Origin of the sequence: Kitasatospora sp. NPDC017646 (assembly GCF_044329365.1) — a bacterium.
GTDB lineage: Bacteria > Actinomycetota > Actinomycetes > Streptomycetales > Streptomycetaceae > Kitasatospora.
The window spans coordinates 247,179-302,410 of record NZ_JBIRJC010000002.1; the positions used below are offsets into that span (position 1 = coordinate 247,179).

General features: G+C 73.2%; 54 protein-coding genes, 1 tRNA gene and 1 pseudogene (1 of these 56 only partly in view). 34 read left to right on the plus strand and 22 right to left on the minus strand.

Annotated elements, in window-relative coordinates; translation table 11 throughout:
- The first annotated feature begins 205 nt into the window (after positions 1-205).
- Complete coding sequence (locus ACH4J0_RS04175) at positions 206-961, plus strand: Tellurium resistance (protein ID WP_396236132.1); 756 nt, start codon at positions 206-208, stop codon at positions 959-961.
- 94 nt (positions 962-1,055) lie between these two features.
- On the opposite strand, the gene ACH4J0_RS04180 is transcribed toward ACH4J0_RS04175, so the two are convergent.
- On the minus strand, positions 1,056-2,294 hold the full coding sequence (locus ACH4J0_RS04180) for a TerD family protein (RefSeq protein WP_396236133.1): 1,239 nt from the start codon (positions 2,292-2,294) through the stop codon (positions 1,056-1,058).
- 318 nt (positions 2,295-2,612) lie between these two features.
- Between ACH4J0_RS04180 and ACH4J0_RS04185 the strand changes: the two genes are divergently transcribed.
- The 3 genes from ACH4J0_RS04185 (at position 2,613) to ACH4J0_RS04195 (ending at position 7,289) form a co-directional block, all read left to right on the plus strand.
- Positions 2,613-3,806 (plus strand): HpcH/HpaI aldolase/citrate lyase family protein, encoded by a 1,194-nt coding sequence (locus ACH4J0_RS04185; protein ID WP_396236134.1) that lies wholly within the window; start codon positions 2,613-2,615, stop codon positions 3,804-3,806.
- 235 nt (positions 3,807-4,041) lie between these two features.
- Positions 4,042-6,432: a phosphoribosyltransferase gene (locus ACH4J0_RS04190; protein WP_396236518.1), complete on the plus strand. Its 2,391-nt coding sequence runs from the start codon at positions 4,042-4,044 to the stop codon at positions 6,430-6,432.
- Positions 6,432-7,289 carry an HAD family hydrolase gene (locus tag ACH4J0_RS04195; RefSeq protein WP_396236135.1) on the plus strand — a complete coding sequence of 286 codons (858 nt, stop codon included), beginning with the start codon at positions 6,432-6,434 and terminating at the stop codon, positions 7,287-7,289. Before ACH4J0_RS04190 ends, ACH4J0_RS04195 begins: the two co-directional genes overlap by 1 nt.
- Here ACH4J0_RS04195 and ACH4J0_RS04200 read toward each other — a convergent pair.
- Positions 7,286-7,507, minus strand: a complete 222-nt coding sequence (locus ACH4J0_RS04200) for a zinc ribbon domain-containing protein (protein ID WP_396236136.1) — start codon at positions 7,505-7,507, stop codon at positions 7,286-7,288. The two genes, ACH4J0_RS04195 and ACH4J0_RS04200, sit on opposite strands and share 4 nt — an antisense overlap.
- 22 nt (positions 7,508-7,529) lie before the next feature.
- Positions 7,530-8,903, minus strand: coding sequence for a hypothetical protein (locus tag ACH4J0_RS04205; protein WP_396236137.1), 1,374 nt, complete (start codon positions 8,901-8,903; stop codon positions 7,530-7,532).
- A 139-nt stretch (positions 8,904-9,042) separates the two neighbouring features.
- Between ACH4J0_RS04205 and ACH4J0_RS04210 the strand changes: the two genes are divergently transcribed.
- Positions 9,043-9,114, plus strand: a tRNA-Val gene (locus tag ACH4J0_RS04210).
- 500 nt (positions 9,115-9,614) lie between these two features.
- On the plus strand, positions 9,615-10,235 hold the full coding sequence (locus ACH4J0_RS04215; protein ID WP_396236138.1) for a GntR family transcriptional regulator: 621 nt from the start codon (positions 9,615-9,617) through the stop codon (positions 10,233-10,235).
- 380 nt (positions 10,236-10,615) lie between these two features.
- Here the strand turns inward: ACH4J0_RS04215 and ACH4J0_RS04220 are convergent, their stop codons facing one another.
- The 3 genes from ACH4J0_RS04220 to ACH4J0_RS04230 are packed head-to-tail and all read right to left on the minus strand — an operon-like array spanning position 10,616 to position 11,487.
- Positions 10,616-10,780, minus strand: a complete 165-nt coding sequence (locus ACH4J0_RS04220; protein ID WP_396236139.1) for a hypothetical protein — start codon at positions 10,778-10,780, stop codon at positions 10,616-10,618.
- A gap of 27 nt (positions 10,781-10,807) precedes the next feature.
- Positions 10,808-10,993: a hypothetical protein gene (locus tag ACH4J0_RS04225; protein WP_396236140.1), complete on the minus strand. Its 186-nt coding sequence runs from the start codon at positions 10,991-10,993 to the stop codon at positions 10,808-10,810.
- The gene (locus ACH4J0_RS04230; RefSeq protein ID WP_396236141.1) at positions 10,990-11,487 is read right to left on the minus strand and encodes a hypothetical protein; all 498 of its coding nucleotides are present in this window, start codon (positions 11,485-11,487) and stop codon (positions 10,990-10,992) included. Before ACH4J0_RS04230 ends, ACH4J0_RS04225 begins: the two co-directional genes overlap by 4 nt.
- 296 nt (positions 11,488-11,783) lie before the next feature.
- On the opposite strand from ACH4J0_RS04230, the gene ACH4J0_RS04235 reads away from it, so the two are divergent.
- The 3 genes from ACH4J0_RS04235 to ACH4J0_RS04245 all read left to right on the plus strand — a co-directional run bounded on the left by ACH4J0_RS04235 (position 11,784) and on the right by ACH4J0_RS04245 (position 14,526).
- Positions 11,784-13,043 carry a helix-turn-helix domain-containing protein gene (locus ACH4J0_RS04235; RefSeq protein WP_396236142.1) on the plus strand — a complete coding sequence of 420 codons (1,260 nt, stop codon included), beginning with the start codon at positions 11,784-11,786 and terminating at the stop codon, positions 13,041-13,043.
- A gap of 14 nt (positions 13,044-13,057) precedes the next feature.
- Positions 13,058-13,603 carry an NUDIX hydrolase gene (locus ACH4J0_RS04240; RefSeq protein ID WP_396236143.1) on the plus strand — a complete coding sequence of 182 codons (546 nt, stop codon included), beginning with the start codon at positions 13,058-13,060 and terminating at the stop codon, positions 13,601-13,603.
- Between the two features lie 392 nt (positions 13,604-13,995).
- A complete protein-coding gene (locus tag ACH4J0_RS04245; protein WP_396236144.1) occupies positions 13,996-14,526 on the plus strand; it encodes a hypothetical protein in 531 nt (176 codons plus the stop codon).
- Positions 14,527-14,772: 246 nt separating this feature from the next.
- Here the strand turns inward: ACH4J0_RS04245 and ACH4J0_RS04250 are convergent, their stop codons facing one another.
- The gene (locus ACH4J0_RS04250) at positions 14,773-15,888 is read right to left on the minus strand and encodes an ABC transporter ATP-binding protein (protein ID WP_396236145.1); all 1,116 of its coding nucleotides are present in this window, start codon (positions 15,886-15,888) and stop codon (positions 14,773-14,775) included.
- 27 nt (positions 15,889-15,915) lie between these two features.
- On the opposite strand from ACH4J0_RS04250, the pseudogene ACH4J0_RS04255 reads away from it, so the two are divergent.
- The 7 genes and pseudogenes from ACH4J0_RS04255 to ACH4J0_RS04285 form a co-directional block, all read left to right on the plus strand.
- A pseudogene (locus tag ACH4J0_RS04255) lies at positions 15,916-16,230 on the plus strand (VIT1/CCC1 transporter family protein); the annotation flags it as partial.
- Positions 16,231-16,430: 200 nt separating this feature from the next.
- Positions 16,431-18,968 carry an ATP-dependent Clp protease ATP-binding subunit gene (locus ACH4J0_RS04260; RefSeq protein ID WP_396236520.1) on the plus strand — a complete coding sequence of 846 codons (2,538 nt, stop codon included), beginning with the start codon at positions 16,431-16,433 and terminating at the stop codon, positions 18,966-18,968.
- 295 nt (positions 18,969-19,263) lie between these two features.
- Positions 19,264-20,418 carry a sensor histidine kinase gene (locus ACH4J0_RS04265; RefSeq protein WP_396236146.1) on the plus strand — a complete coding sequence of 385 codons (1,155 nt, stop codon included), beginning with the start codon at positions 19,264-19,266 and terminating at the stop codon, positions 20,416-20,418.
- Positions 20,415-21,092: a response regulator gene (locus ACH4J0_RS04270; RefSeq protein WP_396236147.1), complete on the plus strand. Its 678-nt coding sequence runs from the start codon at positions 20,415-20,417 to the stop codon at positions 21,090-21,092. Before ACH4J0_RS04265 ends, ACH4J0_RS04270 begins: the two co-directional genes overlap by 4 nt.
- Positions 21,093-21,319: 227 nt before the next feature.
- Complete coding sequence (locus ACH4J0_RS04275) at positions 21,320-21,622, plus strand: SHOCT domain-containing protein (RefSeq protein WP_396236148.1); 303 nt, start codon at positions 21,320-21,322, stop codon at positions 21,620-21,622.
- Positions 21,619-22,374, plus strand: coding sequence for an ABC transporter ATP-binding protein (locus ACH4J0_RS04280; protein WP_396236149.1), 756 nt, complete (start codon positions 21,619-21,621; stop codon positions 22,372-22,374). Before ACH4J0_RS04275 ends, ACH4J0_RS04280 begins: the two co-directional genes overlap by 4 nt.
- On the plus strand, positions 22,371-24,944 hold the full coding sequence (locus ACH4J0_RS04285; protein ID WP_396236150.1) for an ABC transporter permease: 2,574 nt from the start codon (positions 22,371-22,373) through the stop codon (positions 24,942-24,944). The genes ACH4J0_RS04280 and ACH4J0_RS04285 overlap by 4 nt, the downstream gene beginning before the upstream one ends.
- 160 nt (positions 24,945-25,104) lie before the next feature.
- Here the strand turns inward: ACH4J0_RS04285 and ACH4J0_RS04290 are convergent, their stop codons facing one another.
- The 3 genes from ACH4J0_RS04290 to ACH4J0_RS04300 form a co-directional block, all read right to left on the minus strand.
- The gene (locus ACH4J0_RS04290; protein ID WP_396236151.1) at positions 25,105-25,995 is read right to left on the minus strand and encodes a metallophosphoesterase family protein; all 891 of its coding nucleotides are present in this window, start codon (positions 25,993-25,995) and stop codon (positions 25,105-25,107) included.
- 115 nt (positions 25,996-26,110) lie between these two features.
- Entirely contained in the window at positions 26,111-26,419 is a 309-nt protein-coding gene (locus ACH4J0_RS04295) for a DUF4190 domain-containing protein (RefSeq protein WP_396236152.1), read from the minus strand.
- Positions 26,420-26,468: 49 nt separating this feature from the next.
- A complete protein-coding gene (locus tag ACH4J0_RS04300; RefSeq protein ID WP_270151505.1) occupies positions 26,469-26,624 on the minus strand; it encodes a hypothetical protein in 156 nt (51 codons plus the stop codon).
- Between the two features lie 121 nt (positions 26,625-26,745).
- On the opposite strand from ACH4J0_RS04300, the gene ACH4J0_RS04305 reads away from it, so the two are divergent.
- The 6 genes from ACH4J0_RS04305 (at position 26,746) to ACH4J0_RS04330 (ending at position 33,578) form a co-directional block, all read left to right on the plus strand.
- A complete protein-coding gene (locus ACH4J0_RS04305) occupies positions 26,746-27,375 on the plus strand; it encodes a TetR family transcriptional regulator (RefSeq protein WP_396236153.1) in 630 nt (209 codons plus the stop codon).
- 152 nt (positions 27,376-27,527) lie between these two features.
- Complete coding sequence (locus ACH4J0_RS04310; RefSeq protein ID WP_396236154.1) at positions 27,528-28,379, plus strand: serine protease; 852 nt, start codon at positions 27,528-27,530, stop codon at positions 28,377-28,379.
- A gap of 329 nt (positions 28,380-28,708) precedes the next feature.
- Positions 28,709-30,202, plus strand: coding sequence for a S28 family serine protease (locus tag ACH4J0_RS04315; RefSeq protein ID WP_396236155.1), 1,494 nt, complete (start codon positions 28,709-28,711; stop codon positions 30,200-30,202).
- 194 nt (positions 30,203-30,396) lie between these two features.
- Complete coding sequence (locus ACH4J0_RS04320; protein WP_396236156.1) at positions 30,397-31,023, plus strand: TetR/AcrR family transcriptional regulator; 627 nt, start codon at positions 30,397-30,399, stop codon at positions 31,021-31,023.
- On the plus strand, positions 31,007-32,641 hold the full coding sequence (locus ACH4J0_RS04325; RefSeq protein ID WP_396236157.1) for an acyl-CoA dehydrogenase family protein: 1,635 nt from the start codon (positions 31,007-31,009) through the stop codon (positions 32,639-32,641). Before ACH4J0_RS04320 ends, ACH4J0_RS04325 begins: the two co-directional genes overlap by 17 nt.
- 55 nt (positions 32,642-32,696) lie before the next feature.
- A complete protein-coding gene (locus ACH4J0_RS04330; protein ID WP_396236158.1) occupies positions 32,697-33,578 on the plus strand; it encodes an amidohydrolase family protein in 882 nt (293 codons plus the stop codon).
- Between the two features lie 88 nt (positions 33,579-33,666).
- Here the strand turns inward: ACH4J0_RS04330 and ACH4J0_RS04335 are convergent, their stop codons facing one another.
- Positions 33,667-34,485 (minus strand): inositol monophosphatase family protein, encoded by an 819-nt coding sequence (locus ACH4J0_RS04335; RefSeq protein WP_396236159.1) that lies wholly within the window; start codon positions 34,483-34,485, stop codon positions 33,667-33,669.
- 124 nt (positions 34,486-34,609) lie between these two features.
- Between ACH4J0_RS04335 and ACH4J0_RS04340 the strand changes: the two genes are divergently transcribed.
- A complete protein-coding gene (locus ACH4J0_RS04340) occupies positions 34,610-35,599 on the plus strand; it encodes an Lrp/AsnC family transcriptional regulator (protein WP_396236160.1) in 990 nt (329 codons plus the stop codon).
- A gap of 34 nt (positions 35,600-35,633) precedes the next feature.
- On the opposite strand, the gene ACH4J0_RS04345 is transcribed toward ACH4J0_RS04340, so the two are convergent.
- From ACH4J0_RS04345 to ACH4J0_RS04360, 4 genes are all read right to left on the minus strand, one after another.
- The gene (locus tag ACH4J0_RS04345) at positions 35,634-36,485 is read right to left on the minus strand and encodes a helix-turn-helix domain-containing protein (RefSeq protein ID WP_396236161.1); all 852 of its coding nucleotides are present in this window, start codon (positions 36,483-36,485) and stop codon (positions 35,634-35,636) included.
- A 73-nt stretch (positions 36,486-36,558) separates the two neighbouring features.
- A complete protein-coding gene (locus tag ACH4J0_RS04350) occupies positions 36,559-37,041 on the minus strand; it encodes a DUF2269 family protein (RefSeq protein ID WP_396236162.1) in 483 nt (160 codons plus the stop codon).
- A gap of 173 nt (positions 37,042-37,214) precedes the next feature.
- Positions 37,215-37,922, minus strand: coding sequence for a 4'-phosphopantetheinyl transferase family protein (locus ACH4J0_RS04355; protein ID WP_396236163.1), 708 nt, complete (start codon positions 37,920-37,922; stop codon positions 37,215-37,217).
- Between the two features lie 154 nt (positions 37,923-38,076).
- Complete coding sequence (locus tag ACH4J0_RS04360) at positions 38,077-38,706, minus strand: TetR/AcrR family transcriptional regulator (RefSeq protein ID WP_396236164.1); 630 nt, start codon at positions 38,704-38,706, stop codon at positions 38,077-38,079.
- Between the two features lie 76 nt (positions 38,707-38,782).
- On the opposite strand from ACH4J0_RS04360, the gene ACH4J0_RS04365 reads away from it, so the two are divergent.
- The gene (locus ACH4J0_RS04365; protein ID WP_396236165.1) at positions 38,783-39,733 is read left to right on the plus strand and encodes a hypothetical protein; all 951 of its coding nucleotides are present in this window, start codon (positions 38,783-38,785) and stop codon (positions 39,731-39,733) included.
- Here ACH4J0_RS04365 and ACH4J0_RS04370 read toward each other — a convergent pair.
- The 3 genes from ACH4J0_RS04370 to ACH4J0_RS04380 form a co-directional block, all read right to left on the minus strand.
- Positions 39,730-40,233, minus strand: a complete 504-nt coding sequence (locus tag ACH4J0_RS04370; RefSeq protein WP_396236166.1) for a hypothetical protein — start codon at positions 40,231-40,233, stop codon at positions 39,730-39,732. The two genes, ACH4J0_RS04365 and ACH4J0_RS04370, sit on opposite strands and share 4 nt — an antisense overlap.
- Positions 40,234-40,321: 88 nt before the next feature.
- Complete coding sequence (gene kynU, locus ACH4J0_RS04375) at positions 40,322-41,548, minus strand: kynureninase (protein ID WP_396236167.1); 1,227 nt, start codon at positions 41,546-41,548, stop codon at positions 40,322-40,324.
- 62 nt (positions 41,549-41,610) lie between these two features.
- Positions 41,611-42,441: a tryptophan 2,3-dioxygenase gene (locus tag ACH4J0_RS04380; protein WP_396236168.1), complete on the minus strand. Its 831-nt coding sequence runs from the start codon at positions 42,439-42,441 to the stop codon at positions 41,611-41,613.
- Positions 42,442-42,671: 230 nt separating this feature from the next.
- Between ACH4J0_RS04380 and ACH4J0_RS04385 the strand changes: the two genes are divergently transcribed.
- On the plus strand, positions 42,672-43,106 hold the full coding sequence (locus ACH4J0_RS04385; RefSeq protein ID WP_033348146.1) for an Lrp/AsnC family transcriptional regulator: 435 nt from the start codon (positions 42,672-42,674) through the stop codon (positions 43,104-43,106).
- A 65-nt stretch (positions 43,107-43,171) separates the two neighbouring features.
- On the plus strand, positions 43,172-43,711 hold the full coding sequence (locus ACH4J0_RS04390) for an NADPH-dependent FMN reductase (RefSeq protein ID WP_396236169.1): 540 nt from the start codon (positions 43,172-43,174) through the stop codon (positions 43,709-43,711).
- An 11-nt stretch (positions 43,712-43,722) separates the two neighbouring features.
- On the opposite strand, the gene ACH4J0_RS04395 is transcribed toward ACH4J0_RS04390, so the two are convergent.
- Entirely contained in the window at positions 43,723-44,355 is a 633-nt protein-coding gene (locus ACH4J0_RS04395) for a MarC family protein (protein ID WP_396236170.1), read from the minus strand.
- Positions 44,356-44,574: 219 nt separating this feature from the next.
- Between ACH4J0_RS04395 and ACH4J0_RS04400 the strand changes: the two genes are divergently transcribed.
- Positions 44,575-45,135: a DoxX family protein gene (locus ACH4J0_RS04400; protein WP_396236171.1), complete on the plus strand. Its 561-nt coding sequence runs from the start codon at positions 44,575-44,577 to the stop codon at positions 45,133-45,135.
- Between the two features lie 210 nt (positions 45,136-45,345).
- On the opposite strand, the gene ACH4J0_RS04405 is transcribed toward ACH4J0_RS04400, so the two are convergent.
- Positions 45,346-45,636, minus strand: coding sequence for a hypothetical protein (locus tag ACH4J0_RS04405; RefSeq protein ID WP_396236172.1), 291 nt, complete (start codon positions 45,634-45,636; stop codon positions 45,346-45,348).
- Between ACH4J0_RS04405 and ACH4J0_RS04410 the strand changes: the two genes are divergently transcribed.
- Positions 45,620-45,916 carry a hypothetical protein gene (locus ACH4J0_RS04410; RefSeq protein WP_396236173.1) on the plus strand — a complete coding sequence of 99 codons (297 nt, stop codon included), beginning with the start codon at positions 45,620-45,622 and terminating at the stop codon, positions 45,914-45,916. The two genes, ACH4J0_RS04405 and ACH4J0_RS04410, sit on opposite strands and share 17 nt — an antisense overlap.
- A 324-nt stretch (positions 45,917-46,240) precedes the next feature.
- Positions 46,241-48,046 carry a glycosyl hydrolase family 18 protein gene (locus tag ACH4J0_RS04415; RefSeq protein ID WP_396236174.1) on the plus strand — a complete coding sequence of 602 codons (1,806 nt, stop codon included), beginning with the start codon at positions 46,241-46,243 and terminating at the stop codon, positions 48,044-48,046.
- Positions 48,047-48,197: 151 nt separating this feature from the next.
- Here the strand turns inward: ACH4J0_RS04415 and ACH4J0_RS04420 are convergent, their stop codons facing one another.
- Positions 48,198-48,782: a MarR family winged helix-turn-helix transcriptional regulator gene (locus tag ACH4J0_RS04420; RefSeq protein ID WP_396236175.1), complete on the minus strand. Its 585-nt coding sequence runs from the start codon at positions 48,780-48,782 to the stop codon at positions 48,198-48,200.
- A 143-nt stretch (positions 48,783-48,925) separates the two neighbouring features.
- Between ACH4J0_RS04420 and ACH4J0_RS04425 the strand changes: the two genes are divergently transcribed.
- The 4 genes from ACH4J0_RS04425 (at position 48,926) to ACH4J0_RS04440 (ending at position 53,621) form a co-directional block, all read left to right on the plus strand.
- Positions 48,926-50,233 (plus strand): MFS transporter, encoded by a 1,308-nt coding sequence (locus tag ACH4J0_RS04425; RefSeq protein WP_396236176.1) that lies wholly within the window; start codon positions 48,926-48,928, stop codon positions 50,231-50,233.
- 186 nt (positions 50,234-50,419) lie between these two features.
- The gene (locus ACH4J0_RS04430) at positions 50,420-52,048 is read left to right on the plus strand and encodes a dolichyl-phosphate-mannose--protein mannosyltransferase (RefSeq protein WP_396236177.1); all 1,629 of its coding nucleotides are present in this window, start codon (positions 50,420-50,422) and stop codon (positions 52,046-52,048) included.
- The gene (locus ACH4J0_RS04435; protein ID WP_396236178.1) at positions 52,027-52,830 is read left to right on the plus strand and encodes an ABC transporter permease; all 804 of its coding nucleotides are present in this window, start codon (positions 52,027-52,029) and stop codon (positions 52,828-52,830) included. Before ACH4J0_RS04430 ends, ACH4J0_RS04435 begins: the two co-directional genes overlap by 22 nt.
- Positions 52,831-53,036: 206 nt before the next feature.
- Entirely contained in the window at positions 53,037-53,621 is a 585-nt protein-coding gene (locus ACH4J0_RS04440) for a TMEM165/GDT1 family protein (protein WP_396236179.1), read from the plus strand.
- A gap of 28 nt (positions 53,622-53,649) precedes the next feature.
- On the opposite strand, the gene ACH4J0_RS04445 is transcribed toward ACH4J0_RS04440, so the two are convergent.
- Positions 53,650-54,774, minus strand: a complete 1,125-nt coding sequence (locus ACH4J0_RS04445) for a peptidoglycan-binding protein (protein ID WP_396236180.1) — start codon at positions 54,772-54,774, stop codon at positions 53,650-53,652.
- Between the two features lie 309 nt (positions 54,775-55,083).
- Between ACH4J0_RS04445 and ACH4J0_RS04450 the strand changes: the two genes are divergently transcribed.
- Positions 55,084-55,232, plus strand: partial view of a DHA2 family efflux MFS transporter permease subunit gene (locus tag ACH4J0_RS04450; protein ID WP_396236181.1) — the beginning only. It continues 1,954 nt past the right edge of the window; the window shows 149 of its 2,103 coding nt (coding positions 1-149); it begins with the start codon at positions 55,084-55,086; its stop codon lies off the right edge, out of view.

Consider the following 55,232-nt stretch of genomic DNA (forward strand, 5'->3'; position numbering starts at 1 on the left):
TCGTCCGGGCCGATGCCCGATCATGGACCGGCGGATCGCTGAGCGGTGGACGTCGGGCGGCGGAGTGTCGGGCGGTGGATCGCCGGTTGCACTGGGCGGTGGGCCGCCGGGAGCGTCGGGCGGTGGGCCACCGGGCAGCGGATTGTCGGAACGTCGGAACGTCGGAACGTCAGATCGTCTGGCGGCGGCAGGGGGAGAGGACTGGATGGTCTCGATCTGGGAGTACCTGCGCGGGGACAGGAGCTACACCTTCGACAATCCGGGTGCCCAGCACAAGGTCACGCTCACCAAGTCGGCGCCGCAGCACGCGCTCACCGGCTCGGCCGCCACCACCGGGTACCTCTACGTCAACCTGCACTGGACCATGCGCTCGGGCGCGACCCGGCCGAGCGCCCGGGACACCGTCAAGCGCTTCTTCAGCCCACGGATCCTGAGCCCGCTGGAGCCGGATTCCCCGGGCGGCAACGAGCAGGTGAACGTCGACCTCGACCTGGCCTGCATGTACGAACTCTCCGACGGCACCCGGGGCGTGGTGCAGCCGCTCGGCGAACTCTTCGGCGACCTGCGCGAACCGCCGTACATCAAGCTCAGCGGCGACGACCAGTACGGGGCGCCCTCCGGCGAGACGATGTACGTCAACCTGGAGAAGAAGGACAAGTTCAAGCGGTTGCTGATCTTCGTCTACATCTACGACGGCACCCCGGCCTTCGAGCAGACCCACGCGGTGATAACGATCGTCCCGCAGAGCGGGCCGCGGATCGAGATCAAGCTGGACGAGCGGGCACGGGCGGCGCGTTCCTGCGCGGTGGTGCTGATCGAGAACGCCGGGGACAACCAGCTGATGGTGCGCCGTGAGGTGCGGTACGTCAACGGGTTCCAGGCGGACATCGACCGGCTGTACGGCTTCGGGATGCAGTGGCAGCGCGGGTACAAGGGGCAGCAGCCGGGGCGCGAGGACTGAGCTCCGGCGGGGCCGTGGTGATTCTCCGGCGGCCCCGCCGGGACTTGACCGGGCGGGTGCGGACCGGATCGGTGCGGCCCGGGTCGGTGCGGGCTCAGTGGGGCTGGAACTGCGGGCCCTGCGGGGGCAGTGCGAACTCCTCGCCGGTCGGTGCCGGGGCCGGCGCCGGGGGCTGCGGCGGGATGGGCGGCTGCTGGCCGGTGCCGGGCTGCTGCTGGTGCGGGTAGCCGTAGCTGCCGGGGTGCTGCTGCGAGGGGATGGCCGGGTTCGGCTGGGGGTAGCCGTAGCCGGTGCCCGGCTGGGGCTGGGGCTGCGGCGGGTACGGCTGGGCGGGCTGGGGGTAGCCGTAACCGGTCGCGGGCTGCTGCTGCGGGTAGCCGTACCCCGTGCCGGGCTGTTGCTGGGGATAGCCGTAGCCGCCCGGGTGGTGGGTCGGCGGCGCGGGCGGGGCCGGCGGGACGTTCGGGGGCATGGTGGGCGGGGCCGCCGGCGGGGGCGTCATGCCCGGCGGGGCCGTGGGCGGGGGCGGGGTCGGCGGTGCGGCGGGCGGCGGGGTCGCCGGGCCGTTCGCGATGGCCCCGGCCGGGGCCGGGGCGGGCGTGGTCGTGGGCTGCGCCGGGGGCTGGGGGTGCGGAACGGCCGGGCTCAGGGTGAAGGTGCCGGGCTCGGGTCGGGCCTCGGAGCGCGGGTGGGTCAGCGGGGTGGCACGCGGGTCGACCGCGCCGGTGGGGGTGGCGGCGGACGCGGGCGCCGGGGCCGCCGCAGCTGCCGCGGCCTCCTCCGCCTCGTCCTCGACGGTGATGCCGAAGTCGGTGGCCAGGCCGATCAGTCCGGAGGTGTAGCCCTGGCCGATCGCGCGGAGCTTCCAGGTGCCGTTGCGCCGGTAGAGCTCGGCCGCGACGAGGGCGGTGACGCTCTCGGCGTCGTCGATCGCGAACTCGGCCAGGGGGGCGGCGCCTTCCCCGGTCGCGGCGTCGAACAGCAGCAGCCGCAACCCGGGAACGGTGCGGAACGGGCCGCCCTCGGAGGAACCGGCCAGCACCACCCGGTCCACCTCGACGGGCAGCTTGGCGAGTTCGACCTCGACCGTGTCGATGATCTCGGCGCCGCCGGAGGTGTGCTGCTTGGGCAGGTGGCGCACCAGCCCGGAGGGGTGCCTCGGCTGGTTGTAGAAGACGAAGTCGGCGTCCGAACGGACCTTGCCGTTGGCGCCGAGCAGCAGCGCGGACGCGTCCACGTCCGGCGCACCGGGCGTGGCGCTCCAGCGCAGCACGGCGCGGACCGCCGCCGCCGGCAGTGCGATGTTGGCGCCCTTGGCCATCACGTGCGTCATAGCGGACCATCCTGCCTGTTCGCCACCGCTTCGGACAACGTGACCGGGAGCGCCCGCGTGAGGCCGGACTTTGCCAAGACTTGCGCTTGACCGGGGTTTGCCGCCAGCCTCGCCACGGTCGGGGACGACCGTCCGATCGGGCCCCGCACTCGCGGGATGTTCCGGGAGTTCAGTGCTCCGGCGCCGGAAGCGGCCGGAATCCGTCCGTACGATGGGCGTTCGAACAGGCCCCCGGAGGGTCGGCGGAGGGGAGTCCGTCGGCGGCGCGTCCAGGCGAAACCGCGGGCCGAAGGCCGTCCACCCCCGAGGGAGACCACCGTGCGCCATTTCGGCCACCTCGCCGACGACGTCCGCGCCCGGCTGTTCCTGGAGCAGCCACGGACGTTCACCGCGCGGAGCGAGCCCGCGGTGCTCGCCACCGCCCTCGGCGGCACCCTCTACAGTCCCGCCACCAGGCCCGCGCTGGCTGCCGACATCCGCAAACAGGCTGCTCGGGGCGTGGTTTCGATGGTGCTCTGCCTGGAGGACGCGATCGCCGACCACGAGGTGGACGCGGGTGAGCGGAACCTGGTCGAGCAGATCACCGACCTGGTCAATGATTTCACCGATTGCACACATGATCATCCACTTCTCTTCATCAGGGTTCGCGCCGCCGCGCAGATCCTCGACCTGGCCGAACGGCTCGGCCCGGCGGTCGGACTGGTGAGCGGCTTCGTGCTGCCCAAGTTCACGGCCGAGGACGGCGGCGCCTACCTGTCCGCCGTCGCCGCCGCCGAGGCCGCCACCGGGCGGCGGCTGTTCGCCATGCCCGTCCTGGAATCGCCCGAACTCGCCCACCTGGAGACCAGGCGCGAGCAGCTCTTCGGCATCGCCGAGCTGCTCGCCGCCCACCGTGAACGGGTGCTCGCCGTCCGGCTCGGCGTCACCGACCTGTGCTCCGCCTACGGGCTGCGGCGCTCACCGGACCTCACCGCGTACGACGTCGCGCTGGTCGCGGCGGTGATCGGCGACGTGGTCAACGTGCTCGGCCGGGCGGACGGCACCGGGTACACCGTGACCGGGCCGGTCTGGGAGTACTTCCCGGTGCAGGAGCGGATGTTCAAGCCGCAGCTGCGCCGCACCCCGTTCGCGGCCAGCGCCGGCACGGCCCGGGCCTCCGGTGAGGAGGTCCGCCGCCGGATCATCGAGCACGACCTGGACGGGCTCATCCGCGAGGTCGAACTCGACCGCAGCAACGGCCTGCTGGGCAAGACCTGCATCCACCCCAGTCACGTCCCCGCGGTGCACGCGCTCTCCGTGGTCACGCACGAGGAGTACTGCGACGCCCGCGACATCCTCCGGCAGGAGCAGGACGGCGGCGGGGTACTGCGCTCGGCGTACACCAACAAGATGAACGAGGCCCGGCCGCACCGCGCCTGGGCGGAGCGGGTGCTGCTGCGGGCGGAGGTCTTCGGGGTGGCCCGCGAGGACGTGAGCTTCGCGGAACTGCTGTCGGCCTGCCTGTGCGGCTGATCCCTGAGCGACGCGCGTGATCCGCCGTCGGAACCGGACGAGCGCCGGCGGACCGGGGTCCGCGGACGAGCGGCACCGGATGAGCGCCGGCGGACGAGTGGCACCGGACGAGCACCGGCGGATGAGCAGCACCAACGAGCACCACGAACGAGCGGCATCGAAGGCGGTACCAGTAGTGACGAGCAGTATTCAGCAGACCACGTGGACCGGGCGCTGGGTCGCCGAGCGGACCGGGATGGCGCTGACCGGATCGGAGCGCCTGCCCGAGCTGGTCGGTCTGGCCCTGCGCTCCGGCAACCCCAAGCGTGCCCACCTGCTGGTCTCCAGCGTCCTCGGCAAGCACGTTCCGCAGCGGCCCGCCGTGGTGCACGGTGCCGGGCTCGAACTCGGTCGGCGCGTGCGCGAGTTGCTCGGCGGCGAGGCGGCGGCGCGGGCCGTCGTGCTCGGCTACGCGGAGACGGCCACCGGCCTCGGCCACAGCGTCGCCGACGGCCTCGACGCGCCCTACCTGCACTCCACCCGCCGCCCCGTCTCGGGGATCCCCCCGCTCGGCGGCTTCGAGGAGGAGCACTCCCACGCGACCGGGCACCTGCTGCTCCCCGTCGATCCCGGACTCCTGGGTGGCGGCGGACCGTTGGTGCTGGTGGACGACGAACTCTCGACCGGCCGGACGGTCCTCAACACCATCCGCGAACTGCACGACCGCCACCCCCGCGACCACTACCTGGTGGTCTCCCTGGTCGACCTGCGCTCGGCCGAGGACCGGCACCGGCTCGCCGCGGCCGTCGCTGAACTCGGCGCCCGGCTGGACGTGGTGGCCACCGCGAGCGGTGGCGTCGACCTGCCCGAGGACATCGTGGCGCGAGCCGAGCGGCTCATCGCCGCGGTGCCCCCGACCGCCCCGCCCCCGGTGGTCGACCCGGCCCCGCTGGTCCGGGTCGAGCTGGACTGGCCCGCCGGGCTGCCGGACGGCGGCCGGCACGGCTTCACCGCCCGCGACCGCGAGCGGCTGGACGCCGTGCTGCCCGCGCTGGCAGAGCAGTTGGCCTCGGCCCTGGCGGGCGCGGAGGCTCCGTCCGGCACGGCGGAGCGGGTGCTGGTGCTCGGCTTCGAGGAGCTGATGTACGCGCCGCTGAGGCTCGCCGAGGCACTCGCCCAGCGGCTCGGCGGCGACCGCGTCCGCTACTCCACCACCACCCGCTCGCCCGTCCTCGCCGTGGACGACCCCGGCTACGCCATCCGCACCCGGCTGGCCTTCCCCGCCCACGACGACCCCCAGGACGGCGGCTCGCGCGAACGCTACGTCTACAACGTCGCCCCCGGCGCCGACGGAGTCCGCCGTTTCGACGCCGTGGTGCTGGTCGTGGACGACGTGGCCGACACCCCGGCCCTGCACCAGGGGGAGTACGCGCTGCTGCGCCAGCTGCGGCAGGTCACCGGCCGGGTGCTCCTCGCGGTGCTGCCCTCGCACCGGCCGGCGCTGCCCGCCCCGCTGTACGGCCCGGCGTTCTCCTCGTACCGCCCGGAGGAGGTGGCCTGGCTGCTCAAGGACCTCTCCGAGGTCCGGCTGGAGGCCCCCACCGAGGAGCGCGAGGAGGCAGTCCAGAACGGCGGTGCGCACTACGCCGAGTCGCTGCCGGTCGAGTACCGGCCCAGCCCCGAGTACCAGGAGCTGTTCCACCAGGCGCTGCGGGGCTCCGCCGACCGGATCGCGCTCGCAGTCGGCACCGTCGCCGAGACGCTGCTGCGCGAGCGCGGGCCCGGGCTGGTGCTGGCCTCGCTGGCCCGGGCCGGGACGCCGGTCGGCATCCTGGTCCGCCGCTGGCTCGCCTTCGCCCACGGCCTGGACGTACCCCACTACGCGGTGTCGATCGTCCGCGGACGGGGCATCGACCGGGTCGCCCTGCGCTACCTGGCGGCCCACCACCGGGCGGCGGACGTGGTGTTCGTGGACGGCTGGACCGGCAAGGGCGCGATCACCCGCGAACTCGCCGACGCGCTGACCGGCACCGGCTTCGACCCGGACCTCGCGGTGCTCGCCGACCCCGGCCGCTGCGTGCGCACGTACGGTACCCGGGACGACTTCCTCATCCCCTCCGCCTGCCTCAACTCCACGGTTTCCGGGCTGGTTTCGCGCACCGTGCTGCGCGCCGGGCTGATTGGTCCGGACGACTTCCACGGGGCCAAGCACTATGCCGAACTGGCCGGCGGCGACGTCTCGGAGGCCTTCCTGGCCGCGGTGGCCGCGCGCTTCGGCGACGTCCGCGCGCAGGCGGTCGAGGGCGCCGAGCGGCTGGCCGCCGATCCGGACCGCACCCCCGACTGGGCCGGCTGGGCCGCCGTCGAGCGGATCAGCGCCGAGTACGGGATCGACGACGTCAACCTGGTGAAGCCCGGGGTCGGCGAGACCACCCGGGTGCTGCTGCGCCGCGTCCCGTGGCGGGTGCTGGCCCGGCGCGGCACCGGCACCGACCTCGACCACGTGCGGCTGCTCGCCGCGCAGCGCGGCGTTCCGGTCGAGGAGGTGGACGGGCTGCCGTACAGCTGCGTGGGCCTCATCCACCCCCGCTACAGTCGGGGCGCGACGGGGGCCAGCGGGCTGGCCGTGCGGGGGAGGGAGTCCTGATGGGTGGCGGGACGGCGGGTGGCGCGATGAGTGGTGGGCCGGCGGGCGCCGTGCTGGTGGCCAGTGATCTCGACCGTACGCTCATCTACTCCGAGCGGGCGCTGGCGCTGGACGGCCCCGACCGGGAGGCGCCGCGGCTGCTCTGCGTGGAGGTGCTGGACGGGCGGCCGCTGTCCTACCTGACCGAGCGGGCGGCCGCACTGCTGGCCGAGTTGGGCCGCAAGGCCGACTTCGTGCCCGCCACCACCAGGACCGTCGAGCAGTACCGGCGGGTCAACCTGCCCGGCCCGCGGCCGGCTTACGCGATCTGCGCGAACGGCGGGCAGCTGTTGGTGGACGGCGAGCCCGACCAGGACTGGCGCCGCGAGATCACCACTCGGATCGCGGCCGGCTCGGCGCCGACGGCGGAGGTGGTGCGCCAGCTCGCGCTCTGCGCCGATCCGGAGTGGACCCGCAAACGGCGGGTCGCCGACGACCTGTTCGCCTACCTGGTCGTCGAGCGCGACCGGCTGCCCGACGGCTGGCTGGCCGAGCTGACCGGCTGGTGCGCCGAACGCGGCTGGCGGGTCTCGCTGCAGGGCCGCAAGGTGTACGCCGTGCCCCAACCGCTGTGCAAGAGCGTGGCGTTGGCCGAGGTCGTCCGGCGCAGCGGCGCGGCCACCGTGCTGGCGGCCGGGGACTCGCTGCTGGACGCCGACCTGCTGCTCGCCGCCGACGCCGGGTGGCGCCCCGGGCACGGCGAACTGGCCGACAGCGGGTGGACGGCCCCCGCCGTCACCGCCCTTGCGGAGGTGGGGGTGGCGGCGGGGGAGGAGATCGTCCGTCGGTTCCTCTCGGCTGCGGTCGGCCAGCGCTAGCCGCAGCACCCGCCGCCGCAGCAGCCGCCCCCGCCCCCGCCCGGGGCCTGCTGGGGCGCGCCGCCGGCCGCCGCCCCCGTGACGGCGACGGTGGACAGCAGCTTCACGGTGTCCTGGTGGCCCTGGGGGCAGACAGCGGGGTCGTTGGCCTGCGCCATCGGGCGGCTGAGCTCGAAGGTGGCGCCGCAGGAGCGGCAGCGGAAGTCGTAGCGTGGCATACCGGCAGGGTACCGACCGTGCTCAGCGGTGCTGGCCCAGATCGCCGCGGATCAGGCCGATCACCCGCGCCGCCGTCTCCCGCACCGCCGCCAGCTCGGTCAGGAAGTGCCAGTAGTCCGGGTGCCGGCCGGCCGCCTGGAGGGTCGCCACCGCGCGGTCCACCCGGGCCACCGCCTCGTCCAGCGGGGCGGCGTGCCGCGGGTCCGGCGCGCTGCGGCCGGCCATCGCCAGGCGCTGGGCGTCCCGCACGGCGAAGCGGGCCCGCTCCACCTCCCGGTTCGGATCGTGCTGCACCTCGTTCAGCTGCCGGAGCCGGTCGTTCACCGCCTGCACCGAGCCGTCCGCGGTCTCCAGCAGCGCCCGGACCGTAGCGATCGCGGCCGTGGCGTCCGCCCAGCGCTGCTCGTCCCGGGCCCGGGCGGCCTCGGCGAGCTTGCGCTCCGCGGCCCGGCCGGTCTCGGCGACCTGCTCGGGCACCCGCTGGAGGTCCTGCCAGCAGGCGGTGCTGAACCGGCGGCGCAGCTCGCTCAGCGCCGGGTCGACCGTCGCCGCCTTGGTCTCCAGCGCCTGGATCCTGGTCCGCAGGCTCGACACCCGCCGGTCGAGCTCGCGGGCCCGCTCGGGCAGCTGGGCGGCGTCCGCGGTGATCGCCTCCGCGCGCCGCTTCACGTTTTCGGCCCGCTGCAGCGTGGCGGCCACGCCGTGCCGCGCCGCCCCCTCGTTCAGCCGCCCCAACTCGGGTGCCAGCTCGGCCAGCCGGGCCGCCAGGTCGTCGGCCCGCAACCCGGCGCCGCGCACCCCGTCGAGCGTGGTGGTGGCCTGCAGCAGCGCGCGCTTGGCCTGCTCGACGGCCGGGGTGACCCGCATCAGTTGCTGCTCGGCGTGCTGGACGGTCGGCTGGAGGCGGCGCAGGAAGTCGGTCAGCTCGGCGCGGGCGGAGTGCAGCTGGCCCTTCACGTCCTCCAGCAGACGCTGCGCCCGGACGGCGGAACCGGCGTCCAGGGCCTCGTTGTCCAGGTCATGGGCGTCGAGGGCGGCCAGGTAGTTCACCGTGACCTGCTCGACCCGGCCGGAGATGGCGGGCAGCTCGGCCAGCGCCCGTTGCGCCCCCGCGCCCTCCTCCGCGGCCCGGACGGTCTCCACGGCGAGCTGCACCTCGCGCTGCGTCTCGTCCAGCTCGTAGAACGCCTCCTGCGCCGCGGCCCGGGCCTCCTTGGCCTCCGCCCGGACACCCTCCCCGGCCCCGCGCCGACCCCACCAGCCGCCACTGCCCGCCGACGCCAGCCCCACCGCTCCCAACGCACCCGCCAGCACCACCGGCAACACCAGCGCATCGCCCAGCGCACTCCCCGCCCGACGCCGCCCCCGCCGCCCGCTCCCGCCGGCCACCGCCACTGCGCGCTCCCTGCTCCGTCCCGCTGATCCGCGCCCATTCTCCCCGATCCGCGCCCCCCACCGGCACCCCGGGGCCCACACCACCCCCCGGGACCAGGTACCCTAGGCTCTCGTCGTGCGCCCACCGGGCCACGACCGGGGGCGCGTAGCTCAGTGGTAGAGCGCTGCTCTTACAAAGCAGATGTCGGCGGTTCGAAACCGTCCGCGCCCACCCCGTGAACAGCTAGAACGCAGACATCAGCCCTGGTGGGGAGTGGTTTTCCTGCCGGGGCTGATGCTCGTTATGTAGCCTTCCTGTAAGGCATCTGAGTCTGCCTGATGTCTCACTCGGGGGAGCCGTCCCCAATATTTCCCCTAAATGATCATGGCGTTTGCGCTGGTCAGGTTTGGGGCGGACGTGAGAGCGCCCCCGGCCGGGTTCGACGGTCGGGGGCGCTCGCGCCGGGGCAGAGGGGTGGTCGTCGACTTGCTTCGGCGCGTTCGAGGGCCCCAGGCGCAGGACTCACCTGGGGGGTCGATGGGTGTATGGATCTAGTCGGCCAGGGTATTCGAACTGGAGTCCGAAGGCTGTTGTCTCGTTCAGATTTGTACTAACAGCTTGCGATGGGGCCTCTGACCAGCGCAAGGGCTTGGGCGCCCAAGCTGTCGAACATATCCCTACGGTTTGGTCACGGCCACCATGGGCCGCCGTGACGACGTACAGGGACGTGCATGCCTCGGGTCGCGCCGCCATACCAGCGCGTCGCCGCAGAGATCCGCCGACGGATCGCCAGCGGCGAATGGCCGCCCGGCCGCCAACTACCTTCTCGCGCCAAGCTCGCTGCGGAACTCGGCGCGACCGATGCCGCCGTCCGACTCGGAATGGCCCTCTTACGGCGGAGCGGCGAACTCGAAGGAACGCAGCGAACCAGGCTCTTCGTGGCGCATCCTCCTGCTGTGCGCACACTCCTCGACCCAGATCGAGACTGGCCATACCCCGGCGGCGAAGGAGCCACCGGCAGCTGCCGCGCAGACGCCGACCTCGCCCAACGGCTCCATGTGCCCGTCGGCGCGCGCCTTCGATGGCGCCGAGACGAATGCCTCGACCCCGACTCCAGGCCCAGCCACCTCGTCACCACCTGGTGGAGAGGAGCGCGGACGCGATCCTGGGCACGATGCGACGCCGAAGCCCAGCTCCACCAGCTGACCGCCGACGAAGCCGAACACCTCGGCCTGCCGCAAGGCGTCCCGGCCTGGCTGATCCAGCGAACCCGAGTGGCCTCCTCCGGGAAACCCGCGGAGACGGCAGACATGGTGCTGCCAGCGGACCGCTGGCGAGTGCGCCTGCGGTAGAACTAGGCCGGCCGTACCGCCGTACGGTCGGCCATCACCGCTGCTACTCGGTCGGCGGCGGAGTGGGCGGGGGCGGGCTGGACGGCCCCGGCGCCGGCGGTGGCGGGTGACCCAAGCCGCCCGGGTTACCGGACGGCTTCCGCTGTCCGTCATCCTGCAGCATGGTCGTCTCCTCCTCGTTCTCGACCGCCGGGATCTCGTCCGGCAGCGGCATTGGGGGGTGCAGGGGCGTTCGGGTGGGCCCTCGGGAAGCACGGCCTCGCTGTCCGCGCCACCGGCCCTGCTCGTTTCGGGGTACCGTGCCGCTCACGTCGTTCTCCTCGCGCTGCTGGGGGTCACCATCGTGGCCCTGGCAGAGGATGCTGCGGGCGGGATTCCCGTCACCGGCCCGCGCGCCTGAGCTTCGACGCGGTCTTCTTCGCGTTGTTCGCGCGGGTGATCGACGGGCCGGCAGGCTTGCCCCTGTCGTGCTGCTCGTGCGCGGTGTCCGTGTGCGCGCCGGCAGCGTCGTCGTGTCGCTCGCTCAACGGCTTCTCGTCAGCCATGGTGGCGCTTCTCCTCGAGGTGGTCAGTCAGTGCGTCGGCGAGGTCGTGCTCGGGTCGGTGTCCCGGGACGGGCAGTGCTCGACCTCGGCGACGTAGGCCGTGATGTCCTGGATGAATCGGCCGTAGACCCATCGGCCGCAGACGGTGCACCGCCCGTACTCGATCTGCTCCTCGCCCTCCGGCACGACCGACGCCTCGCCGACGGTGCTCACTGGGCCAGCTCCCGTCCGGGCAGGCCCCGGTAGCCAGCGATGTAGGCCTGACGCTGGACCCACCCCTGAGCGCTGGACTCCATGGAGAACGCGCGCACGGTGCCTTCGTCGTCCCGCACCAGGGCGTCGGTCTCGGTGTCGCGGATGGCCCATGACCGGCCTCCGCGAGGGCCGGGGGGCAGCGCTTCGACGGTGTACTGGGCGCCAACGCGCTGAGCGTGGGTCAGGCCGTCGCCGTGCCACACGCGGACGATCGCCTGGCCGCCGCTGGTCAGCCCGAGGGGCCAGTCGACGACGCCCGAGCCGTCCATCATGCGCGAGAGGTCCGCCGTGCCGCCAGAGCCGAGCAGCCGCTCCATCGCTGTCAGCTCGTATGCGCTGATCGGCAACTGGCGCACCGTCTGCCAGAGGGTGTCCAGGGCCTCCAGTGCCGGGAGTGTGGTGCGGTTCAGGTGGCCGTCCACCGCGACCGTCAGGCTGTCGGTACTCAGCATGCTGCCTCCTCCTCAATGCACTTCGGGTGAGCCACCACGGCCCAGCTGAGCGGCGCGGCCCCTGGTCGTGTCGCCATGGGGTAGTGGCCCGCGGGAACCAACTCGCCGTCCTCTTCGCCACAGTGGATGCAGGCGTGGCCCTGCAGCTGAGCCTGGGTCGGCTGCTGTTGATGCGTCGTCACGGGCACAGCATCGGCGTCCCCGTGGACTGCCACTAGGGCCATGGTGAGTACCCACGGTGGAGCCCTCGTGGCCGGTACTCTCGTGCCACCATCGACCCGGGAGGCCCCGCCCCGATGCCCACACCGGAACCGCTCCCCGCCAGCCTGCTCACCGACCCCGCGTTCGTGAGCGCGTGCGCACGGCGCGAAATCGGCGCGGTCTTCCAGCTCGCCCGCGCTCGGGCGGGTGTCGGTCCCGCCCAGCTCGCCCGGCGCACGGGGCTGTCGACCAGCCGCGTCACCGAGATCATGACCGGGGGCCGGACGGTCTCCAGCATGGACGTGATCGAGCGGATCGCCGACGGCCTACGCATCCCCGGGCGAATGCTCGGACTCGCCGACCGGCCCTGGGAGCAGGCAGCCGAGCCCGCCGCCTACCGGCCGGCGGCCGTACCCGAGACCTGGGAAGTCCTCGACATGCTGTCCCGCACCACTGCGTCAGATGCTGCTCTCAGCCACCTGGAGGCAGCTGTAGCCGACGCCGCGTTCCGCTACCCCTCGACTCCGCCAGCCGAGTCCGTGCCCACTCTGCAGCGACAGTTGGTCGGCGTCCACGAGATGCTGGCCCGCCCGCAGTCCCTCGTCGCCCGGCGCCGTGGAGTGCGGATACTGGCCGCTGTCTCCGGCCTGCTCGGCCTCGCGCACCACGACCTCGGCGACCGAGCCAAGTCGGACGCACACTTCCACCTCGGCGCCGTCGCCGCCAGCGAAGGCGAGGCCGACGACCTGACCGCTTGGCTCCTCACCATGCAGAGCATCGTCGAGTACACGGCAGGGCGCCGAGACACCGCGGCAGTACTCCTCCAGCAAGCATCCGTCCACGCTGAGACCGCGGCGCCCCGGCGGCGCGCATGGGTCACCGCCAACCTTGCCCGCGCGTTGGCCGCTGCCGGCGATAGGACCGGGGCCCTAGCCTCGCTCGACCAGGCCGCCCACCACCTCGACCTCGCAGACGAACCGGTGGGAGGCCTCGACTTCTTCACAGCCCCGCGTCTCGACGGACTTGCCGGAGAGGCCTACACCCACCTCGGCGAACACGAAGCGGCCGACAACCTGCTGCAAACCGCGATCAGCCGCAGGGCCGTCGCCGACGTCAAGGGCCGCGCCGTCCTCACCCTCGACCTCGCCGAGGTACGGCTCGCACAGGGCAACCTCGATGCCGCCTGCGCGCTCGCGCACGAGGCTCTCGACATTGCCGACGGAAGCGTCGTCCAGCCGATCGTCCTCCGGGCCCGAGCATTCCAGCGATCCCTCGCACCGTGGTCGGGCGTGAGGCCCGTCCGAGAGCTTGCTGTGCGCGTGAGAGAGTCGAAGACGCAGATGGTCCACGCGTGAGGAGGCCAGACGACATGGAGTGGCAGACGTTCGGACGTCGGCAGGTCTACGGCAGCCCGTGGGTCGAGGTGTGGCTCGACGAGGTCGAGGTACCCGGCGTCGGTTGGATCGACCACCACGTCGTCCGCTACCCCAAGGCGTCGACCACCGCCGTCGTCACCAATGAGGTCGGCGAATTTCTCCTCCTCTACCGGCACCGGTTCATCACCGGCCGATGGGGCTGGGAGGTACCAGCCGGCTGGGCCGAGCCGGGCGAGGACCCCGCAGCAGCGATCGCCCGCGAGGTCGAGGAAGAGACCGGCTGGCGACCGGGCCGCGTCGAACTGCTGACCGAGTACGACGCAATGGCCGGGATCAGCGACGCGCATTTCCGCTCGTACCACGTCACAGGCAGCACCCAGGTGGGCGAGCCGGAAGACATCTCCGAGGCGACCCGGGTGGAGTGGCTGACCGAGGCCGAGGTGGTCAAGCTGCTGACGAGCGGCGAGGTCGCGGACGGCCCGTCGCATGCCGCACTCTCCTACTACCTCGGCCCCCACCGGCTGAGCCGCACCGTCTGACCTGCCTTGTCCGAGGCTGGTCGTACGATTGCCACATGCCCAAGCCTCTGCCGCTGCCTGATGACCTGCTGCCTCTCCACGCCGCCGCGGTTGAGGCCGATCGGGCGATGACCGCGACCCGGGAAGCCGGCGGCGACGTAGACGCAGCCCGGGACGCGTAGGTCGCTGCGGCCCTGGCCCTGCGCGCCCACCACATCTGGGAGGAAGCCCGGGCCGCGGGCTGCTACGCGCAGACCTGGCAGGCCTCCATGGACGCCGCGAAGGCTCACCTCGACGGCGAGCTGGCCGCGGCCTGACCCGTTTTGGTCACAGCTCGGCCAAACCGCCCCCAAACGGTACGCCTGCGCAGATACGGTCCCCCTCACCACCCGCACCACGTCCCAGGGGGGACCATGCGCCGCACCGCCCTCACCCTCCTCACCGTTGGCCTGCTCGCCGCCACCGCCGCCTGCTCCAGCACCACCACGGACAGGCCAGCCGCCCCAGCCCCGAGCCTCACGGCCGCAGCCCAGACGGGCGGAACCGCCAGCCCGAAGGCAGCCCCGCCCGCCGCCGCTCAGGACGCCGCAGCCGTCGCCGCGAAGATCAAGAAGGCGGTCCACACCGCCACCACCACCACGAACATCACCGCCGCCGACGACCCAAACAAGTTGCTCGGCCGGCCGCACCAGTACACGAGCGCAACCGTCATCACCGACAGCCGCATCGAAGACACCAACGCGTCAGGCGCCGACCGTGGCGCAACCGTCGAAGTCTTCGCCACCGCCGAGGACGCGAAGGCCCGCGCCGCCTACATCGAGGCCATCGGCAAAGCGCAGCCGATCTTCGCCGAGTACGACTACGTCCACGGCACGGTACTCGTGCGCGTCGCCAAGGCGTTGACGCCGGACCAGGCCGCTGAGTACGACAAGGCCGCCGGCTGAGGATGCGACGAAGCGCCCCCGGGTCGCGGGTCAGGACGACGGTGGGGATCCGCTCGCCGGACACCGTCAACCGGTCCTGGCCCTCAAGGCTGACGGTGATCGCGCCGAACAGGGTGTCCTCGGTGGTGAAGGGGGCGGGCGTCGGCCGGTCGGTCATCTGTTCTTCCTTCGGTGGGGTCGGAACTCTGGTAACGAGGGCGGGAGTTCGAGGGCCAGGCCGATCCTCGCACCTGCCCGGCGGAGTTCTCACCCGGCGGCGGGCGCCAGCCGGCTGCCCGCCAGCTCGCGGTAGAAGTCGCTGCGGTCGAGCAGCTCCTCGTGGGTGCCCTGGTCCAGGACGCGGCCGCGGTCGAACAGGACGAGCCGGTCGGCCGAGGCGACGGTGGAGAGCCGGTGCGCGATCAGGAGCACCGTGCAGTCCCGCGCGGCCAGTTCGACGGTGGAACGCAGTGCCGGTTCGCTGCGCCCGTCCAGATGGGCCGTCACCTCGTCCAGTAGCAGCACCTGCGGGCGGCGCAGCAGCGCGCGGGCGATGGCCAGCCGCTGCCGCTCGCCGCCGGACAGGGCCAGGCCGCGGGCGCCGATCTCGGTGTCCAGGCCGTCCGGGAGTCCGGCCACGAAGTCGGTGAGCAGCGTGCGGCGCAGCACGTCGGCGATCTCCTGCTCGGTGGCGTCGGGGGCGGCGTAGAGCAGGTTCTCGCGCAGGGTGCCGGCCGGCATCGGGCAGTCCTGTTCGACGTAGGCGATGCGGCGGCGCAGATCGGCCCGGGGCAGCGTGCCGACATCGGTGCCGTCCAGCCGGATGCTGCCGCCGTCCGGGTCGTAGAAGCGCTGGAGCAGGGAGAACAGGGTGGTCTTGCCGGAACCGGAGGAGCCGACCAGCGCGGTGATCCGGCCGGCCGGGGCGGTGAAGGCGACGCCGTCGAGCGCGGGGGCGCGGCCCGGGTACGCGAAGGTCACGTCGGCGACGGTGACGTCGGGTGCGTGGCCGGTCGGGTGGGCCGGGGCGGCGTCGACGTGGTCCTCGGCCTCCATCCGGTTCAGCTCCTCGATCCGGGCGAGAGCGCCCAGGCCCTGCTGGAGCGAGGAGAAGCCGCCGACCAGCGAGACGATCGGTCCGCCGAGGTTGAACAGGTAGAGCAGGAAGGCGACCAGCGCGGCCAGGTCGAGGCTGCCGGTCGCGGCGAGCACGCCGCCGAGGCCGATCACGGCGAGGAAGGAGGCCTGTACGACCAGGCCGGCCAGTACGGCGATCAGCGCCTGGTACCGGGCGCCGCTCAGTCCGGCCTGGTAGGCCCGCTCGGCGGCGGCCTCGGCCCGGGCGGTCTCGGTCGCCTCGCCGCCGTTCGCCTTGACCCCCATGCCGCGCCGATCGGATGAGCCGTACCGCTGGCGGACCACGCGCAGACCGAACTGGGCATCGACCCGAAGGCGTTGACCGATCCCTGGGAGGCCGCGCTGGCCAGCGCGGCCGCGTTCACGCGGGGGGCGCTTTTGCCGCTGCTGGCGGTGATGCTGCCGCCGGAGTCGTGGCGGCTGGGGTGACGGTGGTCGCGGTGGTGCTCGCGCTGACGCTCTCGGGCTGGACCAGCGCCCGGCGGGGCCGGGCCGGGGCGGGCGGTGGCGCGCAACGTCGCTGGCGGGTTGTCGGCGATGGCGGTGACGTACGGCGGCGGCGTGCTGCTGGCCCACGTCATCGGGTGAGGCGCTCACGGGGCGGGCGCGCTCTGGGCGGGGTGAGACGCTTGCGACGGGTGCACGTGGGACGGGCTCGGCCGGAACGGAGGCCCCCGGAACGGGCCGTCGGCAGGACGCCCGCGGGTCGGGTGCGCTCGGGAGGCGGGCACTCGCGCCCTGTGTTTGTGTGGCTGCAAGCCGCTTGGGAGAGGTGAAGTGCCGTGACCATGCCCCCGTTCGGATCGAACGACCCGTTCTCCGACCTGCTCAGCCGGTTCTTCGGGATGAGTCCGCTGGCCTCCCCGCCCGCCGTGCAGCGGGTGCCGATCGGACGGTTGCTCAGTGAGTCCTCGCAGGAGCTGCTGGGGCTCGCCGCGCGGCGCGCGGCCGAGGACGGGAGCAGCGACCTCGACACCGCGCACCTGGCCTGGGCGGCCACCCGGGTGGAGCCCTCGCGGCGGATGCTGGAGCGGGCGGGCATCGACCCCGACCGGCTGTCCGACGACCTGGAGAGTGCGCTGCCGTCGGGGAGTCCGTCCTCGATCGACGGCCGGCCCGCGCTCACCCCCTCGGCCAAGCGCGCACTGCTCGCCGCGCACGCCCGTTCGCAGGCGGTCGGGGCCTCGTACATCGGCCCGGAGCACATCCTCGGCGCACTGCTGGAGCAGGAACGTTCCGGCGCGGGGACGGCGCTGCGCAACGCGGCGCCCTCGCAGGAGGCGCTGAAGTCGGTGATGGAGGGGCGCGGCACCGGCGGTGAGCGCAGCAGCACGGGGGCGCACCCGAGCGAGACGCCGACGCTGGACGAGTACGGGCAGGACCTCACCGAGGCGGCGCGCTCGGGTCGGCTGGACCCGGTGGTCGGGCGGGCCGAGGAGATCGAGCAGACCGTCGAGATCCTCTCCCGGCGGACCAAGAACAACCCGGTGCTGATCGGTGAGCCGGGCGTCGGCAAGACCGCGATCGTCGAGGGCCTGGCGCAGCGGATCGTCTCCGGGGACGTGCCGCAGAGCCTCAAGGACAAGCGGGTGGTCACCCTCGACCTGACCGCCCTGGTGGCCGGCTCGAAGTACCGGGGCGAGTTCGAGGAGCGGCTGAAGAGCGTGATCGACGAGGTCACTGCGGCCGGGAAGAGCGTGATCCTCTTCCTGGACGAGCTGCACACGGTGGTCGGCGCGGGCGGTGGCGGCGAGGGCTCGATGGACGCCGGCAACATCCTCAAACCGGCTCTGGCGCGCGGCGAGTTGAGCGTGGTCGGTGCCACCACCCTGGACGAGTACCGCAAGCACCTGGAGAAGGACGCCGCGCTGGAGCGCCGCTTCCAGCCGGTGCTGGTGCCGGAGCCGAGCGTCGAGGAGACGATCGAGATCCTCCAGGGGCTGCGCGACGCGTACGAGGCGCACCACCAGGTGCGGTTCAGCGACGGGGCGCTGGACGCGGCGGCGACGCTCTCCGACCGGTACGTCAGCGACCGCTTCCTGCCCGACAAGGCGATCGACCTGCTGGACCAGGCCGGCGCCCGGGTGCGGCTGCGCAGCCTGACCGGCTCCACCGCGGCGACCTCGGTGCACGACCGGATCGCCAAGCTGAAGAGGGAGTTGGACGAGGCCGTGGCGGACGAGGAGTTCGTGCGGGCCGCCAACCTGAAGGCCGAGTTGCGGCGGACCGAGGACGAGCTGGCGGCGATCGCCGAGTCCCGCGAGGAGGTCGTCGACGTGACGGCCGACGACATCGCGCAGGTGCTGTCCTCCCGGACGGGCATCCCGGTCGCGGAGCTGAACGCGACCGAGAAGGAGCGGCTGCTCAAGCTGGAGGAGCACCTGCACGAGAAGGTGATCGGGCAGGACGAGGCGGTCACCGCCGTCGCCCAGGCGGTGCGTCGCGGGCGGGCCGGGATGGGCGACCCGGAGCGGCCGACCGGCTCCTTCCTCTTCCTCGGGCCGACCGGCGTCGGCAAGACCGAACTGGCCAAGGCGCTGGCCGCGCTGCTGTTCGGCGACCCGGACCGGATGATCCGCTTCGACATGAGCGAGTTCCAGGAGAAGCACACCGTCTCCCGGCTGGTCGGCTCCCCGCCCGGGTACGTCGGGTACGAGGAGGCGGGGCAGCTGACCGAGGCGGTGCGCCGCAAGCCGTACAGCGTGCTGCTGTTCGACGAGGTGGAGAAGGCGCACCCGGACGTCTTCAACCTGCTGCTCCAGGTGCTGGACGACGGGCGGCTGACCGACTCCCAGGGGCGTACGGTCGATTTCCGCAACACCGTGGTGATCATGACCAGCAACATCGGGTCGCAGCGGATCCTGGACCACTCCGGGAACGTCGACGAGATCCGGGACGACCTGATGCGGGACCTGCGCCGGCAGTTCCGGCCGGAGTTCCTCAACCGGATCGACGAGGTGATCGTCTTCCACGCGCTCACCCGCAAGGACCTGCTGTCCGTGGTCGACCTGCTGCTGGAGCGCAGCCGGCGCCGGCTGCGGGCGCAGGAGGTGCGGCTGGACGTCACCGAGGCTGCCAAGGAGTACCTGGTCAACCGCGGCTACCAGCCGGAGTTCGGGGCCCGGCCGCTGCGCCGGACGATCCAGTCGGAGCTGGACAACCGGATCTCCAACCTGCTGCTGGACGGCACCGTGCGGGAGGGGGACACACTGCTCGCGGACGTGAGCGACGGCGAGCTGGTGGTGACGCCGGCGCGGCCGGAGCCGTCGGCGGCCTTCGAGCGGACGGAGGAGGGGGACCAGGCCACCGCGGCCGTCGAGGACTGAAGCCTCTCGTGCTGCCTTCCGGTTCGGGCGTACTCCAGCGGGAGTACGCCCGAACGCCACTGGTGGAGGACGCGCGCGGGCGGAGCGCAGGTCTAGCCTTCCGGGCATGATGCCGCCCACGTCCCAGCCCCCGGAGCCGCCCCCGGAGCGTTCGTCGGAGCCGTCGCCGGAGCGTTCACCCGAGCCGTCGTCCGAGCGTCCGTCGGAGTCGCCCCCGGAGCGTTCGTCGGAGCCGCCCGGGACGCGGCCGCCGTCGGCGGATGTGCCGCCGCCGGAGCCGTGGCGCCCGCCGTGGGTGCGTGCGGCCCGGGCGGGCCTGCCGGTGGGGCTGGCGGTGGTGGTCGCGGTGGTCCAGGTGGTCGGGTCGGGCTTCGCCGCCCGGCACCAGGCCGAACGCGTCCCGCTGGACGCCTTCGGCTACCTGCTGCTGCTGATCGGTCCGGCCCTTCTGGTGCTGCGCGGGCGCCGTCCGGTCGCGGCGGTGGTGGGGACCTCCGTGGTCACCGCCGGGTACCTGGCCGCCGGGTACCCGTACGGGCCGGTGTTCGCCAGCTGGGTGATCGCCTGCTGCTCGGCGATCGGCCGCGGGCACCGCCGGGCGGCCTGGGCGGGGGTCGGCGGGGTGTACCTGGTGCACCTGCTGGCCACCTTCGCCCTGCCGGACGGCTGGCAGCACGCGCCGCGGTCGGAGTTCGTCCGGCAGGAGGAACTCGGGCTGCTGGCCTGGCTGCTGCTGGTGCTGGCGATCGCCGAGTTGGTCCGCTTCCGGCGCGAGCGGATCGCCGCCCACCGGGCCTACCGGCAGCAGCTGGAGCAGCGCCGGGCCAACGAGGAACGGCTGAAGATGGCACGGGAGTTGCACGACATCCTGGCGCACAGCCTGTCGCTGATCAACATCCAGGCCGGGGTCGCGGTGGCGCTGCTCGACCGGCGGCCGGAGGAGGCCCGCACCGCGCTGGTCACCATCAAGTCGACCAGCAAGGAGGCGCTCGGCGAGGTCCGCCAGGTGCTCGCCACGCTGCGCGGGCCGGGGGCGGCGCCGCGCGGACCGGCGCCGGGGCTGGAGCGGCTGGACGAACTCGCCGAGCAGGCCGACCGGGTGGGCCTGGCGGTCGAGGTGCTGGAGGACGGCGAGCGCCGACCGCTGTCCGCCACCGTCGACCTCACCGCCTTCCGGATCGTCCAGGAGGCGGTGACCAACGTCATCCGCCATTCCGTGGCCCGGGAGGCGGTCGTGGTGCTGGACTGGCGGGACGCCGCCGTGCTGGTGGTCCGGGTCGAGGACCCGGGGCCCACGGTGGTCGGTGACGCGGGCGGGTCCGGCAGCGGACTGGTCGGGATGCGGGAACGCGCGGCCGCGTTCGGTGGCACCATCACGGCGGGGCCGCTGCCGGGCGGCGGCTTCCGGGTCCGGGCGGAGCTGCCGACACCGAAGGCGGAGAGCGATTGATTCGGGTACTGCTGGCGGATGACCAACTGCTGGTCCGGGCGGGCTTTCGGGCCCTGCTGGACCTCCAGGACGACCTCACCGTCGTCGGCGAGGCGGACGACGGCGAGGCGGCGCTGCGGCTCGCCCGCGAACTGGTGCCGGACGTCGTGCTGATGGACATCCGGATGCCCCGGATGGACGGGCTGGAGGCGACCAGGAGGATCGCCGAGGACCCGGCGCTGTCCTCCGTACGGGTGGTCGTGCTGACCACCTTCGAGCTGGACGAGTACGTCTTCGAGGCGCTGCGCTCGGGCGCGGCGGGGTTCCTGGTCAAGGACACCGAGCCGGCCGACCTGCTGCGGGCGGTCCGGGTCGCGGTGGCCGGGGACGCGCTGCTCTCTCCGGGCGTGACCAGGCGGCTGATCGGCGAGTTCGCGGCCCGTTCCAAGGGGCCCGAGGCGGCTCCGGAGGGGCTCTCGGACGTCTCGATGCTGACCGAGCGGGAGCGCGAGGTGCTGGCGCTGGTCGGGATGGGGCTGTCCAACGAGGAGATCGCCCGGCGGTTGGTGGTCAGCCCGCTGACGGCGAAGACGCACGTCAGCCGGGCGATGGTCAAGCTCGGGGCCCGGGACCGGGCGCAACTGGTGGTGCTGGCCTACGAGTCGGGGCTGGTGCGGCCGGGCTGGCTGGGCTGACGGGGCTGGTGCGGCTGAACCGGCTGAGCTCGCCGGGCAGTCGGCGGGGCGGAGGCGGCTCCCGCAGCGCTACTCCCGGCCCGGCGTGTCGCGGGGCAGCCGTACTCTTCCGGGAGTATCCCAACTGCCGCTGCTGGTAGGACGCGTGATGAGAGCCCTCGGCGGGACGCTCAAGGCACCTCGGGAGACCCCGGGGCGTGGAGCAGACCGCGAGGAGATGAACCGCGATGTACACGCAGCTGGCAGATTGGCACGGTCCAGGGACCTGGATCCTGCTGGTGCCCCTGTTCTGGATCGCCGTGGTGGTCCTGGTGGTCGCGCTGCTGCGCCGGACGGTGTGGCGGAGGCACGGTGCCTGCGGGTTCGGGGCCGGGTTCGGCGCCGGCGCCGCGGGCGTGGCGGAGCACCCGCTCGCCGTCCTGGGCCGTCGCTACGCCGAGGGCGCCATCGACGCCGAGGAGTACCGTGCCAAGCGGGCCGTGCTCACGGAGCCGACGAGGGACGTCCCCGGGGGCGGTGGCGCCAAGTGACCACCCTCGACGTCGTACGCGGCACCGCCGCCCGGGTCGCCGACGCCGTGAAGATCTACGGCGTCGGCGGCACCGAGGTCCGGGCGCTGGACCACGTGACGGTGGAGTTCCCGGCCGGGCGGTTCACCGCGATCATGGGGCCGTCCGGCTCGGGCAAGTCCACCCTGATGCACTGCGCGGCCGGGCTGGACACGCTCACCGCCGGCAGCGCCTGGATCGGCGACACCGAACTCGGCCCGCTGAGCGACCGGCGGCTCACCCTGCTGCGCCGGGAGCGGATCGGCTTCGTGTTCCAGGCCTTCAATCTGGTGCCCACGCTCACTGTCCGGGAGAACATCACCCTCCCGCTGGACCTCGCCGGGGCCGCCCCCGACCAGGCCTGGCTGGAGGCGCTGATCGAGGTCGTCGGCCTCGGCGACCGGCTGCAGCACCGCCCGAGCGAACTCTCCGGCGGCCAGCAGCAACGGGTCGCCGTGGCGCGGGCGCTGGCCGGGCGGCCCCAGGTGGTCTTCGCCGACGAGCCGACCGGCAACCTCGACTCCCGCACCGGCGGCGAGGTGCTCGGCCTGCTGCGCCGCGCGGTGGACGAGATGGGGCAGGCCGTGGTCATGGTCACCCACGACCCGACGGCGGCCGGCTTCGCCGACGAGGCGCTGTTCCTCGCCGACGGTCGGTTGGTGGACCGGATGGAGCGACCGACCGCCGCACTGGTGCTGGACCGGATGAAGGCCTTCGAACGGGGGCGGTCATGACGTCGGTGACCCTTCGGCTCAGCCTGCGCTCGCTGCGCGCCCACAAGCGCCGGCTGGCCGGCACCCTGCTCTCCGTCCTGCTCGGAGTCAGCTTCCTGACCGGCACGATGGTGCTCGGGGACACCCTGCGGGCCAACTTCGACGCCCTGTTCGCCGATGCCAACGCGGGCACCGACGTGGTGGTCCGCAGCGCCGACGTCCTGGACTCGCCGGGGACGGCCGGCGGGGTGCGGGCCCCGGTCGACGCCGCGCTCGCCGACCGGCTGCGCACCGTCCCGGGGGTGGCGGCCGCCGAACCGTCCGTCCAGGGCGCGGGACAACTGGTCGGCGGCGACGGCAAACCGATCGGCGGTCAGGGGCCGCCCACCCTGGCGGGAAACTGGCTCACCGACAGTCGGCTGAACCCGTACCGGCTGGCCGAGGGCCGGGCACCGGCCGCCCCGGGCGAGGTGGTGATCAACCGGGGTGCGGCGAAGACGGGCGGACTGCACCTCGGCTCGACCACCGTGCTGCGCACCCCCGATCCGGTGCCGGTCACCGTCGTCGGCATCGCCACCTTCGGGGCGAGTGCGGACGGCATGGGGCCGAGCACCTTCACCGCGATGACCTTCGCGGACGCCGAGTACCACCTCACGCCCAAGGGCGCGGGGCAGGCCAGCTCGATCCAGGTCCGCGCGGCGGGCGGGGTCTCCCAGCGGGAGCTGGCCGAGCGGATCGGGCCGCAACTGCCCTCCGGCGTGCAGGCGGTCACCGGTGCGGCGGCCACCCAGGAGAGCACCCAGCAGCTGTCCGGGCGGTTCCTGAGCATGTTCACCACGCTGCTGCTGGTCTTCGCAGGGATCGCGCTGCTGGTGGCGACGTTCACCATCCACAACACCTTCGCCATCGTGGTCGCCCAGCGCACCAGGGAGAACGCGCTGCTGCGGGCGCTCGGCGCGGCGCGCGGCCAGGTACTGGGGGCGACGCTCGCGGAGGCCTCGGCGGTCGGGCTGCTGGCCTCGCTCGGCGGGCTGCTCGGCGGGGTCGGGGCGGCGGCCGCCCTCAAGGCGCTGTTCTCGACGCTCGGCTTCGCCCTGCCGACCGGCGGCATGGTGATCAGCGCGGCCGCCGTACTGCTGCCACTGCTGGTCGGGACGCTGGTCGCGGTCGGCTCGGCGCTGCTGCCCGCCCTGCGGGCCGGGCGGACGGCCCCGCTGGCCGCCCTGCGGGAGACGGGCGTCGACCGGGCGGCCCAGGGCAGGGCGGGCACCGTCCGGGCGGTGCTCGGCGGGGTGCTGCTGGCCGGGGGAGTGCCGGTGGCCGTCCTCGGGGCGACCGACGGTCCGTCGGTCCTGCTGACGGCGGGCGGGGCGTCGGCGGTGCTGGCGGGCACGGTGGTGCTCGGCCCGGTCGCCGCGGCTCTCGCGGTCCGTACGCTGGGCGCGCCGCTGCCCAGACTGCGCGGGGTCTCCGGCGTACTGGCCCGGCGCAACGCGGCCCGCGATCCGCGCCGGACGGCGGCCACGGCGAGCGCGCTGATGATCGGTGTCGCGGTGGTCACCCTGTTCACCGTCTTCGGTGCCTCGATCAAGGCCACGCTGGACGACACGGTGGGCAAGTCCTTCGCGGGTGACCTGGCCGTCACCACCGCCTCGTTCGGGGCGGGCGGCAGTGGGATCAGCCCGAGGGTGGCGGACGCCCTGGCGGCCCTGCCTGAGGTGCGGCAGACGGTCGGGCTCGGCCGGGGCGTCGCCCGGATCGACGGGCGCGGCCGCACGCTGGACGTCACCGACCCGGCCCGGCTGTCCGGGATCGTCAACCTCGGCCGGGTCGACGGCTCGCTCGGCTCGCTCGGCACGGACGGCCTCGCGGTCTCCCGCAGCGAGGCGCAGCAGAACGGCTGGCGGCTCGGACAGACCGTCACCGTGGGGTTCACCGACGGAGCCGGCGGTCCGTTCACCATCCGCGCGCTGTACGAGGGCGGCGGTCTGGCCGGGGACTACCTGATTACCAGGCAGGCCTGGGCACCGCACCGGGTGCAGGACGCGGACACCATGGTCGCGGTCGGACTGCGCGGCGGCCTCCCGCTGAGCGCCGGCAAGTCGGCGGTGACCAAGGCGCTGGTCCCCTTCGGCAGTCCCCAGGTCCAGGACCGGGCCGAGTACGCCAGGAGCGCCGCCTCCGGGGTCGACATGATGCTCTCGGTGGTCTACGCGCTGCTGGCGCTGGCGGTGCTGATCGCGCTGCTGGGCATCGCCAACACGCTGACGCTGGCGGTGCACGAGCGGACCAGGGAGCTCGGGCTACTGCGGGCGGTCGGCCAGACCAGGGCGCAGCTGCGCGGGATGGTCCGCTGGGAGTCGGTGCTGGTGGCGGCCTTCGGGACGGTCGGCGGGCTGGGGCTCGGCGCCTTCCTCGGCTGGGCGCTGGTGAAGGCCTCGGACACCGCCGGCACGGGATCCTTCGCGATACCGCCCGAGCAGCTGGCCGTGGTCCTGTTGGCCGGACTGCTGGCGGGCGCGGTGGCCGGACTCCGCCCGGCGGGCCGGGCGGCACGGCTGGACGTACTGCGGGCGATCGCGGCGGACTGAGGCCTGTCCGGAGCCTGACCGGCGGAGCCGGAGGCGAATCCTGAGCCGGACGGAGAGGACGAGAGGACGAGAGGACGGAGAGGACAAGAGGACAAGAGGACAAGAGGAGAGCAGGAGCGAGAGGAGATCAGGAGCGAGGGGCCCGCAGGCGCCCCTCGGCTCAGGAGCTCGCGGCCTGCGGGAACACCTCCCGCAGGAGCGGGTCCGGCAGGCCGCGCTTGCGCCACTCGCGCGGGTAGCCGAGCGAGACCTCCTCGAAGGGGACGCCGTCGTAGCTGGTCTTGCGCGGGATGTGCAGGTGGCCGTAGATCATCGCGGCGGTGTTGAAGCGGCGGTGCCAGTCGGCGGTCAGCTCGGTGCCGCACCACTGGGCGAACTCGGGGTACCAGAGGACCTCGGTGGGGTGGCGGACGAGCGGGTAGTGGTTGACCAGGACCAGCGGAACGTCCGGGTCGCAGGCCGCGAGCCGTTGCTCGGTCAGCCGGACGCGCTCGCGGCACCAGGAGTCGAGGTCCGGGAACGGGTCCGGGTGGAGCATCCGCTCGTCCGCGCAGACGATGCCGCTCTCGTAGGCGGCCGCCAGGGACTCCTCCTTGGTGGTCGTCCCCGGGGCGCGGAAGGAGTAGTCGTACAGGAGGAAGAGCGGGGCGATCCGGACCGGTCCACCGGCGCCCTGCCAGAGCGGGTACGGGTCCTCGGGGGTGACGACGCCGAGGGCGCGGCACAGCTCCACCAGGTGGTCGTAGCGGGCCACGCCGCGGAGCTGGACCGGGTCATCGGGATGGGTCCACAGCTCGTGGTTGCCGGGCGCCCACACCACGCGGGCGAAGCGTTCGGCGAGCAGGCCGAGCGCCCACTCGATGCTGGTGGTGAGCTCGGCGACGTCCCCGGCGACGAGCAGCCAGTCGTCGGGATGGGTGGGCTGGATCTTCTCCACCAGATCGCGGTTCTCCTGGTAGGAGATGTGCAGATCGCTCACCGCGAGCAGTCGCCCGCCCCCGCCCGCCTCTATGGGCGTCGACTGCGTGTCGCTGCGGATCTCGGTACTCACTCCTGCCCCCTGGGTTCACCCGGCCGATGTGGCCACCCTACGTGGCGGGCGGGGGTCGTGGGCCCGGTTGGCGCGATCAGCTGTTCGACGCGCGCGGTGGGGAGTTGAGGTCGGCTCAGGAGCCGACGTCGATGAGCACACCGTGGGAGGTGGCGGTGGTGACGGCGAGGATGACCAGCGAGGCGATGCCGAGGGCCAGTCCGAGGAAGGCACGGCCACGGCGGCTGGTGCCGCGGACCAGCGCCAACGTGGCGAGGGTGATGGCGATCGGCCCCAGGACGATGTTGAAGAGCAGCAGTCCCGGGAGGCCGAGGAGGAAGGAGGCGATGGCCAGGTTGTCGGCCTCGGCGGTGTGCTGACGGTCGGTGCCCCGGCGGTCGGTGCCCTGCCCGTTGCTGACAGCGGGGTTGGTGACGGTGCTCATGGCGGTGGTGGTCCTCTCAGTAGGAGTGGACGGCGGGTCAGCGGCCCGGTCAGCGGTGCCGCAGGCGGGCGATGCCCTCGCGGGCGCCGAAGGCGAGCAGCCAGGCGGTGATGGCGGCGGAGGCGGCGAGGAACACCGGGAGGGGGAGGTGGGCGGCGGTGCCGATCAGGACTCCCATGGCGACCAGTGCGGAGAACAGGATCACGGCTGGCTCCTTTCAGCTGCGGCTGGTGCTGCGCGGATTTCGGTTGACAAGTGTTCACTGACTTCGAGTCCCACTGTACGCCGACTGGCCAAGTTCGGCAAACGACTGTTTACTGAATGGCGTGAGTCACACCGTTGGGGCCAGACAGGCCCAGAAGCAGCAGAGTCGACGGGCCTTGCTGGATGCGGGGCTGCACCTGCTGGCCGATCAGAACCTGGCGAGCCTGGGCGTCCGCGAGGTCACCAGGGAGGCCGGACTGTCCCCGGCGGCCTTCTACCGGCACTTCCCCGACCTGGCCGCACTCGGCGTCGCGCTGGTCGAGGAGTCGCTGGCCAGCCTGCACGTCATGATCCGCTCGGTGCTCGCCGAGGCCGGCGGCGCCGAGGAGCTGATCGACCGCGCGGTGGACGTGATCCGGCAGCACGTCCGTGAGCACCGGCCGCACGTGCGCTTCCTGGCGCGCGAACGGCACGGCGGGGTCCGGCGGGTCCGAGAGGCGATCGACGCCGAGCTCGGGCGCTTCGCCGTCGAGGTCGGGTCCGCCCTGGCGCTCCAGCCGGTCTCGCAGGGCTGGAGCGAGCAGGATCTGCGGATGCTCGCCGAGCTGTACGTGGACCACATGGTGTCGACGGCCTCCGCCCTCCTGGAGGCCCAGGAGGCGGACCCCGCCCGCGAGCAGCGGATCGCCGCCACCGCCCGGCTGCAGCTGCGCCTGATCAGCCTCGGCCGGCGCCACTGGCAGGGGAGTTGAGCGCTCGGGACTCCTGACGGGCTTCTGTCGGGCTCGACGGGGGGAGGGGGTCGGTCCGCGCGGTCGGGGATGTTTCTTGGTCTGGTTTTGACTCTTGACAGTAAGTCATGTCCGCGACAGCTTTGGGGGACCCCCACACCGAGAGGTCTCTCATGAAGAAGCCGCTCACAGGCATGCTCGCCACGCTCCTGGCCGCCGGCACCACTGCCCTCGTCGGCGCCGCCCCGGCCCAGGCCTCTGCCCCGGCCTCTGCTCCGGCGGCCAAGGCGGTCCCCGTCAACTTCGCCGGGACGGTCGCGCTCAGCAACTGCTCCGGCTCGCTGGTGCGGATGCCGAACTCGGCCGCGACCGACCCGGCCCTGGTGCTCTCCAACGGCCACTGTCTGGAATCCGGCATGCCCGGCCCCGGCGAAGTTGTGCTCGACCAGCCCTCCAGTCGGAGCTTCACCCTGCTGAGTGCCACCGGCAGCCGCCTCGCGACCCTGCGCGCGACCAAGGTGGTCTACGGCGCCATGACCGACACCGACGTGTCGATCTACCAGCTGAACACCAACTACGCCTCGATCAAGTCGAAGTACGGGATCTCGCCGCTGACCATCGCCGACACCCACCCCACCCAGGGCGCGGACATCCGGGTCGTCTCCGGCTACTGGAAGAAGATCTACTCCTGCTCGATCGACGGTTTCGCCTACCAGTTGAACGAGGCCGACTGGACCTTCAAGGACTCGGTCCGCTACACCTCCGGCTGCAACGTCATCGGTGGCACCTCCGGCTCGCCCGTGGTCGACACCTCGACCGGTCAGCTCGTCGCGGTGAACAACACGATCAACGAGAACGGCGAGTCCTGCACCCTCGACAATCCGTGCGAGGTCGACGAGAACGGCGCGGTCACGGTCCACCAGGGCATCGGCTACGCCCAGGAGACCTACGGCATCCCGGCCTGCTTCGCTCCCGGCAACCGCCTCGACCTCACCCTCGCGGGCTGCACCCTGCCCCGCCCGTAAGCCTCGTCACCCGTAAGCCTCATCGACCGCAGGTCTGATCGACCCGCAGGCCTGATCGACCCGCAGGCCTGATCGAGACGCAAGCCTGACCGAGACGTCCCGACCGGTCCGCCCCGACCGCCCGCACCGCACCCCTTCAGCGGGCGGCCACCCGAGCAGCCGACGAACCGAGGCGACCCCGCTGACCAGCACCTTCCCCCCGATGGGCCACCCGCCACCAGGCGGGTGGCCCATTCGGCCGTCCCCGGGCGGCCGCCGCACCACCCGCACCGCAGTGTGATGCCGACGAGGCAGGCAGCTGTCATGTCCGTTGACGAGATGGAGAGTTGATGACCACCAAGCTGAAGCGGCTGTTGGTTTCCGTCCTGCTGATACCGATGTTCGCGATCACCGGCCTGGCCACCCCGGCCGCGGCCGCCGCCGGTCAGGGCAGTGAGTCGGCCGCGGCCGCGCACGGCCGCAGTCCCGCCGACGATCCGAACGCCGACATCAAGGACCGACTGGCGGCGATCCCCGGGGTGACCATCACCGCGGAGCAGCCCACCACCACCGGTCACCGCTACTTCCTGGCCACGTACACCCAGCCGATCGACCACTTCCGCCCCTGGCTGGGCACCTTCCAGCAGCGCTTCAGCGTGCTGCACCGCGGTTACGACCGCCCGACCGTCTTCTACACCAACGGCTACACGCTGGGCACCACCCCGTCCCGCACCGAGCCGACCCGGCTGGTGGACGGCAACCAGGTCTCCATCGAGTACCGCTTCTTCACCCCCTCCCGCCCCGAGCCGGCCGACTGGTCCAAGGCGGGCATCCGCCAGCAGGCCGCCGACTCGCACAAGCTGGTGACCGCGCTCAAGCGGATCTACCAGCAGGAGTGGCTCTCCACCGGCGCCAGCAAGGGCGGCATGTCCTCCACCTTCTACCGCCGGTTCTACCCGGACGACGTGGCGGGCACGATCGCCTACGTCGCGCCGAACAACACCGATGTCAATGACTACTCGGCCTACACCGACTTCTTCCGCACCGTCGGCACCCCCGAGTGCCGCGCCAAGCTGAGCGCCGCCCAGCGCGAGCTGCTGGTGCGCCGTGACCGCCTGGAGCCCCGCTACATCGCCGACAACAAGGCGGCGGGCTCCACCTTCAACACCCTCGGCACCCCGGACCGCGCCTACGAGGCCGGCGTGCTCGACGTGGTCTGGGCGTTCTGGCAGTACAGCCTGGAGTCGGACTGCGCCAAGGTCCCGGTGGCCGCCACCGCGACCGATGACGAGCTGTACGCCTGGTACGACGCGCAGTCGGGCATCACCGGCAACAGCGACCAGTCGCTGGCGAAGTACACCGCGTACTACTACCAGGCCGCGACCGAGCTGGGTGCGCCGTTCTTCGACGTCTCGTACCTGAAGGACCAGCTGCACTACGACTACAAGGAGCTCTACTCGGCCCGCTCCTACGTGCCGAAGGAGATCCCGACCGTCTTCAACCCGTACGCGATGCCCGACATCGACCGCTGGGTGAAGCGCGAGGGCGAGCGGATCATGTTCGTCTACGGCGGCAACGACCCCTGGGGTGCCAAGCCCTTCCACCTCGGCCGGGGTAGTGACGACAGCTACGTCTACGTCGTGCCCGGCGGCAACCACGGCTCCAACATCGGCAAGCTGCCGGCCGCGCAGTCGGCGGAGGCGACCGCCAAGGTACTGGAGTGGGCGGGTCTGGGCGACCAGGACGGTGTCCGCTCGCTGGCGAAGTCCCCGCAGGTGGGGGCGCCCTTCGGCCCGCTCGACGTCGAGGGCCAGCGGCTGGAGCAGGAGCGCCGCCCGCTGTAACCCCCGGTAGCAGTCCCGCAGCACCAGGAGGCCGCCCCGCTCGGGGCGGCCTCCCGTCGTCCGGGCGGGCGTTGTGCTTCCGTAATCCGCCCGCCCGAACGCACACCCCCGCCTCCGGTCGTCCCCGGAGGCCAGTGCCCGTCAGCACGCGCCACCCCCTCCCCGAAGAAGTGAATCAGTGCTTCAATGCTTACATGGCCTACCGACGCACCCCAGCCGTCCAAGCCCGCATGGACGCCCAGCGCGAGGCGGTGCTGCAGTCGGCGGTCGGCCTGCTCGCCGAGCGCGGCTACGGCGGCTGCACCATGGCCGCCGTGGCGGACCGCGCCGGGATCGCCACCGGCAGCCTCTACCAGCACTTCGCCAACAAGGCCGAGTTGTCGGTGGAGCTGTTCCGCCGGGTGGTCACCCGCGAGATCGCCGCCGTGAACGCCGCCGTCGCCCGCCGGGACGCTCCGCAGCAGCGGGTCGCAGCCGTGGTCGAGACCTTCGCCGCCCGTGCCCTGCGCGCCCCCCGGCTGGCCTACGCGCTGCTGGTCGAGCCCGCCGACGCGGTGGTGGACGGCGAGCGCCTGGTCTTCCGGCGGGCGTTCCGGGACGTGATCGCCACCGAGATCGCCGCCGCCGTGGCGGCCGGCGAACTCCCCGAGCAGGACCCGGTGCTGACCGCCGCCGCCCTGGTCGGTGCGGTCGGCGAGGCGCTGGCCGGCCCGCTCGCGGCCGAACCCTCCGACCCCGGGCGGGCCACCGCGCAGGTGGTCCCCGCCCTGGTCTCCTTCACCCTGCGTGCCCTGGGAGGACGCGATGACAGCGACGCATGAGGTCACCAACCAGGTGCCCCTGCCGTACGGCCACGACACCGCCGCCGACCCTGCCCTGCTCGCCGCCCTGCACCGGGCCGGCGCCGGCTGGGCCGAGCCCGAACTGCGCGAACTCGGCCGCCTGGCGGGCTCCGAGCAGGCCGCCGAGTGGGGCCGGCTGGCCAACGAGAACCCGCCGGTGCTGCGCACCCACGACCGCTTCGGCCACCGGATCGACGAGGTCGAGTTCCACCCGTACTGGCACGAGCTGATGCGCACCGCCGTCTCGTACGGCCTTCACGCCGCGCCCTGGCGGGACGAGCGGCCCGGCGCCCACTCCGCCCGTGCCGCCAAGTTCTTCGTCTGGGGCCAGGTCGAGGCCGGTCACACCTGCCCGGTCTCGATGACCTACGCCGCCGTCCCCGCCCTGCGCCAGAACGCCTCCCTGGCCGCCGAGCTGGAGCCGCTGCTGGCCGCCACCGAGTACGACTTCGGGCTGCGCGAGCCGCGCACCAAACGCGGGCTGATCGCCGGCATGTCGATGACCGAGAAGCAGGGCGGCTCGGACGTCCGCACCAACACCACCGCCGCCGCCCCGCACGCCGACGGCAGCTACCGGCTCACCGGGCACAAGTGGTTCACCTCGGCGCCGATGTCCGACCTCTTCCTGACCCTCGCCCAGGCCCCCGGCGGGCTGAGCTGCTTCGTACTCCCGCGCGTCCTCCCGGACGGCAGCCGCAACCGGCTGCGCCTGATGCGGCTCAAGGACAAGCTCGGCAACAAGTCCAACGCCTCCGCCGAGTTGGAGTACGACGGCGCGGTCGGCTGGCTGGTCGGCGAGGAGGGCCGGGGTGTGCCGACCATCATCGAGATGGTCAACATGACCCGCCTGGACTGCACGATCGGCGCCGCGTCCGGCATGCGCTACGGCGCCACCCGGGCCGTCCACCACGCCCTGCACCGGCGGGCGTTCGGCAAGGCGCTGGTCGACCAGCCGCTGATGCGCAACGTGCTGGCCGACCTGGTGGTGGAGTCCGAGGCGGCCACCACCGTCGCGATGCGGCTCGCCCAGGCCACCGACCTCGCCCTCGCCGGGGACCAGACCGAGACGCTGGTGCGGCGGTTGGGCCTGGCGGTGGCCAAGTACTGGGTGTGCAAGCGCGGTCCGGCGCACTCCGCCGAGGCACTGGAGTGCCTGGGCGGCAACGGCTACGTCGAGGAGTCCGGGATGCCCCGGCTCTACCGGGAGGCGCCGCTGGTGTCGATCTGGGAGGGCTCCGGCAACGTCGCCGCCCTCGACGCCCTGCGCGCCATGGCCAGGCGTCCGGAGACGGTCGAGGCCTTCCTCGGTGAACTCGACGCGGCAGCCGGCGCGGACCGCCGACTGGACGCGGCCGTCGCCGGACTGCGCAAGCAGCTCAGCGACCTGAGTGACCTGGAGTACCGGACCCGGCGGCTGGTCGAGTCGATGGCGCTGGCCTTCCAGGGCTCGCTGCTGGTCCGGTACGGCAGCCCGGCGGTGGCCGACGCCTTCTGCGCCAGCCGGCTCGGCGGCGACCACGGCGCCGCCTTCGGCACCCTGCCGGCCGGCGTCGACACCGGGGAGATCATCGACCGCGCTCGCCCGGTGCCCGCGTGAGCGAGCGCGGCAGGCGCGTGAGCGCGCGGAGCCAGCGAATCACCAGGCGGTGCGCATGAGTACCGAAGAGGCCACGGCCGTAAGGGAGTTCTGGCAGTGCCTGGGCCTGCCCGGCCTGATCGACGTGCACACCCACTTCATGCCGAAGAACGTCCTCGACAAGGTCTGGGCGTACTTCGACGCGGCCGGCCCCCTGGTGAACCGCCCCTGGCCGATCACCTACCGCGAGGCCGAGGAGCAACGCGTCCAGCGGCTGCGGGACTTCGGCGTCCGGGCGTTCACGTCCATGCTCTACCCGCACAAGCCGGGCATGGCGAGCTGGCTGAACGCCTGGTCCGCCGACTTCGCCGCCCGCACCCCGGACTGCCTGCACACCGCGACCTTCTTCCCCGAGCCGGGGGCGGCGGGCTACGTGGCGCGGGCGGTCGAGGACGGCGCCCGGGTGTTCAAGGCACACCTCCAGGTCGGCGGCTACGACCCGACGGACACCCGGCTGGACGAGGTCTGGGGACTGCTCGCCGACACCGGCACCCCGGTGGTCACCCACTGCGGATCCGGGCCGGTGCCGGGCAAGTTCACCGGACCGGGGCCGATCGGCGCGGTGCTGGACCGGCATCCCGGCCTGGTCCTGGTGGTCGCCCACCTCGGCATGCCCGAGTACCGCGACTTCCTCGACCTGGCCGAGCGCCACCCGACCGTCCGGCTGGACACCACCATCGCGTTCACCGACTTCGCCGAGGCCGACGTCCCGTTCCCGCGCGAGGAACTGCCGCGCCTGCGCGGGCTGCGCGAGCGCATCCTGCTGGGCAGCGACTTCCCCAACATCCCGTACCGGTACGTCCACCAGCTGGAGGCGCTGGCCGGGCTGGGTCTGGGGGAGGAGTGGCTGCGGGCGGTCTGCCACGACAACGCGGCCGCCCTGTTCGAGCTCGGCTGACGAGGTCATCCGGCCTCCCCCGAGGCCGCCGCCGCGCCGTCCGGTCCCACCCGACGACGGGCAGCCACGCCCGCCGCCTCGTCCGGCCTCACCCGACGACGCGCAGCACATCGACCGCGTCCGCGTGCAGGCCGGGCGCGGCGACCAGGAAGCTGTCCGAGTCGGCCGTCCAGGCCGCCCCGGCGGCGTCCGTCACCGCCGCGCCCGCCTCGCTCGCGATCAGCGCGCCCGGCAGCAGGTTGCCCGCGTCCCGTCCGTACTCCCAGAACAGCGCCAGGTGCCCGGAGCCGACCTGGGCCACCTGGAGGGCGGTCGGGCCGAGGTTGCGCACCGCCAGCACCGCGCCGACCATCGCGGACAGCGACTCGCCGGCCCGCCGCACCGCCACCGGGTCGGCGTCCGCCAGCGGCGGCTGGCTGGTGGCGGCCACGGTGGCCGCCAACTCGCGCTCCAGCGGCGCGATCGGCCGACCGTCCAGCTGTGCCCCGCCGCCCAGCACCGCCCGGTAGGTCCGGCCCGCACCGAACAGCTCCGGGGCGTGCACCACGGCCAGCACCGCGGCGCCGTCGCGCACCAGCGTGGCCGTCACCGCCCAGTGCGGCTGTCCGAGCAGGTACTGCACCGCGCCGTCGGTCGCGTCGCACACCCACCACTCGCCCTCGGCGGGCACCGAGCCGTCCAGCTCCTCCGGCACCCACCCGGCCCGCGGGCGCAGCGCGCCCAACCGCGCGCGCAGCTCGGCGGAGGCCGGGCCGTCCAGCTCCGCGAACCGCGCCATCGCCTCCTCGATCGTCCGGTCCGGGGTCGGCTCGGCCGGCCGACCGGCCGCCAGCCCGGCCCCGACCTCGCGCACCGCCTCCTCCACGGCCTCCGCCAGCATCCACAGCTCCACGTCGTGTCCCGTCATGTCGTACTCCTCGACTCGATCGCCTCCGCGGGCCGGTCCGTTCCGGCCGAACAGGACAAGGAGTACCGTCTGAGCTGCCGGACAGGACGCTCAAGCGCCGTCGAACGACGGAGATCGGACATCGATGGACCTCGCCACGACCGATCCGGACGCCGTGCTGGACTCCCTCGACCGCCGTCTGGTCTGCGCGCTCCAGATGGACGGACGGGCCGAGCCGGGCCGGATCGCCGAGGTCCTGGGGGTCTCCACCCGGACGGTCAGCCGCCGGCTCGGCCGGATGCGCCGGGCCGGGGTGCTGCGGGTGGTGCGGATGCCCGACGTCGAGGACGCCGCCGTGGGCGCGCTGCTGCTGAGGGTCCGGGTGCTGCGCGGCCGGGTGGACGCGATCGCCCGGGCGCTGGCCGACCGCTCCGACATCCCCTTCGTCGACGTGATGCTCGGCGGCCACGAGGTGGGCGCCGTGATGATGAGCGACGCCGGTGCCCGCGACCGCCTGCTCCACGGTCAGCTGCCCGCGACCGGCGCCGTCACCGAGACCACCACCCACGCGGTGCTGCACGCCTTCGCGGACGCCGGCCAGTGGCGGGCCGGCTGGCTGACCGACCAGGAGGCCGCCGCACTCGCCCGGCCCCCGGTGCCGCGCCCCGCCACGCCCCCGCCGCTGGACGACCTCGACCGCGCCCTGCTGGAGCGCCTGGGTGAGGACGCCCGGCAGTCCCACGCCGTGCTGGCCGGGGCGGTCGACGCACCCGAGTCGACCGTACGGAGGCGCCTGCACCGGCTGGACCGGCTCGGGTTGCTGCGCACCCACGCCACCGTGGACCCCCGGCTGCTCGGCATGGCCGTGGACGCCAACCTCTGGCTGGACGTGCCGCCCGGCCGGCTCGCCGAGGTCGGCGCCGAACTGGCCCGCCACCCGCAGGTGCACGGCGTCTTCGCCACCAGCGGCCCGACCAACCTGCTGGCCACGCTGTTCTGCCCGGACCACCGCGGCCTCTACCGCTTCCTCACCGACACCCTCGGCCCGCTCGGGGTCACCCGCGCCGAGACCACGATCACCGCCCGCGCGGTGAAGCGGGCGGGCGTGCTGCTGCACCGGCCGCGCCGCCCCTGAGCACGCGGCCGTACGGCCCGGGGCGGGGCGGCCGTCAGCGGTCCGGGCCCACCGCGGACCGCAGGAAGTCGGCGGTCTCCGCGTCGGCCGGCAGGAAGGTCTCCAGGGCCAGTTCGGAGACGGTCACGTCCAGCGGCGTGCCGAAGGTCGTGACCGTCGACAGGAAGGACAGCACCCGGCCGTCGTGCCGGAGCCGCAGCGGCAGCGCGACGGGACGGCCGACCTCCACGACGTCCTCGACCGGACCGGCCCGGTCGGCCCGGCCCGCCGGGTCCCCGGTCGGCTCGGGGTAGCCGCCGACCTCCTCGCGCAGCCGCCGCAGCGACTCGGTGCCGACCAGCTCCAGCTGCTGTTCCAGCCGTTCCAGCAGGTGCCCGCGCCACTGCCGGTGGTTGACGATCCGCGGCGCCAGCCCGTCCGGGTGGAGGGCGATCCGGACCGCGTTGAACGGAGGCCGCAGCAGGTGCGGGGCGACCCCGTCGAGCAGGAGGGCGAGCGCGCGGTTGGCCGCCAGCACCCGGAAGTCCCCGTCGACCACCAGCGCCGGGTACGGGTCGTGGGCGGCGAGCAGCCGCTCGATGCCGGCGCGCAGCGCGTCCATCGACGGGTCGTCCAACGGCGTCTCGGGGTACTGCGGGGCGTACCCGGCCGCGAGCAGCAGGGTGTTGCGTTCGCGCACGGGGACGTCCAGCTGTTCGGCCAGCCGCAGCACCAGGTCCCGGCTCGGATGGGAGCGGCCGTTCTCGACGAAGCTGAGGTGCCGGACCGAGCAGTCCGCCCGCAGCGCCAGGTGCTGTTGGCTGAGGTGCCGTCGTTCCCGCCAGCCGCGCAGCAGCGGGCCGACACCGGTCCCCGTCGGGCTGCCCATGCCCGCCATGATCGTCATGACGGAGGACGGTACTCGAACGGGACCGGCCCGCGGGAGGGGGCGGTGGGGCGGTGCGGATCGGGTGCGGAGGTCAGACGCCGGTGGACGAGCCCGGGCGGACGATCATCAGCACCACGACCACGGCCCACAGCAGGTTGAACACCCCGGCGGTCATCGGCAGCATCCGCAGGCCGTTGACGGCCTTGGTGCGCTGCTCGTCCTCCGGGGCGAGGGCGAGCGCGTCCACGGCGGCCTGCTGGCCGGGCAGGACGAAGAGCAGCAGCGCGAGCGCGGCCACGGCGGTGAGGATCATCGAGGCGATCAGCCAGGACTGGCTGAGCACGTCCATCACCTGGGCCAGGCCGATGCCGAGCACCGGCACCGCGACGCCGAGCAGCGCGTAGACCTGGGTGATGCGGTGCAGGACGCGCAACACGCCGGCCTCCGAAGCCTGGTCCGGTCCGCCGGCCAGGGCGGCCTTCGCCCGGCGCGGGAACATGCTGACGGCCACCGCGACCGGGCCTATGAACAGGACCGACGCGAGGACGTGCAGGCTCAGCAGGAACTTGGCCATGGCAGGGCACCCTTTGATCCGGTGGGCAGCTGGGGTCGGCGGGCGTGCGCGGTCGGCGTGCCCACGACCAGGCACGCTAACACCGCTTATTCACCGGCCCCGCGCTCGGGTGCCCCTGCCCTGCTCTGCCCTGCTCGGCCCCGCCGCCCCCGCCCCGCCGCGCATCGTGGAACTCAGCCCACCGGGACCAGCTCCACGATGCGCGGCGGGGCGGTGCTGACGGCCGCGACGGCGGCGCCGTGCCCGGGGTCGGTCCAGTCGAGCAGGTGGAGGTCCTCGAACCGGCTGCGCAGCGGGGCGCCGGGCGGGACGTCCAGCGGCAGGGCGGACATGTCGACCTGCCCGAGGGTGTCCAGGGTGGCCCGTCCGATCTTGATCAGCGACTCCTTGCGCACCCACTGCCGCAGGAACGCCCGGTCCGGCTCCGGGGCGGCCTCGACCAGGGCCAGTTCGGCCGGGGCGAGCACCCGGCGGGCGACCGCGCCCAGCGAGCCCCCGCGGGTGGCCAGTTCGACGTCCACACCGACCGGTTGGCGGCCCGCCCCGGCCGCGACCACGCCGCGGGTGTGGGACAGGCTCACCTGCACCTCGGGGTGGTCCGGCAGGTAGGGCTTGCCGTGGTCGGCCAGGCCGCAGTCCGGGCACTCCTGGGCGAGGGCCAGCCCGGCCGCCGGGACACCGAGCAGCCGGGCCGCGCAGAGCCGGACCAGGACGTGCCCGGCGACGAAGTCGGTCCGTCCGGACTCCTGCCGGAAGCGCGCGGCGCGCGCCCGCTCGGTCTCGGTGAGCAGGTGTTCGCCCGCCTCGGGGTGCCGCAGTACGGCGTCGGCGGACGCGACGGCGACGAGCGGCGCGCCCTGCGCCTGGGCCTCGGTGGTCATGCCGTCCAACCTAGCCCGCCCGCTCACGGGCCGGGGCGCCGGGCGGGGAGCCAGGCGGGGAACCGGACGGGGAGCCGGGTGGGGAGTCTGACCGCGGGGACCCGGACCACGCGGGAGCGCGGCGCGGGGCTTCCGCTGTGACGTGCCCGCCGGTTCAGCGCCCCGCCGGATACCCCGCGAGCCCCGAGTCGAGCAGCCCGAAGGCCCGTTCCACCGCCGCTTCGACCCGTTCCCGCACCGCCCCGGCAGGCTCCCCGGCGACCATCGCCCGCCGGATCTCGGCGAGCACCGCCCGGTGGGCCCCGGCGACGGCGCCGGCGACCACCCGGGGGAGCGGGTCCTCCGGGTCGGCCCCCGATTCCTCGGCGAGGACGGCCGCCAGCGCCGCCTCGGCGCGCTCGCCGAGTTCCAGCAGCCGGCCCCGTAGCGCCGGGCTGTCCGCGATGATCCGCCAGAACGTGCCCATCTCCGGGCTCAGCCCCACCGTCGGTTCCCCGCCGGCGACTCCCGCCAGCAGGTCGGCCCGTACGGCGTCCACGGCCGAGCTGCCGGCCGGCCGCCGTCGGACCACCCGGGCCAGGTGGTGGACCACCTCGTCCTGCCGGTCGAAGAACAGGTCCTCCTTGGTCGGGAAGTAGTTGAAGACCGTGTTGGGCGAGACCCCGGTGGCCCGGGCCACCTCGACCACCGTGACCCGCTCGAAGCCGCGCTCGGCGAACAGGCCCATGGCGGTGTCGGCCAGGAGCTGCCGGGTCTGCTGCTTCTTGAGTTCGCGAAGTCCCATGGCGGGATACTACCGCCAAACAATGGTGTGACTTGAAATTTGCGGTGACACCAAAAATATCGGCTACCGTGTCCGCATGACTCTCACCTTCGGCGTCTACCCCGGCGGATCGCTCGGCGACGAAACCGGCCTGATCGAGCCCGTCCGCCCGGACGACCCGGTGCGGATCGCCGCCGCACTGCGCGAACTCCAGGGCGGAGCAAGCGAGTTCCTGGTCCGCGCCTACCGCTCGTACGCGGCTGACGAGCACCGCACCCCGGCGCGGCCCGAGCAGTACGCGACGGAAGGACGGAAGCTCGACCTGGTGCTGCAGTTCGGCGTCCGCAGCGGCGAGTTGGACGGCTGGACGGACTACGTCCGGCAGGTCGTCCGGACCGAGGGCCCCCGGCTCGCCGTCGTGCAGATCTGCGAGGAGCCCAACCTGGACCTCCCCACCCTGGACGGCGGCATCCCCGACGTGCGCCGGGCGCTGGTCGAGGGCGTCATCGCGGCCAAGGAGGAGGCGCTGGCCCGCGGTCACGACCATCTCTCGGTGGGCTTCAACGCCGTGCCGTCCTTCGACCCGGCCGACACCTTCTGGTCGGAGCTCGGCGAGCTCGCCGACGAACGCTTCCACGGCGCACTGGACTACGTCGGGCTGGACTTCTTCCCGGACGTCTTCCGTCCCGTGCCGGGCGACCGACTGGCGGAAGCCGTGAGGGCTGTGGTCACCGGATTCCGCAACGACGCGCTGCCCCGGGCCGGGATCGGTCCGGCCGTCCCGCTGCGGATCTGCGAGAACGGTTGGCCCACCGGCCCGGGGCGGAGCGAGGAGCGGCAGGCCCAGGTGGTGGAGCAGGTGGTCCGGGCGGTGGCCGGACTGGCCGAGCGGCTCTCCGTCCTGAGCTACTCGTTCTTCGCCCTCAGGGACGCCGACAGTGCCGGCCCGGGGCTGTTCCACCACTTCGGCCTGCTGCGGGACGACTACACGCCCAAGCCCGCCTTCGACGTCTACCGCGAGCTGGTCGGTGAACTGACGGTCGGTTAGTCGAGCGGCGGGGTGAGGAAACGCTCCACCGTGCGGCGCTCGGTCGCGACGGAGTGCACCGGTTCGCCGACCACCCGGCCGGCCAGGGCCACGGCCAGGTCACCGACGTCCTGGCGCAGCCGTTCGGAGGCGGCGGCCCGGCCGGCGGCGATCCGGGCGCGGCCGGTGGTGAGGAGCTCGTCGCGGTCGCGGGTGCCCTCGGCGCGGGCCGCCGCGATCGCCGCCGCGCCCCGCTCCGCGTACTCCTGGCGGATCCGGGCCGCCTCGTGCCGGGCTCCGGCGATCTCGTCCAGGGCGGCGTCCCGGAGCGCCTCGGCCTCGGTGCGGACGGCTTCCGCCCGTTCCGTGCGGCCCTCGGTCGCGTCCCACCGCCGGGCCCGCATCCGTTCGATGCGCGGGAGCAGGACGACGCCGAGTGCGAACATCAGCAGGAAGAGCTGGGCCAGGCCGAGGACCAGCATGGAGGGATCGGGCTTGAGCGGGCCGAGTTCGATGTGCACGCCAACCTCCCCGGGGTCTGACGAACAGTCAACGGGGAGGTTTCCCGCGCGGGACGGCGACCGAACTACTGCGCGGCCATGACCTGCGTCACGTCACCTGGCCGCGGCGCGAGAACCGCTCGTCCCGCCACTCGCCGCTCGCCAGCACCTCGGCCAGCTGCCGGGCCGCGTCCCAGACCTCGGTGTACGAGAGGTAGAGCGGCGTGAAGCCGAAGCGCATCAGGTCCGGTGCGCGGAAGTCCCCGATCACCCCGCGCGCGATCAGCGCCTGCACCACCGGGTAGCCGTCCGCGTGCCGCAGCGCGACCTGGCTGCCCCGCCGGGCGTGCTCGCGCGGGGTCACCACCTCGACCCCGTCCAGCCCCTCGACCAGAGAGATGAACAGATCGGTCAGCGCCAGGCTCTTCGCCCGTACGGCGGCCAGGTCGGCGCGCTCCCAGACGTCCAGCGAGGCGCCCAGGGCGGCCTGGCCGAGCAGCGAGGGGGAGCTGGTCAGGAAGCGCCCGATGCCCGGCTTCGGGTCGTACCCGGGCTCGAAGGCGAACGGGCGGGCGTGCCCGAACCAGCCGCTCAACGGCTGCCGCGGACCGGCCGCCAGGTGCCGCTCGGCGACGTACAGGAAGGCCGGCGCGCCGGGGCCGGAGTTCAGGTACTTGTAGGTGCAGCCGATCGCGAAGTCCGCGTTGGCGGCGCCGAGTTCGATCGGCAGCGCGCCCACCGAGTGGCACACGTCCCAGATCATCAGGGCGCCCGCGGCCTGCACCCGGGCGGTGATCCCGGGCATGTCCAGCAGCTCGCCGGTGCGGTAGTCCACGTGCGACAGGACCACCGCGGCGACGTCGCCGTCCAGGTGCTGGTCCAGCTCCCCGGGCCGGACCAGCACGCTGCGCCCGCCCTCGACCAGACCGGTCACGCCCTCGGCGATGTACAGGTCGGTGGGGAAGGCCTCGACGTCCCCGAGCACCGTGCGTCGCCCCGGGCGCAGCTCCAGCGCCGCCGAGAGCACCTTGAACAGGTTCACCGAGGTGGTGTCGCAGACGACCACCTCCGCTGGATCCGCCCCGATCAGCGGCGCGATCCGCCGCCCCAGCCGGTACGGCTGCTCGAACCAGCCTGCGTCGTTCCAGCTGCGGATCAGCTCCCGGCCCCACTCCTGCTCGACCACCTGCGCCACCCGCTCCGGAGTGCGCACCGGCAGCGCGCCCAGCGAGTTGCCGTCCAGGTAGATCACCCCGTCCGGCAGGGTGAACTCCTCGCGGAACGCCGCCAGCGGGTCGACGGCGTCCAGCGCCGCGCACTCCTCGCGCGTGATCATGCCCGTTCTCTCCTCCGTCGCCGGCTCGGTCAAAGCTCGTCCCTCCTCCACCACCGGCTCGGTCACAGCTCGTCCCGGATCGTCCACAGCTCCGGGAACACGTCCTGCTCGGCCGCCTTGCGCAGCCAGGTCAGGCCGCTGGAGCCGCCGGAGCCGGGCTTGGCGCCCATGGTCCGCTTGACCGAGCTCAGGTGGCGCTGGCGCCAGCGGGTCACCCGCTCGGCCACGTCCAGCAGCGCTTCGCCGAGCGGCTGCAGGGCCGCGAACTCCGGCTCGGTGTACACCCGGCGCCAGGCCGCCGCGACCTCCTCGGAGGGCCGGTAGCGCTGCTGCGAGGGCTCCGTGGGCACGGCCAGGCCGCGCCGGGCCAGCAGGCCGAGCACCTCGTCGTAGAGGCCGGGGGAGCGCAGCACCTCGGTCAGCTCGGCCCGGACCTCCGGCATTCCGTCGTACATGTTCAGCAGCGCGGCGTTCTTGTTGCCGAGCAGGAACTCCAGGTGCAGGAAGGCCGAGGACTGGAAGCCGGAGGCCTCGCCGAACAGCGAGCGGAAGGAGTTGAACTCCTGCGGGGTCATGGTGGCCAGCAGGTCCCAGGACTCCACCAGCACGTCCTGCACGTGGGTGCCGCGGCGCAGCGCGGCCAGCGCGGCGGTCAGGTCGTCCTCGCGCAGCGCCTGCCGGGCGATCGTCCACTCGTGCCGCAGCAGGTCGAAGAGCAGCTCCATCACCTGCGTGGTGACGATGAACGACAGCTCGGCGGGCTCCTTGCTGCGCGGGTGCTGGAGGCTGTGCAGCTGCTCCAGGCGCACGTACTGCGCGTACGGGGTGCCCCGACCCGGCAGGCCGCCCCTACCGAACGACAGGTTGGGTGTCTCCACCGTGTCGTGCCCCATCCCGATCCCTCCTGGTCCGTCCGGGCCTCGTCGCCCGGGGCCGGCGGAGCGGACGGAGGTCCTGATTCCGCCGGGGTGCCCATTGTGCGGCGGTGGCCCCGCCCGCTTGAATGGTCGACGGGCACCGCAACCGCGTTTCGAGCTGTCGTTCGCGAGGCGTTCGGCCGGTCCGCTTTACGAACGAAAATCCGCGGTCGATCCGCTGATCAGAACCGCTCCGGGGAGCCGCCATGGACGCCGTCGACCGCCGCCTGCTGGCCGAGCTGCAGGCCGATGCCAGGCTCTCGTACAACGAACTCTCCCGCCGGGTGAGCCTGTCCGCACCCGCGGTGGCCGAACGGGTCCGCCGCCTGGAGGCGGACGGGGTGATCAGCGGCTACCACGCCCACGTCGACCCCACCCGGGCCGGGCTGCCGATCACCGCGCTGGTCCAGGTGCAGTGCTACGGCCCGCGCTGCGTGCTGCGCGACCCCGAGGTGGCGACCTGGCCGGAGGTGCTCCAGCTGCACCGGGTCACCGGCGGGGCCTGCTGCGTGCTGCTGGTCGCGGTGGCCACGATGGCCGAGTTCGAGGCGCTCTGCGACCGGCTCGGCGGGTACGGTCCGCCGGCCAGCTCGATGATCCTCTCCAGCCCGGTGCCCTGGCGGCCGCTGCTGCCGAACTGACGGCCCGCGGGAACGGGCGACGGCTGCTGGCCTTGACGCGGACGTCAAGGAGTAGGTTCCCCGTCATGCCGAACGAGCGCCACATCCTGCTGCTGACCGGAAGCCTGCGGGCCGGTTCCGCCAACGAGGCCGTGCTGCGCACCGCCGCCGCGGTGGCCGAGGGCCTGCCGGGCGTGCGGACCACGTACTACGCCGGGCTGGCCGGGCTCCCGCACTTCAACCCGGACCACGACACCGACCCGCTGCCGGAGCCGGTGGCCGGACTGCGGGCGGCGATCGGGACGGCCGACGCGCTGCTGTTCTGCACCCCCGAGTACGCCGGGACACTGCCGGGGGCGTTCAAGAACCTGCTGGACTGGACGGTCGGCGGGGTCGAGATCTCGGACAAGCCCGCCGCCTGGATCAACTGCGCCGCCCCGGGCCGCGGCGCGGGCGCCGAGGCCACCCTGGGCACCGTCCTCGGCTACACCGGCGCGGCCGTGCTGGCGGAGGCCTGCGTCCGGATCCCGCTGGCGCGCGGCGCGGTCGGCGCGGACGGGCTGGTCGCCGACCCCCTGGTGCGCGGGCGGATCGGCGAGGTGCTGGCCCGTCTGGCGGCGGGCTGAGGTCCCGCGGTTCAGTGCGCCATGGGCAGGTGCGCCCCGAGTCCGGCCAGGCCCTCCAGGAAGAGTTCCACCCCGACGGCCGCCAGCAGCAGCCCGAGCAGCCGGGACAGCACCTCCAGCGAGGTGCTGTGGGTGCGCCGCATCAGCGGCGAGAGCACCGCCACGCAGAGGTAGTTGAGCACCACCACGCCCACGTACGCGCCGGAGACCGCGGCCTTCCAGGCCCAGTCGTCGCGGTTGAGCGAGGCGACCATGACGGCGCTGATCGCGAGCGGGCTGGCGACGTACGGCAGCAGCAGTTCGCGGATGCCGTCGGCCAGCGGGTTCGTCAGGTGCTCGTCGTCGTCGCCGTCGGCGCCGAGGTGGATGCCGAGGACCAGCGCGACCGCGTAGACGAAGAAGATCGCCCCGCCCGCGAGCCGCAGCGACTGGTCGCTGATGTGGAACAGGGTGGTGACCTCGTCCGCTCCGAAGCCGAGCACCAGGCCGATCAGCGCCGAGATCAGCGTGGTCCACGCCGCCAGCCGCCGCAGCTCCCGGTCGGTGCGGGTGCGGGCCAGCCGGGCGAAGGCCAGCAGGGTCTTCGGCGGGCCGACCACGGCGAAGAAGGTGATGAAGGCGCTGCTCAGGTTGAAGACGAACATGGGCCCAGCATGGCCGCGGTGCCCGGGACGGCCGGTCCGCCACGCCCCGCGGTCGGACGCGCCCCGGTCTCCCCGTCCGCCCGTTCATTCCTGGCCGCGGGCGAATTCGCCCGGATGGCGGTCCCGGCTCGAACGGGTGGGCGCTCTCGGGTGCCATGGAGGTACGTACGTCCACACCGTGGCGGTACGACCACTCCGTGGCGGAAACGAGGATGCGACATGTGCCTGAACCGTAAGGACCTGGGCCTGCTGGCCCTGCGCAGCGCGGTCGGCGGAGTGCTGATCGCGCACGGCACCCAGAAGCTGTTCGGCTGGTTCGGCGGTGGCGGCCTGGAGGGCACCACCCAGGCGATGGACCACATGGGCTTCCACCCGGCCCGGGAGAGCGCCGTCGCGGCGGGCGTCGGCGAGGCGGGCGGCGGGGCGCTGCTGGTGGCGGGGCTGGCCACCCCGGCGGCCGGCGCGGTGGTGGCCGGGACGATGGCCGGGGCCGTGTCGGTGCACGCGCCGGCGGGCTTCTTCGCGATGTCCGGCGGCTACGAGTACCCGGCGTTCCTCGGCGCGGCCGGGCTGGCGATCGGCCTGGCCGGTCCCGGGCGGTACTCGCTGGACCACCTGACCGGGCACGTCTTCGACCGGTCGTGGGTCGGCGTGCTGGCCTTCGTGGGGAGCGCGGCGGGCGCGTACGGCGTGGTGGCACGGCGTCGCCACCTGGTGCGGCTGCGCGAGGAGCGGGCGGCGGTGGAGGCGGACGAGCAGGAGGGTTCCGGGCTGTCCTAGGGCCCCGCATCGACCGGCCCGGCCCGGGTGTCACCCGGAGGCATCACCCCTGCTGGCGCGGGCGGCGGGCGGCTCGGAGGGTGGGCGGGGAGGCGTGCCGGGCAGCCCGGCGCCGGGAAGGAACGAGGACCCCATGGACCGCCAGCCACTCACCCGAGCCACCCCCGGGCCGCGCCCCACCGAGGGGCGTCCGGCCCGACCTACCGGCCGTCACCACCGAGCGGCCGCGGGTGTCCTGGCGGCCGCAGTGCTGGGCTCGGCGGTCCTGGCCGGCTGCTCCTCCGGCAAGAGTGCGGGCGCCACGGCCACCTCGGCGGCCGGGGAGGTGCAGAAGGCGGCCAGCGCCGCCGCATCGGCCGCCTCGGCGCTGGCCTCGGGGGCCGCCGGGGTGGGCGGGAGCATCTCGTCGGCCCAGGCGCGGGCTTCCGCGGCGGTCGCCTCGGCCCAGGCGAGGGCCTCTGCGGCGATCTCGTCGGCCTCGTCCGTGGTCAGCGGGATCAAGGGCGGGCTGGACGCCAAGGGGGACGTGTCCGTCGGGGCGGTGTCGATCGGCCCGGACGGCAAGGCCCAGGCGCAGCTGACCGTCACCAACCACGGGCAGCAGTCGTACGAGTACGTGATCCAGGTGAACTTCACCGACCAGGGCGGCGAGCTGCTGGACGCGACCGCGGTGACCGTCGAGGGCCTGGCCGCGGGCCGGAGCACCCAGGCCGTCGCGCACGGCAACCGGGATCTCTCGGGCACGGTCAAGGCGGAGGCCGCCAACGCCATCCGCTACTGAAGCCGCGCAGCTCGGGTCGGGTGTCGGAGGGTGCGGAGACGGGGGTGGAACCTTAAGCGGGTCTCAAGGGCCAACAGCACCCCTTGACGGGCGAGTTGGTCTAGTCCATTTTTATTGCCCAGGTGCAGGGAGCCCCTGAACCGGCGTCACCGGCCTCGTGCCGGGGGCGCCGGTTCGGCACATCCCGCTGTCCGTCCGTGTCCGTCAAGGCCTGCCCGCTCGATTCCCCACCCCCTGATCTGTCATGTCCCGGTCGTCCGGCCCCACTCCGGACGTGCGACCTCGCCGGGCGACGGAACCCCCACACCCAGGAGTCACGCACCCATGCTGCGCTCACGCATTGAAAGGGCCGGGACCCCGGCTCCGGACGGGCCCCGCCGGCGCCGTCCGAAGAGCCTGGCCGCCATCGCGGCCGGCACCACCGCCTCCCTGCTGATCGGCGCGGGCCTCGCGCTGTCCGGCGGCGGCGCGGCCAACGCCGCGACCGCCAACTCCACCGGTGCGACCGCCACCAGCGGCGGCATCAAGGTCGCCTACTACGACCAGTGGTCGGTGTACGCCAACGCGTACTACCCGAAGACGATCCAGGACACCGGCGTGGCCGGGAAGCTGGACTACCTGATCTACGACTTCGCCAACATCTCGCCGACCGACCTGGGCTGTTTCGAGGCGACCAAGGCCGCCGACACCAACGACAACAACCCCAACGCCGGTGACGGCGCGGCCGACGCGTTCGCCGACTACCAGAAGAGCTTCGGCGCGGACATCTCGGTGGACGGCGTCGGCGACGTCTGGAACCAGCCGATCGCGGGCAACTTCAACCAGCTGAAGAAGCTGAAGGCGAAGAACCCCAACCTCAAGGTCCTGCTCTCGATCGGTGGTTGGACGTACTCCAAGTACTTCTCCTCGGCGGCCGCCACGGACGCCTCGCGCAAGCACCTGGTCTCGTCCTGCATCGACATGTTCATCAAGGGCAACCTCCCGTCCGACGCCGGCTACGGCGGCCCGGGCACCGGTGCCGGCATCTTCGACGGCATCGACATCGACTGGGAGTACCCGGGCGGCGGCGGCCACACCGGCAACGTCTCCAGCCCGGCCGACAAGCAGAACTTCACCCTGCTGCTGAAGGAGTTCCGCAGCCAGCTGGACGCCCAGGGCAAGGCGGACAACAGGACCTACGCCCTCTCGGCGGCGGTCGGCGCCGGCCAGGACAAGATCATGAACGTCGAGACCGACAAGATCGGTCAGTACCTGACGTTCATGGACGTCATGACCTACGACATGCACGGCGGTTGGGACCCCCAGGGCCCGACCAACCACCAGGCGCCGCTGTACTCCGGCCCGAACGACCCGTCGACCCCGGCCAAGCCGGGCAACGGCAAGTACTCGATCGACAACGCCGTCAAGGCTTGGACGGTCGGCGACGCCCAGTACGGCATCCCCGGCGGGTTCCCGGCCAACAAGATCAACATGGGTGTGCCGTTCTACTACCGCGGCTGGACCGGCGTCCAGAACAACGGCAGGAACGGCCTCTTCCAGCCCGCCGCCGCCCCGGCGACCGGCGCCGCGATGTCCGGCAACGTCGCGGGCATCCAGATGTACAAGGAGCTGGCCGGCTTCGTCGACAACCCGTCCAAGACCTTCTGGGACGACGACGCCAAGGCGACCTACTTCTACGACGGCAACACCTTCTGGAGCGGTGAGGACGCCCGGTCCATCCAGGCCAAGCTCGACTACGCCCACTGCAACGGCCTCGGCGGCTCCTTCGCCTTCTCGCTGTACGACCTGGGTACCAACACCACCCTGTTCGACAAGATGGTGAGCGCCACCAACGGCTCCGCCGCCGGCTGCCCGGCCCCGCCGACCGGCACCCCGACGCCGACCCAGACCCCGACCGGTACGCCGACGGGCACCCCGACCGGTACCCCCACCGGTACGCCGACCGGCACTCCGACCCCGCCGGCCACCTGCTCGGCCGCCCCGAGCTGGGACCCGAACACCACCTACGCGGCCGGTGGCACCAAGGTCTCGTGGAAGGGCCACTACTACACCAACAAGTGGTGGACCAAGGGCGAGGACCCGACCCAGAGCGGCCAGTGGGGCGTCTGGACCGATAACGGTCCCTGCTGAACGGCTGAACGGCTGAACGGCTGAACGGAGGGGCGGCCGACCGCCCGAGGGCCCGACGGGCCTCGCGGCACCTGAACGAGCACGGGTCCGGCCCGCCGGGGGAGCATCCCCCGGCGGGCCGGACCCGTCGCGCGTCCGCCGCGTCCGGGCGCTACGGCGCCAGGTCGGCCGTGCGCCCGAGCGCGTCCGGCTGGCTCTCCTCGATCCGCCGCAGCATCCGGGCCAGCAGGCCGGACAGCGCGGCCCGCTCCTCGCCCGCGAGGTCCTGCAGCAGCTCCTCCTCGAACACCGCCGCCATCCGCATCGACTCCAGCCACTTGTCGCGGCCGTTCTCGGTCAGCTCGATGATCACCCGCACCCGGTTGGACTCGTCCCGCTCCCGGGTGACCAGGTCCTCGGCCACCATCCGGTCGATCCGGTGGGTCATCGCGGCCGGGGTGAGCCCCAGCCGCTTGGCCAGCTCGCCCGGCCCCAGCCGGTACGGGCTGCCGCTCACCACCAGCGCCTTGAGCACCTCCCACTCGGCGGAGGTGATTCCGAGCACGGTCAGCTGCCGGTCGTACGCCACGCCCATCCGCCGGGAGACCCGGTTGAGGGTCTGCACGATCGTCTCGACCTGGGGGTCGACGGTGGGGAACTCCCGCTGGTACAGGGCCACTTGCTCGGCGATGCCGAACTCCAGGGGAGTGGCCCGCGGGGGCTTGTCGGCAGCCGGTGAGGGCTTGTCCGTAGTCATGCGCACCAGTGTCGCACGGGCGTGCACTCCTTAAGCCTTTGACTCCGCAGTCTTCCGGTGCTAAGACTTTATCTCGTCAAACTTTAGCTCTGAAATCTTCTGGACTTAAGAGTTCCAGTCGAAACCAGGAAGGGATGTGCACGGTGACCGGCACGGTGAAGCAGCAGAGGCGGCAGCGGCGTGGAGCGGGCGGCCCGCTGCGCCGCGTCCAGATCGGCAACGCGCTCAGTGCGTTCGGCAGCGGGTTCACGATGCCGTACATGTTCGTGTACGTGGACCAGGTGCGCGGGCTGGGTTCGCTGGCGGCCGGGATGGTGTTCACCGTCTTCGCGCTGGCGGCGCTCGCGGTCCTCCCGTTCACCGGGCGCGGCATCGACCGCTACGGCCCCCGCCCGGTGCTGCTGGCGGGTGCGGCCCTGGCCGCCACCGGCGCGTTCGCCTTCGGCCACGCCGCCGGCACGCCGGCCCTGCTGGTCTCCTCGTTCCTGTTCGGCGCGGGCGTGACCACCTGCCAGCCGGCCCTCGCCACGATGATCGTCCGCTGCTCGACGGCGGCGACCCGCTCGCACGCCTTCGCGCTGCAGTTCACCCTGGTCAACCTGGGCATGGGCATCGGCGCGCTGGTCGGCGGCCAGATCGTGAATGTCGCCGACCCGGCCAGCCTCACCCGGCTGTTCACCATCGAGGCGGCCACCTTCCTCGGCCTGGCCCTGGTCACCGGCACCGCTCGGATGCCGAAGGCCCAACTGACCGTCGTCCAGGAGAGGAACGACGGCCCGACCGGTCTGCGCGCCCTGTTCGCCGACAAGGCGATGGTGCGGCTCAGCGTCCTCGCCGGGCTGATCTTCTTCACCTGCTACGGCCAGTTCGAGTCCGGTGTCGCGGCCTTCGCCACCGACACGGTCGGCACCGCGCCGTCCACCCTGGGCTTCGCCATCGGTGCCAACGCGGTCACCATCGTGGTGCTGCAGATGTTCATGGTGCGGATCACCGCGCGCCGCCGCCGCACCACCGCGATGGCCGCGGCCGGCGTGGTCTGGCTCGGCGCCTGGGCGATGGCGCTGGTGGCCGGTCTGATCCGGACCGAGACCATGGCCGCCACGGTCGCCATCGTCTCGATCTACGCTCTCTTCGGCGTCGGTGAGTCGCTGCTGGCGCCGACCATGGGCCCGATGGTCGCGGACCTCGCCCCGGCCAGGCTGCTCGGCACCTACAACGCCGGGTACGCCCTGGTGAAGCAGATCGCGATCGCGGTCGGCCCGGCCGTCGGCGTGCTGCTGGTCGGCTCCGGCACCTGGCCGCTCTACCTCGCGGCCATGGCGGGCTCGACGCTGCTGACCGTCCTGCTGGCGCTGCGGCTGCGCCCGTACCTCACGGCCGAGCAGGACAACGCGGCCCCGGCCGTGGTCCGCACCCCGGCTCCGGTCCGGGAGCTCCAGACCGCCGCGTGACGATGCCCGCACGGGCGTTCGCGACGGGCGTCGGCCGGGTCACCTGGTCGGCGCCCGTCGCGCTTGGCTTCCCGGGCACCGCCACATAGTGTCAGTGGCTGTTGACCGCCCGGGCCCGGCTCGGGCAGCAGACCCGGGCCCGGCGCAGCACCCGCGGGCCCCGCAGACAGGCGAATCGGCGAGGCTATGACGCAAGCGGCGCTCACGCACCCCCCGGCGGCCCCGGCCACCGCCGGACCGGCCCCGGCCCCGGCCCCGCGCGGGCTGCTGCGCTGGGCCGCCGACCGCTCCGGCTGGCTCGGCCCGATCGGCATCGCGCTCTTCGCCGGCCTGCTGCGGTTCTGGAACCTCGGCTACCCCAACGCCTTCGTCTTCGACGAGACGTACTACCCCAAGGACGCCTGGTCCCTGCTCCAGCAGGGCTACGAGGGCACCTGGCCCGACCACGCCAACACCGACATCCTGGCCGTCCCGCAGTCCGTCCCGCTCGGCTCCGCGCCCGAGTTCATCGCCCACCCGCCGCTCGGCAAATGGGTGATGACGATCGGCGAGCAGCTGTTCGGGCTGCACCCCTTCGGCTGGCGGTTCATGACGGCCCTGCTCGGCACCGTCACCGTGCTGATGCTGGCCCGGATCGGCCGTCGTCTCTTCGGCTCCACGCTGGTCGGCTGCACCGCCGCCCTGCTGATGTCCGTCGACGGCCTCCAGCTGGTGATGAGCCGGGTCGGCCTGCTCGACGGCATCCAGATGTTCTTCGTGCTCGCCTCCTTCGGCGCCCTGCTGATCGACCGCGACCACGTCCGCGCCCGGCTGGCCCTGGCCGTCGACGACGGCGTCGACGGCGACACCGTGCGGCTCGGGCTGCGCCCCTGGCGGATCGCAGCCGGGGTGCTCATCGGCGCGGCCTGCGCCGTCAAGTGGAACGGCGCCCCGATCCTCGCCGCCTTCGGCGTCCTGACCGTGCTGTGGGACCAGTCCGGCCGCCGCGGCGCCGGCGCCCGCCACCCCTGGCGGTCCATGCTGCGCCGGGACGCCGTACCCGCCTTCCTCGCCATGGTCGGCTCCGCCGTGGTGGTGTACGTCGGCGCCTGGAGCGGCTGGCTGGCCAGCGGCGCGAACGGTGAGGGCGGCTACGACCGGCACTGGGCGGACGGCCGCTCCGGGCTCTCCCCGGACCACGCCTTCGGCATCCCGCTGCCGCAGGTCTCGATGAGCTGGGTGCCCGCGCCCCTGCGCAGCCTGTGGTACTACCACTCGCAGATGTACGACTTCAACACCGGTCTGAGCACCCCGCACACCTACCAGTCCAACCCCTTCTCCTGGCTGGTCGACGGCCGCCCGGTCTCGATGTACTGGGAGCAGGTCCCGACCGGGACGCACGGCTGCACCTCCTCCGGCGGCTGTGCGACGCAGATCCTCGGCCTGGGCACCCCGTTCCTGTGGTGGGCGGCCTGCTTCGCGCTGGTCTACCTGCTGTGGCGCTGGTTCTTCCGCCGGGACTGGCGCTCGGGCGCCGTGCTGTGCGCGGTGGCGGGGATCTACCTGCCCTGGTTCCAGTACCAGGAGCGGACGATCTTCTCCTTCTACATGGTCGTGCTGGTGCCGTTCCTGTGCCTGGCCGTCGCCCAGATGCTCGGCGCGATCCTCGGCCCGGCGGGCTGCGGCCCCCGGCGCCGCCGGTACGGGGCGATCGGGGCCGGGCTGATCGTGCTCGCGATCGTCGGCTGCTTCGCCTTCTTCTACCCGCTGTACACGGCGGAGGTGATCCCGATGTCGTCCTGGCAGGACCGGATGTGGTTCACCAGCTGGATCTGAGGCCGGTGCCACTGGCGGCGTCCGGCGGGCAGCTGCTGCCGGTCACCCCGGCGCTCGGGGTGGTCACCGCGGTGCTGTTGCTGGCCGCCGTGGCGGTGGCCGGGTGGGGACTGCTCGGTCACGGGCGGGCGGTGGCGCGGGCCGGGCTGCGGGCGGTCGTCCAGCTCGCGGCCGTCGCGGCGGTGATCTCCTGGGTGGTCGGCTCGCTGTGGTGGTCCGCGCTGTTCGTGCTGCTGATGTTCACCGTCGCGGTGCGCACCGCCGGGCGGCGGATGACCGCGGGGCCGGGCTGGGTCTGGGCGGCCGCCCCGATCGGCGCCGGAGTGCTGCCGGTGCTCGGCCTGCTGCTCGGCGTGGGGCTGCTGCCGCCCAGGGGCCTGTCGGTGATCCCGGTCGCCGGGATCCTGATCGGCGGCGCGCTCACCGCGACCTCGCTGGCCGGGCGGCGCGCCCTGGACGAGCTGCGGCAGAGGCGCGGCGAGGTGGAGGCGGCGCTGGCGCTCGGCTTCCACGAGCGGGACGCGCGGCTGGAGATCTGCCGTACGGCGGCGGCGACCTCCCTGGTCCCGGCGTTGGACCAGACCCGCACGGTCGGTCTGGTCACGCTGCCCGGCGCCTTCGTCGGCATGCTGCTCGGCGGTGCCTCGCCGGTCCAGGCGGGGGCGGTGCAGTTGTTCGTGCTGATCGGATTGCTCGCGGTGGAGTCGGTGGCGATCGTGGTGGTGCTGGAGCTGGTCGGGCGGGGGCTGGTGGCGACGGGGGCGGTCGGCGGCGTCGGGTAGGCTGGAGCGCGTTGAAGGGGAGTAGCCCTCCACCGGACCGTCGACATACTGGCCCCCACGGGCCCGGCGCCCGGGGCACCGCTCGATGGGCGGCTGCCGGCGAGACCTTCGGCCGCAGTGCTGTGACCGTTTCCAGTGCTGTCGGGCCGAAGCGTCCCCTGACGGACCCGCGGAGGCCGGACGGCCCGACCGAGGGATTTCCTCCGATGAGTCTGACCATTGCCGCGTTGACGTTCGGCATCATCTTCCTGGCCGAACTGCCGGACAAGACCGCGCTGGCCAGCCTGGTGCTCGGCACCAAGTACCGGGCGAGCTACGTCTTCGCGGGCGTGGCCGCCGCCATGCTGGTCCAGGTGGTGCTGGCGCTGGTCGCCGGGCACCTGCTCTCGCTGCTGCCGCACCGTTGGGTGGAGGGCATCACCGGCACGCTGTTCCTGGTCGGCGCGGCGATGCTGCTGTTCCACGGCGGCGAGGACGAGGAAGAGCACGCGGCCAAGGAGCCGTCCTCGAACCGCTTCTGGAAGGTGGCCGGGACCAGCTTCGTGGTGGTCGCGGTCGCCGAGTTCGGCGACCTGACCCAGATCATGACCGCCAACCTGGCCGCCAAGTACGCCGATCCGCTGGCCGTCGGCCTCGGTTCCTGGCTGGCGCTGTGCGCGGTCGGCGGGATCGCCATCGTGGGCGGGCAGAAGCTGCTCAAGTACGTACCGATGAAGCTGATCATCCGGGTGGCGGCGGCGATCATGGTGGTGCTGGCCGGCGTCAGCATCTTCGGGGCCGTCACCGGCTGACGGTGTCCGCGCCGCCCGGCAGTGGCGCTCAGCAGCCCGGGTCGGCGGTGAGGACGGCCTGGGTCTTGGGGCCGTAGACGCCGGTCTCGCCCTTGATGTGGTTCTCGCGCTGGTATTCCTGCAGCGTCGTCTGGGTCCAGCCGTCGAAGGTGCCGGTGATGATCGACTTGTCGACGAATCCGCATTCGGCGTTGACCAGCCGCTGCTGCATCGCCCGGACGTCCGGCCCGCTCATCCCGAGCTGGAGCAGCCGCGGGGTCGGGGTGGGCGTCGGCGTGGGGGTGGGCGTCGGGGTCGGCGTGGGCGTCGGGGTGGGGGTCGGCGTCGCCGAGTGGGTCGGGGTGGGGGTGGGCGTCCTGGTCGGGCTGGGCCTGGTCGTCCGGGTGGGGGTGGGGCTCGGTGCCTCGGTGGTCGGCGCCGGGGCGCCGGTCGTCGGGGCGGCCAGGGTTGGCGGATCGACCGGGGCGGGCGCGAGCGTGGTGACGGGCACCGGCTCCGCCTGACGCGTCGGCTCGGAGGAGGGCGTCACGGCGTACGCGAGGCCCACGGTCAGCGCCAGCAGGCCGGCGCCCACGCCCGCGATCAGCCCCTTGCGCCCGGCGAACGGGCTCCGCTCGGCCTGCTCGGCGGCCCGGCGCGCGGCCCGTCCGCCGGGCTCGGGGGCCGCGCCGTCGAACGGGAAGTAGCCGAGGTCGTCCCCGGCGTCGGGCTGGACGGGCGGGTGCGGCTGGGCCGTCGCCTGCGGGAGAACGGTGGTGGCACCGGCGGCGTACGCGTCCGGCGCGGGGCCGGGGACGGGCGGCAGCACGGTCGTCGCGTAGGCGTCCGCGTCCGGCCCGAGCGGCGGCGGCGCGGACGGTCGCGGCGGCTGGGCCGGGTGCATCGGCGGTGCGGCGTGGCCCGCCTGGGCCGGTGGGCCCGCCTGGCCCCCCTGCCCCGGCTGGACCGGCGGCAGGACGGTGGTCGCGAACGGGTCGGCGGCCGGCGGCGGCTCGTCCACGACCTGCCCGGGCGCCTGCGGCACGTACGGGCGGACCAGCGGCGGGCCCTCCAGGTGCGGGAGGACGGTGGTCTCGTCGAGGCTCCGGTCGGGGAGGCAGCCGCACCCGGTGGAGCGGGCGGTGCCGCACGTCGGGCAGTGCTGGTCCGGCATCGGCCGGTCCTCCTCGGGTCTCGGGTCTCGCGATCGGGCCTGATTATGCAGGACGTCCCGGAGGGTGGACAGGGGCGTCCGGCCCCCGGCGGGGGTGTTGTGCCGGTTGGTGGTGGTTGGGCCCCTGGGGAAACCGCCGGAGGGTGCGGGACGGGCCCGTGCCGGGGAGAGGACGGGCCCGGTGCTTACGTTCGGCTCAACCGGGCGGCGCGAACCAGGACATGTCTGCCAGCATGGGGAACCGGGAGTGATCATCCACCGGGCGTCCGGTCGTCCGGCCCCGCAACCCCGCGACCCTACGGAGACGCCATGACGGACCCTCCCCCACCCTCCGGCCAGGGGGACCCCCGTGCCGCGTCCGACCGGAGCCCGGCGCCCGACCCCGGCCCGCCGGAGGTCACCGTCCCCAACCTGTGGGTGCCGATCGGCGCCCTGTTGCTGGCGATGCTGCTCGCCGC

Coding starts and splice junctions, on each gene's coding strand:
- ACH4J0_RS04175 (WP_396236132.1), top strand. CDS start 206: ATGGTCTCGATCTGGGAGTACCTGCGCGGGGACAGGAGCTACACCTTC.
- ACH4J0_RS04180 (WP_396236133.1), bottom strand. CDS start 2,294: ATGACGCACGTGATGGCCAAGGGCGCCAACATCGCACTGCCGGCGGCG.
- ACH4J0_RS04190 (WP_396236518.1), top strand. CDS start 4,042: ATGGCGCTGACCGGATCGGAGCGCCTGCCCGAGCTGGTCGGTCTGGCC.
- ACH4J0_RS04195 (WP_396236135.1), top strand. CDS start 6,432: ATGGGTGGCGGGACGGCGGGTGGCGCGATGAGTGGTGGGCCGGCGGGC.
- ACH4J0_RS04200 (WP_396236136.1), bottom strand. CDS start 7,507: ATGCCACGCTACGACTTCCGCTGCCGCTCCTGCGGCGCCACCTTCGAG.
- ACH4J0_RS04215 (WP_396236138.1), top strand. CDS start 9,615: ATGCCTCGGGTCGCGCCGCCATACCAGCGCGTCGCCGCAGAGATCCGC.
- ACH4J0_RS04220 (WP_396236139.1), bottom strand. CDS start 10,780: ATGGCTGACGAGAAGCCGTTGAGCGAGCGACACGACGACGCTGCCGGC.
- ACH4J0_RS04230 (WP_396236141.1), bottom strand. CDS start 11,487: ATGCTGAGTACCGACAGCCTGACGGTCGCGGTGGACGGCCACCTGAAC.
- ACH4J0_RS04235 (WP_396236142.1), top strand. CDS start 11,784: ATGCCCACACCGGAACCGCTCCCCGCCAGCCTGCTCACCGACCCCGCG.
- ACH4J0_RS04240 (WP_396236143.1), top strand. CDS start 13,058: ATGGAGTGGCAGACGTTCGGACGTCGGCAGGTCTACGGCAGCCCGTGG.
- ACH4J0_RS04245 (WP_396236144.1), top strand. CDS start 13,996: ATGCGCCGCACCGCCCTCACCCTCCTCACCGTTGGCCTGCTCGCCGCC.
- ACH4J0_RS04250 (WP_396236145.1), bottom strand. CDS start 15,888: ATGGGGGTCAAGGCGAACGGCGGCGAGGCGACCGAGACCGCCCGGGCC.
- ACH4J0_RS04260 (WP_396236520.1), top strand. CDS start 16,431: ATGCCCCCGTTCGGATCGAACGACCCGTTCTCCGACCTGCTCAGCCGG.
- ACH4J0_RS04275 (WP_396236148.1), top strand. CDS start 21,320: ATGTACACGCAGCTGGCAGATTGGCACGGTCCAGGGACCTGGATCCTG.
- ACH4J0_RS04285 (WP_396236150.1), top strand. CDS start 22,371: ATGACGTCGGTGACCCTTCGGCTCAGCCTGCGCTCGCTGCGCGCCCAC.
- ACH4J0_RS04295 (WP_396236152.1), bottom strand. CDS start 26,419: ATGAGCACCGTCACCAACCCCGCTGTCAGCAACGGGCAGGGCACCGAC.
- ACH4J0_RS04310 (WP_396236154.1), top strand. CDS start 27,528: ATGAAGAAGCCGCTCACAGGCATGCTCGCCACGCTCCTGGCCGCCGGC.
- ACH4J0_RS04315 (WP_396236155.1), top strand. CDS start 28,709: ATGACCACCAAGCTGAAGCGGCTGTTGGTTTCCGTCCTGCTGATACCG.
- ACH4J0_RS04320 (WP_396236156.1), top strand. CDS start 30,397: ATGGCCTACCGACGCACCCCAGCCGTCCAAGCCCGCATGGACGCCCAG.
- ACH4J0_RS04325 (WP_396236157.1), top strand. CDS start 31,007: ATGACAGCGACGCATGAGGTCACCAACCAGGTGCCCCTGCCGTACGGC.
- ACH4J0_RS04330 (WP_396236158.1), top strand. CDS start 32,697: ATGAGTACCGAAGAGGCCACGGCCGTAAGGGAGTTCTGGCAGTGCCTG.
- ACH4J0_RS04335 (WP_396236159.1), bottom strand. CDS start 34,485: ATGACGGGACACGACGTGGAGCTGTGGATGCTGGCGGAGGCCGTGGAG.
- ACH4J0_RS04340 (WP_396236160.1), top strand. CDS start 34,610: ATGGACCTCGCCACGACCGATCCGGACGCCGTGCTGGACTCCCTCGAC.
- ACH4J0_RS04345 (WP_396236161.1), bottom strand. CDS start 36,485: ATGACGATCATGGCGGGCATGGGCAGCCCGACGGGGACCGGTGTCGGC.
- ACH4J0_RS04350 (WP_396236162.1), bottom strand. CDS start 37,041: ATGGCCAAGTTCCTGCTGAGCCTGCACGTCCTCGCGTCGGTCCTGTTC.
- ACH4J0_RS04355 (WP_396236163.1), bottom strand. CDS start 37,922: ATGACCACCGAGGCCCAGGCGCAGGGCGCGCCGCTCGTCGCCGTCGCG.
- ACH4J0_RS04360 (WP_396236164.1), bottom strand. CDS start 38,706: ATGGGACTTCGCGAACTCAAGAAGCAGCAGACCCGGCAGCTCCTGGCC.
- ACH4J0_RS04365 (WP_396236165.1), top strand. CDS start 38,783: ATGACTCTCACCTTCGGCGTCTACCCCGGCGGATCGCTCGGCGACGAA.
- kynU (WP_396236167.1), bottom strand. CDS start 41,548: ATGATCACGCGCGAGGAGTGCGCGGCGCTGGACGCCGTCGACCCGCTG.
- ACH4J0_RS04380 (WP_396236168.1), bottom strand. CDS start 42,441: ATGGGGCACGACACGGTGGAGACACCCAACCTGTCGTTCGGTAGGGGC.
- ACH4J0_RS04385 (WP_033348146.1), top strand. CDS start 42,672: ATGGACGCCGTCGACCGCCGCCTGCTGGCCGAGCTGCAGGCCGATGCC.
- ACH4J0_RS04390 (WP_396236169.1), top strand. CDS start 43,172: ATGCCGAACGAGCGCCACATCCTGCTGCTGACCGGAAGCCTGCGGGCC.
- ACH4J0_RS04395 (WP_396236170.1), bottom strand. CDS start 44,355: ATGTTCGTCTTCAACCTGAGCAGCGCCTTCATCACCTTCTTCGCCGTG.
- ACH4J0_RS04400 (WP_396236171.1), top strand. CDS start 44,575: ATGTGCCTGAACCGTAAGGACCTGGGCCTGCTGGCCCTGCGCAGCGCG.
- ACH4J0_RS04415 (WP_396236174.1), top strand. CDS start 46,241: ATGCTGCGCTCACGCATTGAAAGGGCCGGGACCCCGGCTCCGGACGGG.
- ACH4J0_RS04420 (WP_396236175.1), bottom strand. CDS start 48,782: ATGACTACGGACAAGCCCTCACCGGCTGCCGACAAGCCCCCGCGGGCC.
- ACH4J0_RS04430 (WP_396236177.1), top strand. CDS start 50,420: ATGACGCAAGCGGCGCTCACGCACCCCCCGGCGGCCCCGGCCACCGCC.
- ACH4J0_RS04440 (WP_396236179.1), top strand. CDS start 53,037: ATGAGTCTGACCATTGCCGCGTTGACGTTCGGCATCATCTTCCTGGCC.
- ACH4J0_RS04445 (WP_396236180.1), bottom strand. CDS start 54,774: ATGCCGGACCAGCACTGCCCGACGTGCGGCACCGCCCGCTCCACCGGG.